Raw genomic sequence first — 45,056 nt, 5'->3', positions numbered from 1 at the left:
TCTTGGGTTTGGCCTATCGTCATCGTTGGAGTTGCCGCGCTGGCCCTTGCCCCGCTCGCGGAAGAGCCATGGCTGCATGAACAATACGGCTCCAAGTATCGCGATTATTGCGCTGAAACGCGTCGATACCTGTAAACTCGCGACCTCACGAGAACGTCATCGTTTTTCAGTTGAACCTCTAGCTTCTAGAATGTCCTCATTCGAGCAAGTTGTCAGCGAAATTGCAGTTGCTTGTAAACCTGGCGCGCTGATTGTCGATGTTGGCTCGGTCAAAGTCGTTCCTTCCGAAATCATGCTGCGCCGGTTCCCGAACTACGTAGACATCGTCGCAACGCACCCTTTGTTCGGTCCTCAAAGTGCGATGGAAGGTATTGAAGGCCTGAAAATTGCGGTCTGCCCCATTCAGGGAAAACGACATGCGAGGCTGGCTGCGTTTTTACGCGTAGCTCTTAGGCTGACTGTCATCATGACAACACCAGAAGATCACGACCGAGAAGCAGCAGTTGTCCAAGGGCTCACGCATCTCATCGCCAAAGTGCTGCTTGGAATGGGCCCGCTACCAACGCGCATGACAACGGAGAGCTTTGACCTGTTATCTGAGGCGATTTCCATGGTGCAGGATGATGCGCCGGAAGTATTTGAAGCGATCGAAAAGGCTAATCCTTACGCCGAGACCGTAAGACGACAGTTTTTTGACTTGGCCGCGAGATTGAGTGTCGATCCGGAAACAGCATCGAGAATACCGCTGCACAATGAGACCGGACATTGATGGAGCAGCACCTAACGGAAGCAAAGTCCCGCGTTGCAGTCGTTGCTGAGCCAATCGATCGAGGTCCGGCGTGCGGACAGAGTGAGCTCTCGCTGCGATGGCGCGAACGGCCGCTTTGGCGAAACCTGTAGCAGGAATTTGGGGCCGAATGACCAGCCTAGCGCTCGAAGTCCGCTACCAAGCTGTTTCCCATGCGAATCGTTGCCGCAAGCTTTGACTGAGCAATCCATTCCACCATCTCAGGGCTTGGTGGACCGAGCAAAACAACCTCTTCGATTTTGGCGCAGCTATGGAGTATGCTCATTTCTATGGTGGTGAACCCATTTCTTGCCTGGGGCAAATATCGCTACGGAAAACGGCTGGATGCGCCCGCTTTGAAGTATGGTGCGAAGGATACGATGATCTGCGAATACCAGACGGTCGTGGTTCTTCTGGGGATCGGTCTGACGCAGTGGATGGGATGGTGGTGGGCCGATCCGGTCGCAGCTTTGCTCATCGTTCCCTATGTTGCGTGGGAGGCATTCGAAGCCACCAAGGATGCATTTTCAGTTGATCCGGAAGAGGACGCGAAGGCGACAGGCTGAATGATCGACCCTCAAGTCTGCTCAATGATGTCGCCTGACGTTGTGGAGGATCATTCGAGTCTTGGGCAGAGGCGGCAACTCTTTCGTATCAATCTCCAAATCCTGATCCGGCACATCGTAGTCGATGGACCCTACGAAGTATTCGCAGAACGCCTTCATCTGGCTGATTGCGATCCATTCGCCGGGGCAACGGTGGTTCAAGTGGTGGTCGCCACCGCCTTGTGGGATGAAATCATAGGAGTCTTCGATACGACTCTGAAACCGTTCGGGGCGAAAATCGCGCGGCGCGTCCCAAGAACGCGGATCGGTGTTCGTGCCATAAAGATCGAGCAAGACCCTGCATCCCTCCGGAAATCGGTAGCCATTCCACTCGAATGCCGTCTTGACCCGCGCCGCAACCGCCGGAAAGAACGGATACAGGCGACGGACCTCTTGCACGAATGGATCAAGTAGCGCGGCGCCGTTTTTCAGTCTTTGTGACCACTCAGGATACCAATGGAGGGCATGAACGGCATGGACGATGAACACAGACACGGCGACAGTCGGACGCAGAACGTTCAGCAGTTCCACGGCTGCCACCTTTGGGGGCAATAACTCCCCGTCGGGATCGCGCCATGTCGCGATAACGTATAGAGCGCTTTCCTTTTGTGGCTGGAGAGTGTCGTCGCGGACTTCCAGTATCATCCGCGAAGTCCATTTTTCCAGTTTCTGCCGCGACCGACGTGCACGCCAGTGTTTCGGGCCAACGGCTCCTGCATCCTGAAAGAGCGTAGTCAGTTGCGCTGTTCGCTTCTTTACTTCCGCATCCGGTAGCGGCACCCCAGCCCAGGCGCAGACGGCTCTGGTGAGCATTTCGCGCACCTCATCATAGAGCACGACTTCATCCGCCGCTTCCCAGTCCCGCACATAGTTGTCCAGCATGTGCAGGGACATACCCTGGAGCGCTGCAATCCGCTCAGAGGCCATAAGAGACATGAACATCTGCTTTCGGTGACGATGCGCGTCGCCATCGAGGCCCTGAACACCGCCTTCACCGAGAAGCGTTTTTTGAATGCGGCCCGGCATCGAGTCCGCGCGAACGAGCCGGTCTTCCTTGTAGAAGACTTCCGCTGCCGCCGCACCGGTCATGCAAATGGTTTGCTTAAGGAGGACGCGAGTCGCGAATAGATCGCTGCCGAGGTCGCGGCAGGTATCCGATATGAAACCATATGGGTTGCGCAGTAGGGCGAGCGTGCTGTCGAAGCCCGTTGCGGATGGAATGCTGACCATTGATTGTCCTCCCTAAATGTTACGCTCGCGGCGGTCTCGTTTCGGGCTCTCCGCTTCATCCAAAGCATCACAGCCAACAAACCAATCAGTGCATTTGCGCGGGACATGCATCATTTATCACCGCTGGATCAGCTGCGGCGCATCTGCCGAACCGAGTGCTGCTTCGGGCAGCCAGGTGACAAGCTGGGGGAAAGAGATCAGCGCCGCGATCAATACAATTTCAATGGCAACGAGCGGTACCGCACCGCGATAGATATCGGAAAGGTTGATACCTTTCGGTGCCGCCATCTTGGCAAAGAACAGTGCGTAGCCGAAGGGGGGCGTGAGAAAGGATGTTTGCAATGCCAGTGCAATCAGGCCAGCAATCCAGATTTGTGCAAAGTACGCAGAGCCGACGTGATCCGCGAAGTCGAGCTCGGAAATGATCGGCATCAGCACGGGTACAAAGACCAAGAGAACCTCGATCCAGTCAAAAACAAAACCAAGTATGATGATCACGCCAAGGAGCGTCGCCAACAGTTCCCACCGGGTGAGGTCGAATGCGGATATCCAGTCGAAGATGACATCTGGTCCGCCAACGAGGTGGAAACTCAGCGAAAAAACCGATGCGCCGAGTACGATGAAGAAGACCATCGAAGTCATCGCACCTGTCTGCACCGTGACAGAGTTCAAAGATGGGAAAGACAAACGCTTTCGCGCCAGCGCGACCAAGAGCGCGCCAAACACCCCTACTCCGGCCGCCTCTGTGAGCGTCGCAAAGCCCAGAATAATGCTGAGAGGAATTGACGCGATTACAGCGACCGAAGCAATCACGAACAAAAGGTCTGACCCAAGATTGGTCTTTGGCGCGTCCAAAGGGATTTCGACGGTTTTTCGCAAGAAGATGGCAAAATAGATCGCGAAGGCGGTTACCATCAGAAGAACGGGCACGATGAGAGCCACGTACATCAATCCAATGCGCAGATAGAAGACGTTCGAGATAAAAAACAGCATCACGGCTGGCGGAAACACGACACCGAGCGCGCCAGAGGCCGCGACGGCTGCACCCGCGGTTCGCGGGGCGTAGCCGGAAGCCATCATCGGGGTATAGGCGACCAGCGCCACCGTGATGACCGATGCCCCGATAACCCCGGCTGCTGGCGCGAGCACCAGACCGATCAGCAGGGTCGCGATGGCGTAGCGACCCGGAACACCCGTCAGAATACGCCCCAGCAAGCGAAACATGGTTTCGGCAACCCCGCTGGCATTCAGGATCAAACCGAGAAAAATCAGCATAGGAACACTGGTAAATTGGACTGATTCATTGGTCAGTACACCGCGGGCCCGCAGGTAGATCAGCCCCAGATGCTGAAAATCTGTGATCCCCACCCAAACAGCAGCCACAAATCCCAGGAAGCCTGTCCCCGCCAGGACAAGGGCAACCGGAAAGCCGCTGAAGACCCCGATGGCCATCACGGCAAGCATGGCCACCGTGAGGACCTCATTCACCATTGTGCAGCCCGCCCGATTGTTCCGGTGCGCCTTGCGCACGTTTCCCTGCCAGAAAGGCGATGTTGCGCAAGGCTACGATCACACCCGCAAGGGCCAGCAAGATGGGGCCGATAACCCCGGCTATGCGTTGTGCCCACAACTGGGTTTCGGCGAACTTCGTGGTGCGCATCAGACCGTCCCACCCGTACCAGGTCAGAATCGCGGCGAGAGGCAGAAGGACAAAAAAGCCACCTATCAGTTCGATCCACGCAATACGGCGCGCGGACCAATGTCTGCGAAGAACATCAACGCGCACATGACCGTCGCTCAGATAGGTATAGCCAAGGGTCAAGAAAATCAGAATGAACAGCAGCGATGTGGACAGGTCCGGCAAATAGCTCGACATGCCAAGTTGTAGCTTTCGATCCAGCATCTGAAGCGCGCCGTAGGCGGCAATCGAAACAACTGTCAGCCATGCAGTCACGACGCCGATGCTACGAATGATCCGGTCAATCCAATCTAAAAACTTCAAGTCCAGGCCCCTCCCAAAGCTCCTTACCTGTGAGCTGCTATCTCCCCGCGACATTTTCCTTGCGGGGGTCTTGTCCGGGCTGTTCCGGTTTGCCTCTCGCGGCACGAAAGCCGTCCCAGAACAGCAGGGCCGCTCCACAGAAAATCGCCACATCAGCGAGATTGAAGGATGGCCAGTGGTATGTCCCGAAATGGAAATCCAGAAAGTCGGGGACCGCCTGATACCGCAACCGGTCGATGACATTTCCAGCTGCGCCGCCGATGACCAGACCGAGCGCAGCAGCGGTCAGTCTATCTGGCGCGCGCCATAACCAGATCAGCAGCCATGCGATGATCGCGTTAGCAAGCACGACGAGACCCCACGAGGGCACGATCCCACCAAGCAACCCGAAGCTGACTCCATCGTTCAGGACACGGACAAGATTCAGAAAAGGCAGAACCTCGACCCCGCGCTCCAGCTCCGGTGTGTTCAGGGCGAGCGCCTTTGTGCTCTGATCGAGAGCGAGCGCCGCAATGGCGCAGAGCCCACCCAGAGTGCGGCGGTTCATGCTGCCGCCTTCAGATCGGAACGCGCATCACGGATGATCGACCAAGATGAATGCAGGAACAGTCCCGCAATCCCAAAGGCGACAATGAGGTCTGGCCAGGCACTGCCCAGCCAGACCACCAGTCCGGCTGCGATGACGACCGCAGCATTGCCGATGGCGTCGTTGCGCGAGAACAGCCAGACAGCGCGCATGTTCGCGTCACCCTTGCGATACCGCAGCAGGGGCAGCACGGACACAACATTGATAACGAGAGCGATCAGGCCCAGAAGGCCCATGAGAGCCGCATCCGGCGTTATCGGTTCGAAAGCCCGCATGATGGTCGTGCCGAGAACTCCAAGGCCAAGGAGGCCAAGGAAGATGCCCTGGATCAGGGCCGACCGTGCCCGCCACGCGAGACTCCAGCCGATGGCCAGAAGTCCGAGGAAGGTAATCGCGCCATCGCCGATGAAATCGAGGGCGTCGGCTTTCACGGCCTGCGATCCGGCGATAAACCCGCCGACCATCTCGATGACACCGTAGCCGACATTGAGGATTACGACGATCCATAACGCACGTCGATAGGCCGGGTCCTGATGGGCCGCACCTTGCTGAAGGTCCTCGTCGCTTTCGATGCGGTCAAACCCATACCCCGTTGTCTCAACGGCCTTTACGATGTCCGGCAAACGCGCTTCAGGGGCCTTCAGAGTCATGATATGGGTCGCCGCCGACACTTTCACCGCGTCGGGCGCGACCCCTGCAGACTGCGCCGCCCGTTCGATCTGCGCGGCATCCTTGGCGCAATCCATGCCGGAGACGCGGTAACGGAAGGATGGAACATCAGCCGTCGATCTGGCGCTGTCGGCGTTGGCCATGGGTGCAATACTCCTGCTAGAGTGAATCAAGAAACAACATATCAGCGAGGAATGATATGGACCAAATCATTGCCGACCGCAATACCGGGACAAGCACTATAGAACGAAGGGCGAAGCTGTTTCGCGGCTTTGCGGACCCAAGCCGTCTCGCGATTCTTGGCGCCTTGTGTGAAGCGCCGTTGGCTGTGCACGAGATCGTGACGCGCACAGAACTATCGCAACCAAACGTTTCCAACCATCTCCGATGTCTTTTGGATTGTGGGCTTGTCGCCAGCGACCGCGATGGACGCTTCATCCGCTACCGCATCAGCAGTCCGCGTATTACAGCCCTTTTGAACGATGTGGACGCACTTCTCGATGTGGTCGCAGAGGGTGTTGAGGCGTGCGAAAATTATTGCGAAGGTAAGATGCTGAAAACATGATTGGTGCCGCCAAGGCGGTTGGCGATCTTCGGAGAATCGAATTTTCTATTGTGAGTTCACAGTTTGGATTGCACGCCGCCAGATCATCAAAAAGCCGGAACACTAGGGTCAGGATTCATAACCAGTAGATGACGGTTGCTGCGAGCGCGATGGCTGAGAGAAAGACCTTTGGACAGCGGTCATAGCGGGTTGCCACGCGCCTCCAGTCCTTGAGGCGCCCGAACATGATCTCGATGCGGTTTCGCCGCTTGTAGCGGCGCTTGTCGTATTTGACCTGGGTCTTGCGTTGCTTTCGGCCGGGAATGCAGGCGCGTATCCCCTTGTCTTGCAATGCTTCTCGGAACCAATCAGCGTCGTAGCCCCGATCCCCGAGCAGCCATTCGACATTTGGAAGGCTGCTGAGCAGCGCCCGTGCGCCGATGTAGTCGCTGACCTGTCCGGCGGTGACGAACAGGTTGAGCGGTCGTCCTTGGCTGTCGCAGATGGCATGCAGTTTTGTGTTCATGCCGCCCTTGGTTCGACCGATCAGGCGACCGCGCCCCCCTTTTTGGCGGCCATGCTGGTCGCGGTACGGTGTGCTTTCAGATAGGTCGCGTCGATCATCACGGTTTTTTCTTCGCGGTGTCCGGTAGCCAGGCCGACCATCATCCTGGCGAAGATGCCTTTCTCGCTCCAGCGCTTCCACCGGCTGTACAGCGTCTTATGCGGTCCATAGGCTTCAGGCGCGTCGCGCCAGCGCAAGCCATTGCGATTGATGAAGATTATCCCGCTCAAGACGCGTTTGTCGTCGACCCGAGGCTTGCCGTGGGACTTGGGAAAGAAAGGGGAAAGCTTGGCCATCTGCTCGTCGGTCAGCCAGAAAAGGTCGCTCATGTCACCGCTCCGTTTTCCGGGCCGTGAATCACGCAGCGCTTTGAAAATCAATGCATCCTGACCCTAGGCGAAGGCAAAGAACAGGTTTTCCTTGATGTTGCGAAGCGTTGCGGTGGCCAGTTTGCGGGCGCGTACAATGCCGGTCAGGTCGCCGCCCAGAAGGGTGATCCCTGCGCTTTCGACAGCCACGTCGGCTCCGGTGCCCATGGCAATCCCGACATCGGCGGCGGCAAGGGCAGGGGCGTCATTCACCCCGTCGCCGGCCATCGCGATATAGGCGCCTTGCGCACGCAACTCCTCGACAAGGGATTTCTTGTCCTCGGGCAGAACGCCCGCGCGGACCTCGTCGATATCGAGTTGGCGCGCGACCGCTTCGGCGGTGCGCTGGTTGTCGCCGGTCGCCATGATGACCCTAAGGCCAAGCGCGTGCAGGTCGCGGATCGCTGCGGCGGTCGTGTCCTTGATCGGGTCGGCAACGGCGACCAGACCGGCCAGCGTTCCGTCAAGGGCAACATACATCGCCGTCTTACCGTCCGCGCGCATCGCATCGGCGGGCGCGTCCCCAGCAGACGTGTCGACCCCCAGAGCCGCCATCAACGCCGGGTTGCCAAGAGCCACATCGCGGCCTTCAACCCGTCCGGTGACGCCTTTGCCCGTTACCGCATCGAATTCACTTGCGTCGTGGCGTGGGGCGCCCCTGTCCCGTGCACCCTGAACGATGGCTTCGGCCAGAGGGTGTTCGGAGCCGCGTTCCAGGGCGGCGGCATAGGCCAGCACGTCAGCCTCGTTCGCGCCCGACAGGCCGACCACGTCGGTCAGGGTGGGCTTGCCCATGGTCAGCGTGCCGGTCTTGTCGACGATGACGGTATCGACGCGGGCCATGCGCTCCAGTGCCTCGGCGTCCTTGATCAGCACGCCCGCCTGCGCGCCACGCCCGGCGGCGGTGGTGATCGAGATCGGCGTAGCCAGCCCCAGCGCACAGGGGCAGGCGATGATCAGTACGGAAACGGCGGCGGTGATGGCAAACGCCAGCGCCGGGTCAGGACCGATCAAAAGCCACGCGAAGAAGGCCAGCGTTGCAATACCGACCACGGTGGGTACGAAGATCGCCGAAACCCGGTCTGCCAGACCTTGGATTGGCGCCCGCGACCGGCGGGCGCCCGCGACCATGTCGACGATCTGGGAAAGCACCGTGTCGGCACCGACTTGCGTGGCGCGGATCGCCAGCGTGCCATTCTTGTTGATCGTGCCGCCGGTGACGCGGTCGCCTGCGGTCTTTTCGATGGGCACGGGTTCGCCGGTGATCATGCTTTCATCAACCGAGGACCGACCCTCGACCACTTCGGCATCCACCGGAATGCTGTCGCCGGGGCGGACGCGCAGCATGTCGCCCGCGACCACGTTTTCCAGCGGCGCATCGTATTCCTCGCCATCGGGCAGGATGCGGCGAGCGGTCTTTGGAGCAAGGTCCAGCAGGGCGCGGATCGCATCGCCGGTGCGTTCGCGCGCGCGGAGTTCCAGCACCTGCCCGACGAAAATCAGGGCGACGATGACGACCGAGGCCTCGAAATAGGTGCCGACGCCTTCGCCCATCCGGTAGTCCTCGGGGAAGACACTTGGCAGGAAGGTGGCAAAGATCGAATAGACATATGCCGACCCGACCCCAAGCGAGATCAGCGTCCACATGTTGGGTGACAGGTTGCGGAACGAGTCCAGCCCGCGTCTGAAGAACGGCAGCGCGGCCCACAGGACGATGGGCGTGGCCAACAGGAATTCGATGTAGGTCGCGATACGGTGACCCAGCCAGTCGCGGACGGGCAGGCCGACAAGCTCTCCCATCGTCAGGATGACCAAAGGCACCGCCGCCGCGGCGCTGATCCACATCCGGCGGGTGAAGTCGGTCAGTTCTTCGGACGGTTCGTCGCTGGGTAGCATCGGTTCCAGCGCCATGCCGCAGATCGGGCAGGCCCCCGGTTCGTCGCGGACGATCTCGGGGTGCATGGGGCAGGTCCATTGCGTGCCGGGTTGGGCCTGTTGGCCTGTCTTGTCGGCATTGCCGGACGCATAGAACCACGGGTCAGCCTTGAACCTGTCCTCGCAGGAGGCCGAGCAGAAATGATGGGTCTCTCCTCCAAAGGTCTGCGTTCGGGTGTCGTCCTTGACTTCGATGGTCATACCACAGACCGGGTCCGTGGCCGTAGGGGCGCCAGCCGGGATCGGGGCATGCTGCGAATGGGAGTGGTGGGCATGGTCGGGCATGATCGAAGTCCTTTCCCGTATCAGTCATGGGCCCTCCAGCAAGGGGAAGGTCAAGCGCCGTGATGGTGATGCATTTTGGGCGGGTGCCGACGCAAGAAGATGTGCTCGAAGCCAAAAACGATGATCATTCCGACACCTGCGATCACCACGATCCACGGGTCGGCCTGCACCTTCATCCCGGCAAAGGCAGCCAACACGACGGCGTCCAATCCGATTGCGGTCAGCAAGACCCAGCCGCGCGCGCCCACCTCGGTCCGCAGATTGCGGAACACTCCCCAATGGATCAGCATGTCCATCACCAGATAGAAGAACGCCCCCAGCGACGCGATGCGTCCGAGATCGAAGAAGATGGTCAGCAGCGTGGCAATCACAACCGTGTAGACTAAGGTGTGGTCGCGGATGACGCCGGGCATGCCGAAATGGCTGTGCGGGATCATCCGCATCTCGGTCAGCATGGCCAGCATGCGGGACACGGCAAAGACGCTGGCGATCAGGCCGGAGGCCGTCGCCACGAGCGCCAGGCCGACGGTCAGGTAGAACCCGGTCCGCCCCAGGGCCGGTTCCGCGGCCTCGGCCAGCGCATAGTCCCGTGCAGCAACGATCCGGTCCAGCGGCAGACTGCTGCCGACGGCAAAGGCGACCAACAGGTAGACCAGCGTACAGATGGCGATGGAAACGATGATGGCACGGCCAACGTTGCGGTGCGGGTTCGTGATTTCGGCCCCGCTGTTCGTGATGGTCGTGAACCCCTTGAAGGCAAGGATCGCCAGAGCCATCGAGGCGACAAATCCGGTGATCCCGGTGTCTTGCTGTCCCCCGGTCGCCTCGAAGCTGATCCCGCCCGCCCAAAGCGCTGCTATGCCGAAAACGGTGATGCCCCCGACCTTCAGCGCTGCCATCAGCACCGACAGCCAGCCGACGGACCGGTTGCCCGCGACATTGACCAGCCACGCAAACACGATGACGCTCACGCCGATGGCGGGCACAAGCCATGTGTCGCGCGGCATGTCGAGCCCGCGCAGCAGGTAGGTGGCAAAGGTCCGCGCCACGAGGCTTTCGTTGATGACCATCGACAGCGCCATCAGCAGGGCGGCCCCGGCGGCGACAGTCGTTGGGCCATAGGCTTTTTGCAAGATCATCCCTATGCCGCCCGCAGAGGGGTAGGCGTTCGACATCTTGACATAGGTGTAGGCGCTGAAGGCGGTGACAACGGCACCGGCGATGAAGGCGAAGGGGAAGAGCGGCCCCGCCAAAGCTGCGATCTGACCGGTCAGCGCGAGGATCCCGGCGCCGATCATCACGCCGGTACCCATGGCGATGGCATCCAGCAGGGTCAGGCTGTTCTTGCGATAGTCCGAAGTCATTCCGTATTCCTCTTGTCATCGTCCCGGTGCCGCAAGGCCAGCACCAGCAGCGGTACCGCCGTGACCAGCCCCAGGCCGAGGGCCAGCCATTCCGCCGACCCGAAATCTCCCTGCATGGCGACGCTGCCCACATGGGCCAGAACGAAGCTGGCGGGCAGGATTCCGGCCATCGTCGCCAGCGCAAAGCGCCAGGCGTGCAGGCGGCTCAGTCCGGCGGCATAACTCATCGCGTCGAACGATACGAAGGGCAGCAGGCGGCTGACAAAGACCGTCAGTGTCAATGCGTTTTGCGAACCGAACAGCCCGCGATCGGCACTGTGGCCCAATAAACGCTCGACCGTGCCGCGCCCGAGCGTCCTGGCAAGGGCAAAGGCGATGACCGCGCCGATCTCGGACCCGAGGGCGACGTAGGCTGCCCCGGCATAGTGCCCATAGGCGGCACCTGCCGCCAGCGCGATGGGCGCGCTGGGGATCGGGCTGGCGACAACGGCGGCGGTCATCAGTGCGACAACGGCGACAGGCCCCCAAGGGCCCGCGGCATGGACCCAAGTTTCGACCCGCGCGCGGTCGATCGTCGGCATCTGCCCACCCAGCAGCCAGTACAGGGCCAGCGCGCCAAGCAGCGCCGCCGCGATCCACACAAAGGGGCGAAGCGCCGGACTGAACCGATCCACGCCGCGCCCGGTCATGTCAGGTCAGCGCCTCTGGGAGGGATGCAAGCGCCGCATCCAGCGGCACCACGGGCAGCCCGGCGGCGATCCAGCCCGGCCCGGCCCCGGAGCCCAGCATCCCCTCGGAGATATCGGCATACCCGGTGTAGCCCGCCCGCATCAACGCGCCCAGCACCGACAGCGACCGCCCGCCCGTGGCGCAGATCAGCCCGACGGTGCGCTCGCCCGCGTGGGAGCGGGCCGCAAAGAGGCGGTCGGCAAAGCGGGCTTCGTGCATGCTGATCGGCCAGACCCCGGCGCCGATCCCGGTTTCCTGCCATTCCTCGCGAGAGCGGATGTCGATCACCCGCGCAGTATCGTTCAACAGCGCATCATAAGCCTGACCGGCGGACCATGCGCCCGTGCCCTGCGCCCAGGAAGGAACTGCAAACGGCGCCGCGCCCGAAGCCGCCAGCCCTGCCAGCACGAACCGCCGCGTGCGATCAGGCCGCATCGACAGCCCCCATCAGCATGTCGCGGACCTGGCCCGCGACGGCGTGCAACTGGTCGTTGTCGATTGCCGCCATCGACGCGACGGGATCGATCGCGCTGACTTCGGTGCCGCCCTCGACTTCGCGCAGGATGACGTTGCAGGGCAGCATCGCGCCGACGCGCGGTTCCAGCCCGATGGCCTCATACGCCATCTTGGGATTGCAGGCACCAAGGATGCGGTAGCCCTCCATTTCGGCGTCGATCTTCTTTTTCATCGTCGCCTTGACGTCGATTTCGGTCAGCACGCCGAACCCCGCCTCGGACAGGGCTGCGCGCACGCGCATGTCGGCGTCGTCGATCGACACGCCGCTCAGCAGGCGGTCATGGGTATAGCTCATGGCAGGTCTCCTATCGTTGCGGCATGGCCCGATTGCCGGGGCCATGCCCGTGTAACTGGCTCATTCCTGCGCGGGGTCCATCCTCGGCATGGAACCGATCCGCCCGGCAAAGCCCTGCATTTCGGAACCGGTGATCTTGCCGTCGCCGTCGGCATCGAGATGCTGGAAGCGATCGACCATCGTCTCCTTCATCATCTGTGCGTGCCAATCGGCGAATTCGTCAAGGCTCAGGCTGTCGTCCCCGTCGCCGTCATGGGACATCATGCCTTGCCGCATCATGTCGCCCATGTCCCCCATGCCGTCACCGGACGGGCCCATCATGGGGCGCATCATCTGCATCATGTCGCGGTCCATCATCCCCATTGCGGAGGACCCCATGCCCATCATCGGCATGTCGCCGCCCGCGTGCATCCGCATCATCATCTGCATCATGGTGTTGTGCATGTCGCCATTCATCTGGGGAATCGCCATGTCACCGCCCGTCGGGCCGGCGCCGTTTCCGGTGTGGTGGTCTGAGTCCGCAAGGGCGGGCGCTGCGGTCAGTGCCAGAACCGCAAGAACAGAGACAGCTTGTGTAAATCGGGGCATCGTGTGCTCCTTTCGCTTGAGAGTGTCGTTTCCGGCCCCAGTCAAACGCTGTTTTCGGGCGACATGCAGCCCCGGATTTGTAACGATCTGTCGCAAAGCCGGGGCGTGATACAAACCGCTACAAATCGACCGGTGAAGTTCCCGGCCCCGGTCCGTTAGAAGGGGCGCATGGGACAGCAACCGCATATTCTCGTGGTCGACGATCACGCCCAGATCCGCGAAAGCGTCACGCGGTTTCTGCAAAAGAACGGGGTGCGCGCCACCGCAGCCAAGGATGCGGCCGAAATGGATGCCTGCCTTGCGGTCGGCCAATTCGACCTGATGGTGCTGGACGTCATGATGCCGGGCGAGGACGGCCTGTCCGTCTGTCGCCGTCTGTCGCCGCAAGGCGATCTGCCCATCATCCTTCTGACCGCCCTTGGTGAGGAAACCGACCGGATCGTCGGGCTGGAGCTGGGGGCGGATGACTATCTGGCCAAGCCGTTCAATCCCCGCGAATTGCTTGCCCGGATCAAGTCCGTCCTGCGGCGGACCACGCGCGAAGCCCCCATGGCCGGGCGGCTGGCGGGCCAGACGGTGCGTTTTGCCCACCTGCTACTGGACACGGACCGGCAGATTCTGCGCGACGAATCGGGCGCCGAAACGGCGCTGACCAGCGCTGAGTTCAAGCTGCTGTCGGTCTTTTTGGAACGCCCGCGCATTGTGCTGAGCCGGGATCAGTTGCTGGACCTGACGGCAGGCCGCATGGCCGGACCGCTGGACCGCACCATCGACAACCAGATCAGCCGCCTGCGCCGCAAGATCGAGCCCGACGTGTTGCGCCCGCGCATCATTAAGACGGTGCGCAATGGCGGCTACAGCCTTGCCTGCGATGTCGAGGCCGAGGCATGAGCCTGCGTGCCGCGATGACGCTGCGCTGGCAGTTGGTCCTGCTGATCGTAGCGGCGCTGACCGTGGCGCAGATCATCAGCCTGCTGCTGTTCGCCGACGAGCGCAGCCTTGCGATCCGTGCGGCGCTTGGCTTCGAGGCGGCGGGGCGTGCAGCCAACGTGGCGCGCCTGATCGAAGAGGCGCCACCCGATCTGCATGCCTCGATCCTGCGGGCGGCAAATTCGCCTCTCGTGCGGTTCGACCTGTCGCAGACGGCCTTGGTTCAGCACAGCGACCATTCCGATGGCGGTCTGGTCGAAAGCCGCATCCGTACCCTGCTGGATGACAGCTACAGCCGCGACATCCGTGTCGAGCTTCACCAGATCGAGGGCCAGTTGATGCCGCTCGCCAATCTGTCGCGCGAGATGACAGAGATGCACATGGCGATGATGCGGGGCGAGCTGACAGCCATCGAGATGAACCTATCAATAGCCATTTCCGGGGGGCACTGGCTGAATGTGGGCACCCGCTTCGAACGCCCGCCGATCCAGTGGCCGCTGGAATCCATGCTGGCCTTTGTGCTGTCGGCTACGGTGCTGCTGATCGTGGTGATCTGGTTCGTCATGACGCGGTTGACCGGCCCGCTGCGGCGGCTGGCGCGGGCCGCCGACCGGCTGGGGCGGGGCGAGGACGTGCCTGAACTGCCCGTTGCCGGCCCGACCGAGGTCCGCGACCTGACGGTTTCCTTCAACCGGATGCAGGAACGCCTGACCCGCTTCGTCAATGACCGGACGCGGATGCTGGCGGCGCTGGGGCACGACCTGCGCTCGCCCCTGACGGCGATGCGGGTGCGTGCCGAGATGGTCGACGACGACGAAACCCGCGACAGCATCGTCGCCTCGGTCGAGGAAATGCAGGGCATGGTCGAGGCAACGTTGACTTTCGCACGCGGACTGACCGGATCAGAGCAGCCCGAACGCGTCAATCTGCACGACTACCTCGGCGCTCTGTGCCAGACCCTGCCCGCCGGGGTCGACCTGCTGGGAGCCGACGACACCGAACTGCGCTTGCGCCCCAACGCCATGCGCCGCGCCTTGCGCAACCTGATCGAAAACGCCCTGCGCTACGGCCATATGGCGCGCATCGATTGGCAAAAGACTGGCGGGGAGGTGGTTCTGATCGTTGACGACGACGGACCGGGCATCCCCGAGGACCAGTTGGACAAGGTCTTTGACCCGTTTGTGCGGCTCGAAGAGTCGCGGTCGCTGGAAACCGGCGGGCATGGGCTGGGACTGTCCATCGCCCGGACGATCATCCAGTCGCATGGCGGCGATGTCACTCTGACGAACCGGCCCGAAGGCGGGTTGCGGGCACGGGTGCGGCTGCCGAACGGACATGCGGCCAACACCGAAGGAGAAACACCATGAGACAGATCCTGATTTCACTGGGCGCGGCGCTGGCCGGCGCAGCACCTGCGCTGGCCGATGCCGATGACGGCATGATGAACGGCTATGGCATGGGCGGTTTCGGATTTGGCCTTGGCGGGTTCGGGATGCTGCTGTTCTGGGGCCTCGTGATTGCGATCGTCGTACTGGTCGTGATGCGGCTGACGGGCCGTGGCGACAGCGGGCCAGCCGTGTCCGATGCGCCGGATCCCCTTGAGGAACTGCGCCTGCGCTATGCGCGGGGCGAGATCGACGAAGAGGAGTTCCAGCGTCGCAAAGCTGCGCTGGACAAATAACCGCGACACCCCCGAGGGAGGCCAAGCATGATCCCGGAAATCGGACATTTCTCACTGGCATTGGCGCTGGCCTTGGCCATTGTTCAGAGCGTGTTGCCTATTCTGGGCGCGTCGCGCGGCAACGTCGTGTGGATGCAATCCGCGCAATCCTCGGCCATGGGGCAGGTGGTTTTTGTCGGGTTGGCCTTTGCCGCCTTGATGCGCTCTTTCGTGGTCAGCGACTTTACCGTGCTGAACGTGGTTGAGAATTCCCATTCGCTGAAACCGATGCTGTTCAAGATCGCCGGCACATGGGGCAGCCACGAAGGCTCGCTGCTGTTGTGGGTGCTGATCCTTGCGGTGTTCGGCGCGGGCGTGGCCTTGTTCGGATCGAACATCCCCGCCGCCACCAAGGCGCGCGTCCTGTCGGTGCAGGCCTGGATCAGCGTCGGTTTCCTGAGCTTCCTGCTGTTCACCTCGAACCCGTTCGAACGGGTCTTTCCGCCGCCCGCGAATGGCAATGACCTGAACCCGCTGTTGCAGGACGTTGGTCTCGCCATGCATCCGCCGCTGCTGTATTTCGGGTATGTAGGCTTTTCCATCGTGTTTTCCTTTGCGGTTGCGGCCTTGCTCGAAGGGAGGGTCGATGCCGCCTGGGCGCGCTGGGTGCGGCCGTGGACGCTGGCTGCGTGGATGAGCCTGACAGCCGGGATCGCGCTGGGATCGTGGTGGGCTTATTACGAGTTGGGCTGGGGCGGCTGGTGGTTCTGGGACCCGGTGGAGAATGTCAGCTTCATGCCGTGGCTAATGGGAACGGCGCTGCTGCATTCCGCCATCGTCACGGAAAAGCGCGACGCCTTCAAAAGCTGGACGATCCTGCTGGCGATCCTGACATTTTCGTTGTCGCTGCTGGGCACCTTCATCGTGCGTTCGGGGCTGCTGACCTCGGTTCATGCGTTTGCCGTCGATCCAGAGCGCGGGCTGTACATCCTCGGGCTGTTGGGCCTGTCCATCGGCGGGTCGTTGGCGCTTTATGCGTGGCGGGCCCCCGAGATGGAGGGCGGCGGCCTGTTCCGGCCCGTCAGCCGAGAGGCAGGCCTGCTGCTCAACAATCTGATCCTCGCGGCGGCGACCGGGACGGTGCTGTTCGGAACGCTCTACCCGCTGCTGCTGGAGGCGTTGACCGGCGACAAGATTTCGGTCGGACCACCGTTCTTCAACGCCGCTTTCGTCCCGATGATGCTGGTCCTCGTGCTGTTCATGGGGATCGGGCCGTTCCTGTCGTGGAAGCGCGCCGATATTGGCGGGGTGCTCCAACGGGTGCGCTTCGTGGCGCTGCTGTGCCTCGCTGCGACTCTGATGCTTTGGTATGTTCAGACCGGTGCGCCTGTGTTGGCCTATGTCGCGGTTGCCGCAGCGCTCTGGCTGCTGTTTGCGACGCTTCGGGAATGGGCGCTGCGGATCAAGCTGTTCGACGCACCGCTGTCCGAATCGGCCCGCCGCGCCCGCGCACTACCACGGGCGTCGCATGGCATGACGCTGGCTCATGCCGGGCTGGCGGTGGTCATACTGGGCATGGTCGGGTCAAGCGCCTGGAAGAGCGAAGAAATAGCCTTTGTCCGACCTGGGGACCGCATCGAGATTGCCGGGTTCGAGGTCCTGTTCGAGGGGGTCGAGAAGCGTCGCGGGCCGAATTATCTGGCCGATCAGGGCCGGTTGAAGGTTTGGCGCAATGGCAGCTACGTGACGACTTTGTTCCCCGAACGGCGCAGCTATCCCGTGGCCCGGTCGACGACAACGGAATCCGCGATCCGCTCGACCCTGGCAGGGGATCTCTACGCCTCGATCACGGAACCGGCCTCGGACACGGCGGCCAAGGGCGGGGCGTGGACCCTGCGCATCCTGTACGAACCGCTGGTGAACCTGCTGTGGATTGGTGCGGGCCTGCTGGTGCTGGGTGGCGCGCTGTCGCTATCGGACCGTCGCCTGCGCGTCGGGGCGCCACGGCGGGCGCGCCGACCGCAACCCCAGCCCGCCGAATAGGAGTGACCATGAAACGCATGTTAGCCGGGCTGCCGTTGGTGTTGGCGGCCATCCTCGGGGCCTTTTTCCTTTGGGGACTGGACCCTGAGCGTGACCCAAATGATATCCCCTCGGTTCTGATCTCGCACCCGGTGCCGGAGTTTGCGCTGGACCCGGTCCCAGGACTCGACGTGCCGGGCCTTGCAACAGCGGACCTGTCGGGCAATCCCGGCCCCGTGGTGGTCAATGTCTTTGCCTCGTGGTGCGTGCCGTGCAAGGCCGAACATGCGGTCCTGTCGCGGTTCGTCGAACGGGACGGGGTGCGCCTTCTGGGCATCAACTACAAGGACAAGCCCGAGGACGCCCTGCGTTAGCTCGCCGAGTTGGGCAACCCGTACAGTGCCATCGGCTCTGACCTCGATGGTCGGGCGGGTATCGAATGGGGCATTTCCGGCGTTCCGGAAACCTTCATCGTCGGCGGAGACGGAACGGTTCTGTATCGCTATGTCGGGCCGATCGTGGGCGAGGACGCCGTGGCAAAATTCACGCTCGCGTTGCAGCAGGCGCAAGGCGGCCTGTCATGAGGGCGGTGGTGCTCGCCGTTCTGTTGGCTGTCTTGCCCATGCTCGCGCAGGCTGTAGAGCCGGACGAGATCCTGGCCGACCCGGCGCTTGAGGCGCGCGCCCGCGTGATCTCCAAGCAGCTGCGCTGCGTGGTTTGCCAGAACCAGGACATCGACAGTTCCAACGCCGGGGTGGCGCGGGATTTGCGGCTGCTCGTACGTGAACGGCTGACCGCGGGCGACAGCAATGCGGAAGTGGTCGACTACATCCACGCGCGCTACGGAGATTTCGTCCTGTTGAAACCGCCGTTCACACGTCGGACCGTGGTGCTTTGGCTTGCGCCGCTGGTCCTGATTTTTGCAGCGGTGCTGACCGGGGGGCTCAGTCTTTCGCGGGCCCGACGCCGACGCACCGACGCGGCGCTCGATCCCGAAGACGAGGCGCGCATTGCAGCGGCCATGGACCGATACAAACAGGGAGGATCGGAATGATCTGGGGTATTTTCGCCATCATGGCGATTGCTGGTCTGACCATCGCGCTGTTTCCGATGCGCCGGGCAGGCATGGCACCGGTCTTGCGCGCCGACGCCGTGCCGGCGGTTCTGGTCGACCAGCTCGAAGAAATCGACCGCGACATGGCGCGGGGGCTGGTCTCTGCACCCGAAGCAGAGGCCGCAAGGCAGGAAATCCGCCGCCGCATGGCGCAGGTGCTGCGGCGCGCTGATCGGCAGACCGTCACGACGACAGGCGGGCGCGGCGCGCTGATCCTCGCGGCGGTGTTTGTCCCGGTCATGGCCTTTGGCTACTATTCGTTCGCCGGTGCGCCCGACGTGCCGGCTGTGGCCTTCGCCGACCGCGCCGACGAGCGCGCCGACACGCGACGGATCGCCGATTTGGCTGGGCAATTGCGCGAAAGGCTGAGGGCCGATCCCGACGGCGGCCCGACCGATGGCTGGATGTTGTTGGGCCAGACCTATGCGCGCATGGGACAATTCGACGAAGCCGTTACCGCCTTCCGGACGGCCTCTGGCCGTGACGACGCGGTTTCGGCGACATGGTCGATGCTGGCCGAGGCGATGATCCGGGCCAATGACGGAACCGTCACGCCGGACGCGGTGACCGCTTTGAACAGGGCGCTGACGCTGGACCTCTCGAACCCGGCGGCGGCGTTCTACCTTGCGATCGCGGACGCGCAGGCAGGAGAGGTCGGGGCAGCTCATGACCGCCTGACGGCGCGACTGGCCGAGACGCCGGGCTACCAGCCCTGGATGGACACCTATATTGCGCAGGCGAATGCATTCGCACAAACACTCGGCCGGGCGCCCATCGCGTCGCGTGCGCCTGTTGCCCGCAGCCCCAGTGCCGCCGATGTCGCCGCCGCACAGGAGATGAGCGAAGGCGACAGGGCGGTTTTCATACGGTCCATGGTGGATCGTCTGGCGACGCGGCTTGAGGATGAACCGGATGACGTGAACGGATGGCTCAGGCTGGCGAATGCCTATGGCGTGCTCCAAGAGATGGACAAGGCGCGGGACGCTTACCTTCGCGCGGATGCGCTGTTGCCCGAGGGCGATGCGCGCAAGGCAGAGGTCAGGGCAAGCATCGCACGTCTGGAAAACCCGTGATCAGTCCGGGTTACCGGGCCGCCATGTCCATCGTTGACCGTCGTGTACCAGGTGGATCGGGGCGAGAGGATGGATATCCAGCCGGAACCCGGCAATAGGCGGCAGGTCCAGCGCGCTGACAATGACTCCGCGCAGCACGGGCGGGGCCGCCAGAGCCACCACACGATCTGCCGACGAGGCCGCCATCTGGTCCAGCCAGGGTCGTACGGTCGCGCAGAGGTCTGTCAGGGAGGTACCCCCGCCGGGGCGAGCTTCGGGGTCACGGGTCCACAGTGACAGTGCCTCGGGATCGGTGGCGGCGACTTCGTCCAGGGTCATGTCTGTCCAGTGCCCGAAATCCTGCGCGCCGAGCGCCGCGCAGTCGTTTGGCTGCAATCCAAGCTCCAAGGCCAAGACACCGGTCCCTGGCGCGGTCTGGCAAGCACTGCCCCCAAGCCGGCCAGAGAGGGTACGTGCCCGCTGTACCTGCGCAGCGCTCATATCCGCGGCAAGGCGAAAGGGGTGATGCGCAGACATGGGCGCGGCAACGAGGATCAGGCGCATGGGGGGCTTTCGTACAGGCGAGGCAAGAAAATGTTGGCAGCTCGAGGCATTCTGGCCTATCGATCAGACACAGGGGAATACGGAAGCCGGTGAAAATCCGGCACGGTCGCGCCACTGTGATCGCGCAAGCGTAAGTCAGACACGGATCCCTGGAAAATACTCATGACGCGTCATCAGAAGGAGTACCAAATGACTGTCGCAACCCGTCCCGCCGTTTCGAGCGATCTTCCCGCCATCCCTATGCGGGACATTGCCCCTTGGGCGATCCTGGCCGCGCTGCTGGCTGTCCTGCTGGTCTATTTCGTTGGTGCAGAGCAGGGCGCATGGTCTGTTTTCGCCGGGACCGACGTGCACGAATTCGTGCACGATGCGCGCCACCTTCTTGGCTTTCCCTGCCACTAAGTTACAGCGATGACTCGTCTTCTTGTGCTCGGCCTTCTGGCCGGGCTGTTGGCGTCCGTGGTGACGTTCGGCGTGGCGCGACTTGTCGGTGAACCTGCGCTGGACGCGGCCATCGCGATGGAAACCACCGACAGCCACACACACGCGACAGATACGCCGGATCTTTCCGATACCGGCGGCATGTCGCGCCATTTGCAGGCTGGTCCTGGATTGTTCGTCGGTCTCGCCGCCGTGGGCGTGGCCCTGGGCGGGATCCTGGCAATCAGCTTTGCCGTGGCGCGGGGGCGGATCCTGCATGGATCGACACGGGCCACGGTGGCCTGGATCACGGCGTTGGGCTTTGCCGCGGTGATCGTCGTTCCCATGCTGAAGTTTCCGGGAAATCCGCCAGCAGTTGGCAACCCCGAAACGATCGGGGCGCGCACCCTGGCCTATTTCGCCTTTCTGGCGCTGTCGTTGGCAACCCTCGGGCCGGCTGTCTCGGCGGTGAAAGGGATCGCTTCGCGACGACGCAAGATGCTGATCGGGGCGGGGATCTACGCAGGGGTCATGTCCGGGGCAGCGATCCTGTTGCCCTCGTTCCACGAGGTGGACCCGGCCTTTCCGCGCGATCTGCTCTGGCAGTTCCGGGCATCGACATTGGCGGTGCAGGCAACGCTGTGGGCCAGCACGGGGATCGCCTTTGGCTGGCTGGTCGAACGGTTCGGCCAATCCATTTGACGGGAGGTGTACAGATATCGGCACGGTGACGTTCAGAAAGTAACCTTCACGTTCGGTGCTTGCGGCGGAATTCCGGCGCGACCAAAGCGTTGCCAGATCAGCGAGTTGTTTCCCGATGTCAGGGCCGCAACTGGCCGTCCGCACGCGCGACTGGCCAAGACGCGTGGTTTGCGCGCAAGGCAGAGGTTCAGGCAATACTGGCGCAACTCGGGGGAGACTGAGGTCAGCCGACCCGACGGATCAGGCTAAATTGAAAAGCTTGCTCCGCGCCTTTCGGGGTTTGGTGGAGGTGGCGGCGATGCGCCACCGGCGCGAAACTGTCTGCCAAAAGCACCGCGATATTCTCGGGGCTGTAGCGGACGACCGGCAGGCCGCTGCACCGATCCGGTCCGTCCGGCGCAAAAGTGGCTATGATGGCATGGCCATCGATCCGGACGGCGCGTGTCAAGCTCTCGATATAGGCGGCTCTGTCGGCGGGGTCGGTGAGAAAGTGGAATACCGCCCTGTCATGCCACAGGTCGTACTGTCGCGTCGGCGACCAGGTGGTGATGTCTTTACACAGCCAGGTCAAGCTGCCCCCTGCGGGCCCCAGCCGGTCTCGCGCGGCATCCAAGGCCACTTGCGACAGGTCCAAAATCGTCACGTCGCGCAGCCCCATCGCCAGCACGGCGTCCGTGAAACGGGACATGCCGCCGCCTATGTCGATCACCGACGCGCCTCTGGGAATTCCGGCCATCCGAATTAGGTCGAGCGAAACTGTCGGATCGTCCTGATGCCAGCTCAGGCTGGTCTCGGGCGTCTTGCCGTAGACGGTGTCCCAGTGTTCTTTTCGATCGACTGACATGGCCATGCCCACTGACGCGGATCTGCAGACCAACTAAAGGTCCAACATATTCCATATACATAATGTTTAAATGTCAGTTCGGCAAGGTTGCCCGATCGAGAGCCTTCAGCACGGATCGGTCCGTCAGGATTTCCGACAGGACGATACCCTCTGGCGCGCCCGGTCCATAGACGACGTTGAAGGGGATGCCGTAACGGTCGAAGCTTTCGAGATAGCGCGCAATCGACTCGTCCGGGCGCGTCCAGTCGGCCTGCATGAGGGTGATGCCGTCAGCGGACAGCGCCGTGCGCACCGGGTCGCGTTCCAGCACCAGGGCTTTGTTGGCCTTGCAGGTCAGGCACCAATCCGCAGTGACATCGACAAAGACGACCTGCCCGCCCGACACCTGCCGCGCGATCTCGGCGCGGGCAAAGCTTTGCCAAGCCAGCGCGCTGCCGTCCGGCGCGGGGGAGGCGGCGGGCGTGGACACGAAGGGAGCGGCCACCAACGTCACAGCGACCAGAAGCGCCGCGCCAGACAGGCGCGGACCCGGTGACAGGCGGCTGAGCGACAGCAACCCGGTCACCGACAGCGCCAATGCCAGCACGATGAGCGCAGTCCACGGCCCGGCGACACCGCTCATGACCCAGACCAGCCACCCGAGCGTGGCCAACAGCATCAGCCCCAGAACCACCTTGACCAGCAGCATCCAGCGCCCGGGCTTCGGCAGGCACGTCACCACTCCTGGCCACGCCGCGACCAGCAGGTATGGCAGAGCCAGCCCCAGCCCCAGCGCGGTAAAGATCACGGCGATATCGAGACCCCGACCGGCCAGCGCAAAGGCTATGGCGGTGCCCAGCAGCGGCGCGGAACAGGGCGTGGCCATGACCGCCGCGAAAAGGCCTGTGGCAAAATCTCCGCCGCCGTTATTGGCCATCCATGTCTGGAGCCTGGACGGCAAGGAAATCTCGAACGCGCCCAGCAGGTTGCCGGAAAAAACCGTCATCACGACGATCAGACCTGCAAGGAAGACCGGGTTCTGGAATTGCAGACCCCAACCCACGGACACACCCGCCCATTTCAATCCGTAGAGTACCGCCGCAAGCGCCCACATGAAGGTGAGGACCCCGGCGGCGGCGGCAAGAAAACCGCGGCGGATGCGCGGGCGATCCTCTGAGCCGTGGCGCAGGACAGACGAGAACTTGATCGACAGGACGGGCAGCACGCAGGGCATAACGTTCAGGATCAGACCGCCAAGGAAGGCAAGCGCGGCGATCCCGGCCAGCATCCCCGCCCCGGTCCTCCGCGTTGCCAGACGAAAGGGCGGGGCAGGGGCGCTTGCCACCTTTGTGGCTGGCACCGTAAAGGCGCGGGTGTCCCCGTCGGTCACTGTGATACGCGGTGTCTCGGGCGGGCCAGAGGACAGGATCGGGAGCCGCGCCCAAAGCAGGCGTCCGTCTTCGCCCAGCCGAATGTCGGGTGCACCGAAGGTGACGCCGTCACCGGCCTCGGGGAAGATGTCGGGCGCGTCGAAGGCCTTGGTGCTGCGCAGCGCGACGGTCAGGCTGCGGGCCGCGTCATCCACATGGAATTGCGCCGAGGTGATGCGCGGAACGGGGGCCATTTGCGGGACCTTGTCCACGAAACGCGCAATCCTGTCGGCAGAGGTCTGGTCGATGCCGCTGCCCGGCGGCAGGTCGAGCGTCAGGACGAAATCCTCAGGCACGCAGATGTCGGAGCATACCAGCAGCGACACGGCCGCGTGCAGCCGGGCCGCGGTGCCGGGCTGTTTCAGCGTGATCCGCAAGGGGAACACAACCTCTCCATGATAGCCGAAATTCTGGATGCCGAAGGCGGTGAAGCGTTCCGGTGCAGGCCATTGAAAATCGACTTCGGCGATGTTGGTCGAGCCGGACCAGTCGACCCGGGGCGGTGTGCCGACCTCTCCCGGCGTGCGCCAATAGGTCTTCCATCCCTCGGATATGGTCAGGTCCAACCCGGCGGCCAAGCTGCGTGATCCCGGCGCCACACCGTTTTGCGCGGTGATGAGCCGGGCAATGACAGGGGTCGAACGATAAACGTCCGACGTGGCGGCCAAGGCCCCGCTCGCAATCAGCGACAGGGCGGTCAGAAACCCGACAAAATACGTCTTCCGGCGCAGCATGGTCACGTCAGTTTCCCGTGTTCAGAACGAATCCTGTCCGGCCATCTGCGCAACGCAGTTGTGCAACGCCGGGCGACGATCCGTCCACGATCTCGCAGCCAGGGGGAAGCAAGGCCGCGACCGTATCTCCACCCTGCGTCGACAGGGCTGAGGGCGAACGGAAGCAGTCACTGAGCGTGGCAGAACAGCCCGACACAACCGCCATTGCCCCAAGCACAAAGACGCGAGGGGTCAAGTCCTTCAGGCCTCCTCGGGGCGGCGCTCCGAGCGCGCCTCGGATTTGGCAGTGTCGTGGCTGTGGCACGATTTGCCCATCATCTTGTGCATGACAAGGTGCGCACCGACGCATAGCACCAGCGGCGCAAAGGCCAGTGCATTCGATCCCAGCCCCGACAATGTGCCGCCGCCGATGAAATATCCGGCGATCGGCAGCAGCATCACGGCGCAGCAGGCCATCATGCCCCAATGCATCAGCTTTCCTGCGCCCCTGGCAGAGTGCCTGTCATCCTTCATCGCCCAATCCTTTCGCGGTGTCGTCGATGGCGGTTATGCCACCCTCCGGCAGCGGAAGGTCAAGGATACAAACAGATACATTTCTCTGGCCCTGCTGCGATTGATGTGTGCGGCCCGGCCTGTATCTATCATTGCCAAAGTTGACGGAGGGTATGACCATGACCAGACAGAAACAGACGCGTCGCGCCGTTCTGCGCGCGGCCATGGCCTCTGCCGGTCTGATCGGAGCGCCGGGCATCCTGCGCGCCGCCGGGGATGTGCAACGGCGCAACATCTCGGCATTTCGGACCCATGACTGGCATGACCATTTCGATAACCTTGGCAAGGGCATCATCATCGCCGACACCGCCAGCAAGATGCTGCAGCACTGGACTGCAGAGGGTGAAATGCGGATCTATCCGACATCGGTTCCGCTGACGGATGAACTGACCAAGCGTGGCTACACCGAAGTCGTCGAAAAACGCAAGAATCCCGGCTGGGCGCCGACCCCGTCGATGCGCGAACGCAACCCGGAATGGCCCGCATATGTCGAGGGCGGCGACCCGACCAATCCCCTGGGAACACGGGCGCTATACCTGTCATGGACCTACTACCGGATCCACGGAACGCAGGACACGCGCAAGATCGGACGCAAGTCCTCGAACGGTTGCATTGGTCTCTACAACCGACAGATCGAAGAGGTCTACGACCGCGCGCCGCTTGGCACACAGGTCAAACTGATCTGAAATCAAACAAGCAGGACAGACAAGATGGACAAGTTGACGGGCCTGATCGGGGTCGTTCTGATCGGTGGTGTCGCGGCACTGGGATGGCAGGTGTTTGGCGCGCAGGACGCGCCGCAAGGGCATTCGATGGTGCCGCCGGACACCAGCAATATTGCTGAAGGTGCGCCCATTGCCGAGGTCTCTCTTCCCGATGACCTGTCGGCCAGTGCAAAGCTGGGCAAGACCATGTTCGAAGCGGCCTGCGCCAAGTGTCATGGCGATAACGCCGCAGGACAGAACGGCATCGCGCCGCCGCTGGTCCACAAGATCTACGAGCCGAACCATCATGGCGACATGGCCTTTCTCATGGCAGCCAAGAACGGCGTGCAATCTCATCACTGGAACTTCGGCAACATGCCGAAAATCGACGGCGTGACCGACGGCGACGTCAAGATGATCGTCGCCTATGTGCGGGAATTGCAGCGGGCGAACGGGATCAACTGATGCGGGTTCGGGTGGGACTTCGGCTGTGTCTGGTGTTGCTCTGCACGATGGTGCTGGCGTCGCTTGGCGTGACCGAGTTCGACCCGCATCCCGAAAGCCGCCGGATCGCCTCCGTCGAGGACCATGTGCATGATTCCGAGGCACAGGGCCATTGCCACCCCGGTATCGACTGCGCCCCTGCGGTGATCTTCCTTGCGCTTCATATGCCGGAGGTCACACCTGTTCGGCTCGACACGCCACGGCTTTCGGAGGCTCGGTTGGACGAGGGTTGGCGCTTTACCGATGATCCACCCCCGCCGCGATATCGTGTCTGATGACTCAGCTGAAAAACGATCAACGGAGACATGAGACTATGAAAAAAACGACTTTGACCGCCGCCATCCTGATTGCCGGCACCACCGTGACCGCACTTGCCCATGGCAGCGCCACAGGCATCGTCAAGGAACGCATGGAGGCCATGATGGCGATGGGTAAGGCGGTGAAAACCGTCACTCCCATGATGCGCGGCGAAACGGCCTATGACGCGGAGGCCCTGCGCGCCGCCGCCCTCACCTTTCAGGCCCATGCCGGCAAAGCCCTGACAGAGCAATTCCCCGAAGGCAGCGGCGGTGCCCCGTCGGAGGCCAAGGATGAGATCTGGCAGGACTGGGCCCGCTTCACTGATCTGGCTGACCAGTTGGAAACCTATGCGCGCGGGCTGGAATTGGCGGCGGCCAACGGTCTGGGAAGCGATGGCAGCATGGGCGCTGGTGCCATGATGGGCGGGAGCAGCATGATGGGGGGCGGGTCCATGATGGGCGACTCAGCCGACATGATGAGCGCTGAGGCCATCGGTGCCATGCCCGCCGATGCGGCCTTCAACATGACCACGCAGGTCTGTTCCGCCTGCCATGCGCGCTTCCGCGCCGAGGATGACTGACCATGCGTCGCATCCTTATGGGCGCGGCGGTGCTGGGCACGGTCGCGCTTGCGGGGGTGGTGTCGCTGGTCGTCTGGCCGGTCGGCGCTGCCACCGTCCCGATCACCTTGTCAGGCAATGTTGATCGCGGTGCCTATCTCGCACGGGCCAGCGGCTGCATCTCTTGCCACTCGAATTTCGAGGCAGGCGGTGCGCCTCTTGCGGGCGGCGCGCCGCTGGATACGCCTTTTGGCACGTTCCACCCGCCAAATCTGACCACTGACCCGGTCAGTGGCCTTGGCAACTGGACGGTCGAGCAATTCGCAAGGGCGGTCCGGCAGGGGGTCGGGCCAAACGGAACCCCGTATTATCCGGCCTTTCCCTATGCGTTTTACGCGGACTTCACCGATCAGGACATCGCCGATCTCTGGGCGGCGTTCCAGACGGTGCCGCCCGTTGCAGACCCTGCGCCCGATCATGTGGTGGGGTTCCCCTTCGATCAGCGTTGGGGGCTGAAACTGTGGCGCGCGGCCTTTCTCCACGACCCGGACACCCGGCCGGTCGAGGGCCGCAGCGACGCATGGAACCGGGGACGGGAACTGGTCCGCGGCCCAGCCCATTGCGGTGCCTGCCATACCCCCCGCAATCTTGCCGGGGGGCGAGACCTTGCTGCACGGTTCGCCGGAAACGCGGCTCTGCCCGGCGGCAGCAAGGCACCCTCGATTCAACCGCAGGCGCTGGAAGAGGGCGGCTGGACGGTTTCGGCGCTGGCGTATGCGCTGGAAACCGGGTTGACGCCTTCGGGTGATGCCTTTGGTGGAAGCATGTCCGAAGTGGTGCGCGAGAACACGCGCTTCATGACACCCGAGGACCGGACCGCCATGGCGACCTACCTTCTGCAAGGCGAAGACGGCGGGCAGACGGACTGACACGAGACGGGCGGGGGCCACGGTGGCCCTCGTCCCCTGCAAAGGACACAAGCGTATGACATACACGCGGCGCACTTTCCTTGCCCTCGCGGGGGCGGCGGCGGGTCTGGGCCTGCCACTGCGGGCGCAGTCCCTCAGCGGTGCCATACCTCTGGTCACGCGCGAGGCCAGCCTGCAACTGCTGCCCAATGGTTACCCGCAGACGCGCATCTGGGGCTATGACGGCGCGGTCCCCGGCACCGAGATCCGTGTGCCGCAAGGCGCGCGCGTGCAACGACAACTGGTCAATGACCTGCCCGAGGCCACCTCCGTGCATTGGCATGGCATCCGCATCGACAACGTCATGGACGGTGTGTCGGGCCTGACGCAGGACGCGGTGCGGCCGGGCGAGACCTTTGATTATGACTTCACCGTGCCGGATGCCGGAACTTATTGGTATCACGCGCATAACCGATCATACGTGCAGGTTGCGCGCGGACTGCGCGGTGCGTTGATCGTCGAAGAGCCTCATGCCCCTGACGTGGATCGCGACGAGGTGCTGATCCTCGACGACTGGCTGATCGACCCTGAAACCGGTCAGATCGCCGACACGTTTGACCAGCCGATGATGATGAGCCACGGCGGGCGAAGCGGGAACTACGTCACCACCAACGGTCAGTATAATCTGACCCTGACGGCACAGCGGAACGACCGACTGCGGCTGCGCCTGATCAATGCCGCCAACGCGCGCATTTTTGCGCTGCGGCTACAGGGGATGACGGGCTGGACCGTCGCACTTGACGGGATGCCCTTGGCACAGCCGCAGCCGGTCGCGGACACGCTCCTGCTGGGTCCGGCGCAGCGGATCGACTTGTTCGTCGACATCACCGCCGCGCAGGGCGAACCGGCGGCGCTGTTGAATGTCGATACCAATGAACCCTTTCCGCAGGTGGCCTTTACGGTGACGGGGCAGGGTGCGCAGGTGGCTCGCGCCGCCCCCGCCGCGTTGCCACCCAATCCGCGAATGGATTTGCTCGATCTGGCCAATGCCACGCCAGTCAAGCTGTACATGTCGGGCGGCGCGATGGGACGGATGAACGCGGCGGTGCTGAACGGTGAACGCAAGGGCTTTCGCCAGCTCGCGGCAGCGGGCTATTTCTGGGCGTTGAACGACGTGGCGAATATGCCCGACACGCCCTTGACGACGCTGTCGCGGGGCGACCACGCGCGGGTCGCGATCACCAATGACACCGTATTTCCCCACGCCATGCACCTTCACGGTATGCACTTCCGTGAGGTCACCCAAGGTAAGACAGGATCGATGCGCGACACGCTGCTGATCGGCGCGAACGAGACCCGGGAAATCGCCTTTGTCGCGGACAACCCGGGCAAGTGGCTCTTCCATTGCCACATGCTTGAACACGCCGCGTCCGGCATGACCACATGGTTGGAGGTCACATGAAGGGGTCAGTATCCATCATCGGGGCCGCGCTGGTTCTGGCGCAGACCGCATTGGCCGACACGCCGGATATCGCCGAAGGCGAGGTCTTGTATGCCGAGAATTGCGCCTCTTGCCACGGGGCCGAGTTGCAGGGGCAGCCCGACTGGCGCGCGCCCGGCCCGGATGGCCGACTGCCTGCCCCGCCGCATGACGAAACCGGCCACACCTGGCATCACAGCGACCGCGTGCTGTTCGGCTATACCAAGCTGGGCGGCAAGGGCTTCATGGCACAGCAGGGCATGGAGTTCGATAGCGGCATGCCCGGCTTTGACGACCGACTGAGCGATCAACAGATCAGGAACATCCTCGCCTACATCCGCTCCACCTGGCCAGACCGGACCCAGCAGGTGCAGGCCGAACGCAGCAAGGCCGACATGGAAAACGGAGACAACTGACATGACATTCAAAACCCCCATACTTGCTCTGGCGCTGGTCGCGCTGACGCCGTTGCCGACCCTGGCGCAGGATCTCGACGAGGCGCGGATCAAGGAGCTGGTTCTCGAAGCGATACGCGAGAACCCGGAAATCGTGATGGAAGCGGTGGCGATCCTTGAGCAACGTCAGGCGGGCGCGCAGGCCGATGCGCAGGCGCGTGCGCTGGACACACAGCGCGAGTTGATCGAGAATGACCCGAACGCCCCGGTGCTGGGCAATCCCGACGGCGACGTGACCGTGGTCGAGTTCTTTGACTACAACTGCCCCTATTGCCGCCGCGTGAAACCCGAGGTCCGCGCGCTCATCGACGCGGATCCGAACATCCGTCTGGTTTATCGCGAATGGCCGATTCTCGGCGACGGCTCGGTCTTTGCCGCAAAGGCTGCGCTGGCGGCCCGCAAGCAGGGAAAATACGAAGACTTCCATTGGGCGATGATGGGTAACGAAGGCCGCGCCGAAGAGGCCAGCGTGCTACGCGTGGCCGAAGAGGTGGGTCTGGACATCGAGCAATTACGTGCCGACATGGATGCCCCGGAAGTCGAAGACCATATCGCGACCTCGATGCAGTTGACGCAGGCGCTTGGGTTCAACGGCACCCCGTCTTTCGTGATCGGCGACGCATTGGTGCCCGGTTTCGTTGAAACCGACCAATTGGCCAAGCTGGTTGCCGAAGCGCGCCAAGCCGCTGAATGAATGTGCGCTGCCCGCGTCCATGCGCGGGCAGCGGTGTCGCTCAGGCTGCGGTGGACTCGTATCCGCCGTCCTTGATCGCAGCCGACAGCTGATCGGCGCTGAGCGCGCTGTCGATACGCACCGTGCGGGTGTCCAGATCGCAGGCGATCTGCGCCGCCGGGTCTGCCGATTTGACCGATTTCTCGATGGCCGAGGTGCAGTGGCCGCAGCTCATGTCGGGAACCTTGAAGTCCATGTTCATACCTTTCCGGATTTTGACTGACAGGGAGATAGAGGTTCCAGCGGGGGGAAGGTCAAGATGGTCGGAGCGGCGCAGAAATTTATTTTCGGCCCTTGACCCTCCAGTGACTGGAAGCCCTATCTCTGCCGCAAGATCAAAGCGAAGGAGCCCCCCATGTCGGACCCGATTCCCCTGACCCTGTCTGTCGAAGGCATGTCCTGCGCGTCCTGCGTGGGCCGCGTGGATCGCGGACTGTCGACTCTGGAGGGCGTGAGCGACGTGTCGGTGAACCTCGCGTCTGAATCGGCGCGGATGCAGGTGGACAGCCCCGACCGCGCGGGCGAGGTCGTGGCTGCGCTGGCCGATCTGGGCTATCCGGCGCGCACCGGGCGGGTGACGATGACCGTCGAGTCCATGTCCTGCGCGTCTTGTGTCGGGCGGGTGGATCGTGCGCTGGCGGCGGTGCCGGGCGTGCTGGAGGTCAACGTGAACCTCGCCGCCGAAACCGCCACCGTCACCTATGCCGAAGGGGCCGTCACCCCGGCCCAGCTGGTCGCGACCAGCACGCAGGCGGGCTATCCCGCCCGGCTGGCCGAGGCCACCGACACCGAGGATCGCAGCACCCGCAAGGCCGAAGAGGCCCGCGCGTTGTCGCGGCGCATGGCCTTTGCCGCGGCGCTGGCGCTGCCGGTCTTCATCGTGGAGATGGGCGGGCATGTCTTCCCGGCCTTTCACCACTGGATCAACGCCACCATCGGCCAGCAGACCAGCTGGGTGCTGCAATTCCTGCTGACGACCCTCGTGCTGGCCGGGCCGGGGCGGATGTTCTACGCCAAGGGCATCCCCGCATTGCTGAAGGGCGCGCCGGACATGAACAGCCTTGTCGCGGTGGGCACCGGGGCGGCGTATATGTATTCGGTCGTGGCGACCTTCTTGCCGGGGCTTTTGCCCGACGCCCTGCGTGCCGTCTATTTCGAGGCAGCGGCGGTGATCGTCGTGTTGATCCTGCTGGGCCGGTTCCTTGAGGCCCGCGCCAAGGGGCGCACCGGTGCCGCCATCGAGAAACTGCTGGGGTTGCAGGTCAAGACCGCGCGCGTGCTGCGCGGCGGCGAGACCGTGGAAATCCCGGTCGAGGAACTGGCGCAAGGGGACATCGTTCTGGTCCGCCCGGGCGAGCGTATTGCCGTCGATGGCGAGGTGACAGAGGGCGCCAGCCGTGTCGATGAAAGCATGCTCACCGGAGAGCCGGTTCCGGCGGCCAAGGACATTGGCGACAGCGTGACCGGCGGCACGGTCAACGGCACCGGCAGCCTGACGGTCCGCGCGGGGCGCGTCGGGCAGGATACGACGCTGGCGCAGATCATCCGCATGGTCAAAGAGGCGCAGGGGGCAAAGCTGCCGATTCAGGGCTTGGTCGACCGCATCACCCTGTGGTTCGTCCCCGCCGTCATGAGCGTCGCTGTGCTGACCGTGCTGGTCTGGTTGGTCGTCGGGCCGCAGCCCGCGCTGACCATGGCTTTGGTGGCGGGTGTGTCGGTGCTGATTATTGCCTGCCCCTGTGCGATGGGTCTTGCCACGCCGACCTCGATCATGGTGGGCACGGGGCGCGCCGCCGAACTGGGCGTGCTGTTTCGCAAGGGTGACGCGTTGCAGGCGCTGGATGGCGTGCAGGTCGTGGCTTTGGACAAGACCGGCACCGTGACCGAGGGTCGCCCGGAATTGACGGACCTCGTGCTGGCGCCGGGCTTTGACCGCGCCGGGGTGCTGCCCGTGGTGGCCGCTGTCGAGGCGCAGTCCGAGCACCCGATCGCCGAGGCGATCGTGCGTGCCGCACAGGCCGAGGGGATGACCCTGCCGCAGATCGCGGGGTTTGCCTCGGTCACGGGCTACGGTGTGCGCGCCGAGGTCGAGGGCCGGGAGGTGTTGATCGGTGCCGACCGCTTGATGACGCGTGAAGGTGTGGATGTCAGTGCCTTGGCGGATCGCGAGGCGGAACTGGCGGAGACTGGCCGCACCGCGCTGTTCGCCGCCATCGGCGGGCAGGTCGCGGCGGTGATCGGTGTGGCCGATCCGGTGAAACCCGCCAGCAAGGCGGCCATCGCCGCCCTGCGCGCCAAGGGGCTGACCGTCGCCATGATTACTGGTGACAAGCAGGCCACGGCGGATGTCATCGCCCGCGAAACCGGCATCGATCATGTCGTCGCCGGGGTGCTGCCCGATGGCAAGGTCGCCGCGCTGGAGGCCTTGCGCCAAGGCCGCCGCGTCGCCTTTGTCGGGGATGGCATCAATGATGCCCCCGCGCTGGCCCATGCGGATGTGGGCATTGCCATCGGCACCGGCACCGACGTGGCCATCGAATCCGCCGATGTGGTCTTGATGTCGGGCGACCTGCGCGGGGTGGTCAACGCGGTCGAGGTCTCGACCCGGACCATGCGCAACATCCGCGAGAACCTGTTCTGGGCCTTCGCCTACAACACCGCGCTGATCCCGGTGGCGGCAGGGGCCCTGTACCCGGTCTGGGGTGTGCTGCTGTCGCCGATGCTGGCGGCGGGGGCGATGGCGCTGTCCTCGGTCCTTGTCCTGACCAACGCGCTGCGCCTGCGCCGCGTCGCGCCCGCGATGTCGGAACGGGCCGATCCGGCCCGCAGCGGCGCGGCGCCCGTGGCCGCCCCGGCGGAATAAGGAGGCAAGAATGAACATCGGAGACGTCGCCCGCCAATCGGGCTTGCCGCCCAAGACCATCCGCTATTACGAGGATATCGGGCTGATCCGCCCGCAGCGCAGCGAAAACGGCTATCGCAGCTTCCGCGAAAGCGACCTGCACAAGCTGGCCTTTCTGGGCCGGGCCCGCGCGCTTGGCTTCACCATCGAGGATTGCCGGACGCTGATGGCGCTGTATGAGGACGATCACCGCGAAAGTGCGCAGGTCAAGGCGGTGGCCGAGGAACACCTGCGGCAGATCGATGAGAAGATCGCGCAGCTGCAATCCATGCGCGCCACCCTCGACACGCTGATCCACGCCTGCGCCGGGGATCACCGCCCCGACTGCCCGATCCTTCAGGATCTGGCGCGCAGCGACGCGAACCAAGCCTGACGTGCAAGCGCGCCCCGCAACAGGGGCGCGCAGCAGTTTCACTTCGACAGTTCGGTGACGGTCAGTTTACCGTTCACCCGCTCTGCAAGGAAGGTGATCCTGGCACCCTCGCTCAAACCGTCGAGCATGGTCGGATCGGACAGATCGAACACCATCTTCATGGCGGGCATGTCGAGATTTTCCAGCGGGCCGTGATCGATTGTGACCTTGTTCCACTTGGTGTCGATCTTGGTTACGGTCCCCGAGGACATCGGGTGGTCGCCCTCAGCCAACGCGGCCCCGGCTGCAAGGATCATGGCGGCGGACAGTTTCAGAAGTTTGTTCATTTTGGATTTCCTGTGGATTGAAGATCAGTTGACGATAAGGGCGCCGTGCATGCCGCCCTCGTAGTGGCCGGGCAGGAGGCAGGCGAATTCGAACTTGCCCGCTTTGTTGAAGGTCCAGAGGATGTCGGCCTCTTCGCCGGGATCCAGTCGTACCGAGTTCGGGTCGTCGTGTTCCATCTCGGGGAACTTTGCCATCAACACCTTGTGCTCGGCGTTTTCCGCCATCGTGTCCATGACGAACTCGTGGGTTTCCTCGCCCATGTTGACGATGTGCAGACGGACGGTTTCACCCGCCGCAAAGACCATGTCAGCCGAGGGTTCAAAGACGAAAGGCGCGTCCTTGTCGTAATCCTCCCGCATGATGACGTCGATCGTGCGGGTGGGTTCATGGCCGTGCATGGCGGGCATGCCGACGGCCATCTGCCCGCTGCCATGTCCGGCGTCTGCCAAGCCCGGGACAGGGGCCAGGGCGGGCGCCATGGCCAGCCCCAGTATCAGAAGTGCAGTTCTCATGAGCGCGTTTCTCCTGTGCTCTTGCATCAACCCTGCCGCACGCCGCCGCGCGGCGTGATCACGGTTTTGGGGCTGGTGTTGCTTGCGTGTTCGGGCAGCTCGCCCGTCCATTCGTAGGCTTCGGTTCCGGGCGGGTTCTGATACCAGCCGGGATCGCTGTAATCGTCGCGGTCGATGCCCTCGCGGACCTTCACGACACTGAACATGCCACCCATTTCCAGCGGGCCATGGGGTCCCCAGCCCGCCATCATCGGGATGGTGTTCTCGGGGATTTCCATGGACATCTCGCCCATGTCGGCCATTCCGGCGGTGCCCATCGGCATGTAACCGGGCTGATGGCGGCGCATCATCTGGGTCAGTCGGGTCTTGTCGGCACCGATCACCGTGGGCAATTCATGGCCCATGGCGTTCATCGTGTGGTGTGACTTGTGGCAATGGATCGCCCAGTCACCTTCGTGGATTGCGTCGAATTCATAGGCCCGCATGGCACCGACGGGAATGTCGATGCTGACCTCCGGCCAGCGGGCTGTTTCGGGCACCCAGCCGCCATCTGTACAGGTGACATGGAAGTCGTAGCCGTGCATGTGGATCGGGTGGTTGGTCATCGTCAGGTTACCACAGCGCACCCTCACCCGGTCGCCCTTGTTCACCACCAAGGGATCAATGTCAGGGAAAATCCGGCTGTTCCAGGTCCACATGTTGAAGTTGGTCATCTCGGCCACGCGCGGGATGTAGGTGCCGGGATCGATGTCGTAGGCCGCCAGCAGAAACGCAAAATCCCGATCCACCGGCATGAAGGCCGGGTCGCGCGGATGCACGATGAACAGGCCCATCATGCCCATGGCCATCTGCACCATCTCATCCGCATGCGGGTGGTACATGAAGGTGCCGGACTTGGTCAGGTCGAACTCATACACAAAGGTCTTGCCCGGCGGGATCGCGGGGTGGCTGAGGCCACCGACGCCGTCCATCCCCGAAGGCAATATCAGCCCGTGCCAATGCACGGATGTGTGTTCCGGCAAGCGGTTGGTCACGTAGATGCGCACGCGCTCGCCCTCGACCGCCTCGATGGTGGGGCCGGTGGATTGGCCGTTATAGCCCCACAGCCGCGCCATCATGCCATCCGCCATGATGCGCTCGACCGGCTCGGCGACGAGGTGGAATTCCTTCACGTTGCCGTTCATCCGCCACGGCAGGGACCAGCCGTTCAGCGTCACGACCGGGTTATAATCCAGTCCGGTCATGGGACGGTCTGGCACCTGCGTGTAGGGGATGTCGGTAAAGGCGGCCTCTGGCAGGTCGCGGAAACGGGTTTCCGCGGCGGCGGCCGAGGCCAGCACGGCACCGGCACCGGCGGTCAGCCCGGCGCCCAGCAATTGACGACGGTTCATCATTCTTCCCCTCCTTTGGACAGGGTTACGGATCCGCCCCAGATCGCGGCGGTCGCTTCAGTTTCGGCGAGCCAGTAGTCTCGCTTGGCCTCGGCGGCGGACAGCCGGGAGTCCAGCCCCTCCTGCGCGTCGGCGATCAGTTCGAAGGTAGAGGTCAGCATGCCGTTGTAGGACAGCAGCGCCTCTTCATCGATCTGGCGGCGCAGCGGCAGTACCTGGTCGCGCCAATGTCGCGCGATGTTGTGCCGCCCCGTGACCGCCTTGTAGGCCATGCGCGCGTCCGACCGCGCGTCGATGGCCTGCTGTGCCAGGGTGTTCGCCGCCTGCAGGTAGGCCATGCGGCCGCGTTTCGACACCAGCGGGCCAGTGTCATACAGCGGGATTTCGAAATCCAGCGCCAGCGCGGGCGTGGCCTCGGTTTCGCCGTTGGCGCGCTCCAGCTCGACCCCGGCGACCAGCGCCGCGTCGGACACCATGCGGGTCTTGCCGGTCAGACGATAATCCAAGGCGATGGCCTGCAGTTCCAGCTTGCCCGCGGCCAGGTCGACGCGGTTGGCCAGTGCCTGCTGCTCAATGTTGCCTGCCGCGCGCGGACCGCGCGGCAGGGCGGGCAGCGCATCGGGCACGTAGACGGTGGTGGCGCTCCCCCACAGACCCATCAGGCGCAGCAGCTTTTCCTTGGCCAGCTGTGCCTCCAGCCGGGCGGCGGCGCGTTCAGCCGCCAGTTCTGCGGTAAAGGCATGTTCGCGCGCCTGGTCGGCCTTGTTCATGGCGCCGGTCCGGCCCAACTGCACCGCCAGCTCCGATGCGGCCTCGGCCGTGCCGTGGGTCTGTCCGATCAGCGCGGCCGCCTCGAAGGCCCCGACCGCTTCGATCCAGGCGCGGCGGGTTTCCACGGCAAGGTCAATGGTTTGTGCCAGCGCCGCCAGTTCCGCCTGGCGAAAGCGGACTTCGGCCAGCTGGGTACGCGGCTTGGTCGTTGCAAGATCCAGAAGCGCGCCCGCCACGGTCGCCTCGAGCGTGCGGGTCACGTCACCCGCCAGGCCCGAAACGGATACGCCGAGCGTGGGCACCGGGCCCATGGCCACCTCCCACAGGTCCGTCGAAGACAGTCCCAGCTCGGCAAAGCTGGCCTGAAGCGCGCGGTTGTTGATCAGCGCGACCTGCACTGCGGTATCGGCGCTGATCGTCTTGCCATGGACCAGGGCGTGCACGCGCCTTTCCGTGGCCTCGATATCGGCAGCGGACTGGTTCCAAACGGGCACAGCCCCGACGGCCTTGCGGGCGCCCTCTTCGACGCTGACGAAACCGGCACGGTCGGCCTTTGCGCGCTCGATTACAGCGGGATTGGCGCAGGCTGCCACCAGCAGCGCCGCGCCGAGCATCAACGGCAGTTTCATTTGCCGCCCTCCCGCTGTGCATCGTTCAGGCTGCGCCAGTCAGCGGGTTCTTGAAGCCGGTAGCCAAGATAGGCCACATTCGGTCCAGGTTGCGCCATGGTCGCAGGCGGCGTCACAGACGCGGCCGTCAACCCAGGCGCGGTGTCAAGCTCGGGAAGTGCCGCACAGGCACCCACGAGCAGCGGCAATCCAGCCGCAATAGCAAGTTTCACTGGTAGTCCCTCGTCGTGTCAGATGCAGTTATCCGCAGGCGAATCGCCGCGGCGGGGCTGCATCAGGCACGTGGGGGGCGCTGCAAACCTTCGGGAATTGCGGTGATGACAAGCGAAGCTATGTCCCAGGACCGGATCGACACTGGAATGGCGCGCGGCGCCTCCGCATCCGCTGACCGTAGATCGCCGAGGACGCAAATATGCGATGCGCAATGATCCGTAGCGTGATCAACCGCGTGGTCCGTTGTTTGACTGGCGTGGTCGTGCGCCTGCTCAATGGTCGCCTCGTGTCCGTCGCACAGGATCATCGCGGACGCGTTGGACGGCATCAGGGCCATCGCCAGAAAAAGGGCGACGACCTGAAATTTGACCAGAAGTGCGCGAATCCAGTGAGACATTCGTGAATCGATAAGCGAGAAAACGACACCCGGCAAGTCACCAAAACGTGTGGCCAAAATTTCCGTGCCGAGCATGTAGGCGCGGGAAAAAAGGCATTTTTCAGACCATCACCCGAACAGTGCCTTGCTGCCCATCCACAGGCCCATGGCGATCATCATCAGGTTCTCGGTCAGCGACACAAACCCCAAGGGCACTTTCGACGACCCGCCGACGCAGGCGCATTTCAGCGCGCGCTTGTCGATGTAGACAGCCTTGAAGACGCTGACGGCGCCAACCGTGCCGATGAACAGCGCGACCGGGGCCGACAGCCATGTCAGGGCTCCGGCGGTCATCAGGATGCCCGCCAACGCCTCGCCGAACGGGTAAACCTTGCCGTAGGGCACCCAGCGGCGGGCGAGCAGGTCGTAGTTCAGGAACATGGTCGAGAAACTCTCGACGTCCTGCAATTTCTGGATCGCGAGGATCGTCATCGACAGCGAAATGAACCATTCCAGCGCGCGCAGCGTCAGGACCGTGCCGTATTGGTGCCACGACAGCCCCAGCGCCAGCAGCGCCGCGACGGAAAAGATCGCGATGACCGGCTGGTAGCTGGTGTCGCTTTGTTCGTCCTTGGGCGGGTCGAGGTCGAAATGCACACGCAGGTCGTCATAGCCGCCGATCCGCACACCGTCGATGAAGGTCTGCGGCGTCGTTTCGACCCCGTGCTTTTCCATGAACGCGTCGGTTTCTTCGCGCGTTGTCAGGTGGTGGTCATCGACCGTATAGCCCTGACGTTCCAGCAAGTCCTTGGATTTCAGGCCAAACGGGCAAAGATGGTCGGGCATGACCATCCGATACAGCGTGGCGGTTTGCGTTGTATCCTTGGGCATCATTGACCTCCTTCGCAGGTATATTGGCCGCGGAACCCGGCGGAGTAATCCGGCCCGGCCGTGACGATCAGATCGGTCAGGTCATCACCCTTGTGCAGTTCGGCACTCAGCGGGTCGGCGGCAAAGCCGTCACCCTGCCGGTCAAGTCGCACGAGGTCGCCGCTGATCTTCATCACTGCCGCGTCCTTGCCCACGGCCAGAACGGCGGGGCTGGTGGCGGTGTAGGTAAACCGGCAGGTGGCACCTTCGGGCAGGGCCTTGGTGATGTCGTCGGCGGTCAGGAATTCCGGGTCGACGGTGGCGGTCACCTCGGTCGACAGAGCCTGTCGGGCGTCGACCACCTCGGGCGCGGCGGTCTCGCCGGTCGGATCAGCCTCGCCATTGGCCGAGATATCGGCGATCAAATAGCGCATCTCGGCGATTTCCTTGTCCTGCGCATAGACGATGGCCTCGGCCAGTGTCGCCACGCGCGGATCGGTGATCTCGGCCCGCGATGAGGTCATGATGGCAATCGAATGGTGCGGGATCATCGCCCGCATGAAGGACCGGTCCTGCACCGTGACCTGACTGCGCACCAGCCAGAGCGACAGCGCAAAGACCACGACGGAGCCCACGAAGATGCCCGCGTTCAGCGCCTTGTTGGTGTACATCGACAGCATGAAGGACAGCATGACAAAGGCCATCGTGGCCCCCATCAGCACAGCCATCCAAGCCCGCGTTTCCGAAAAGAAGACGTGCCCCAGAAGGTAGGTGTTCAGATACATCAGCACGAACATCACCAGCGTCGACGTGCCGATCATCAGGAAAAATCTGGAATACTTCATCAATCCTCTCCCGCTTGGCTCACATGTGAAGCAAACGCCCTTCCAGCGCTGGAGGGTTCCGAAATGGCGCGAATTCCGTGCTTTCGGGGAAACAGGCCCGCCTGCGCAGGGCAGGATCACGGGCATTTGACTGGGCGCAGGCATTGCGGGCTGGCCTGCTGAAACGCATGCGAGAACAGGAGATGTCATGACTGGATATACACGCCGCACGATCATAACGGGGCTGGCCATGGCCTTGGCCGCGCCGACGCTGGCGCGCGCCCATCAGGTCACATTGCCCGACCACTTCAACCCGACGGCCGTGCAGACCGGTCGCACAGACTGGCTGCCTGGGGACATCCACGTGGTGCCAGACGAGTTCCACCTGTATCTGATGGGGAAGGACGGGGCGGCGATCCGGTATGGCGTGGGCGTCGGGCGCAAGGGGCTGTACGAATCCGGCGTCTTTACTGTCGCGCGCAAGGCCAAGTGGCCGTGGTGGCGCCCGACCCAGTCGATGATCCGCCGCGATCCGGGGAAATATGCCAAATACAAGAACGGCATGAAGGGCGGCCCGAACAATCCGCTCGGCGCAAGGGCGCTGTACCTGCATGACGATCAGGGGCGTGACACCTATCTGCGCATCCACGGCACCAATGCGCCCTCGACCATCGGCAGCGCCGTGTCCAACGGCTGCGCGCGGCTGACCAACGAGCACGTCAAGGACCTGTATGAACGGGTCGAGATCGGCGCCCGCGTCACCCTGCACCCCAAGGTGACGACCGCGTGAGGCCCCGGCGGGTTGGTTGACCTTTGTCCGCGCCTGTCTGAAAAGCGCCTCCGCAATTTTGGATAACGGGGTTTCCATGAAGGTGAACCGACGACAGGCCTTGTCCCTGCTGGCCGCCTGCTTGGCGACGCCAGCTTTGGGCGGCTCCCGCATTACGCTGCGCCCCGAAGAGATCGTCACGCAGGTCGCCGGGCGGCGCCTGCCGATGCTGGGCTTCAACGGCGGGGTGCCGGGGCCGGACATCCGCTTCCGCCAAGGTGATACGGCGCAGATCCGGTTGGACAATGGGCTGAACGACGGGGCCTTGGTGCATTGGCACGGGCTGCGCGTGCCCAACCGCATGGACGGCGTGAACGTGCTGACGCAGGATGTGGTCATCCCCGGCGAACGCTTTGACTACCGGTTCGACTTAGCCGATGCGGGAACCTATTGGTACCATTCGCATTATCTGTCGTATGAACAAGTCAGCAGGGGCCTCTTCGGGGCATTCATCGTCGAGGAACGCGACCCGCCCGCCGTCGACCACGACATCACCGTGCAGTTGTTCGACCTGCTGCTGGATGCGGACGGTCAGTATGATGACAGCTTCGATCCCGCGCGCTTTGCCACCGAGGGACGGCTTGGCAATATCAAGACCGCGATCCTGTCGCGGAACAGCGTGCAGCAAGGCGACAGGCTGCGCCTGCGGATCATCAACCCGTCCATCGACCGCATTTATCGATTGTCCGTGACCGGGCTGGCGGGCAAGATCGTGGCGCTGGACGGGATGCCGTTGGAGGTCCCGCAGGCGCTGGCGCCGATGGCGCTGGCCCCCAGTCAACGCTGCGACGTGATCGCAGATGTGACCGGCCCGGTGGCGCTGCGCGACACCTATGACGGGGCGAACGACTTGCTGGGGCATTTGACAGTGACCGGCACGCGCAGCCCCTCGACTGCGCCGATCCCGACCCTGCCGCCAAACCGCATGACCCGTCCCGGCACGCCGGATCACACCACAAGGCTGGTGCTGCAAGGCGGCGCGGGCGCGCCTGCGCATCGCGGCACTGGAACATGGGCGCTGAACGACGTGTCGGGCCTTCCAAGCCGTCCCTTGATCGCGGCAAAGCGCAGCCAGACCATGCGCATCGAGATCGAGAACCGCACCGGCTTTCCCCATGTCATGCACTTGCATGGCCACCATTTCCACGAACTGGACACCTCGGGAGACCTCGGGCCACTGCGCGACTCGACCCTGCTGGCGGCGGGAGAGACACGCGCCATCACCGCCGTCCTCGACAATCCGGGCGCGTGGATGCTGCATTGCCACATGCTCAGCCATCAAGCCGATGGCATGGCGACGTGGCTGACTGTCAGTTGAAGGCAGCTATTTCTGATATATTATGAAGGGCGTACCAAAAGGAGTCGTAAGCAACATAATCAGGACTACGCGCGAAACGTCAGCCCGCTTGGCAGACCCAAGTACCGCCACCGAAGCACTGCGACATTCAGGAAACCGCTGTGCACCGCAAATCCACGCTGACGAAACGGTGTTTCCGGATCAGGAATCGACCCATATGGAGACCGAGACACCTTTCGGTTCTTTGACGAAACCATCGATGTCGACGACCTTGATCCTAAACTTGCGTGCCTCCGCCATGAAAGGCTGTATACGCCGGCAGTGAGTTTCATCGATTTGGCCAACTGGTTTCGCATCGCCGCCAAACATCCAGGCGATCAGACCCTTGGGTTTGGCAAGGACCTCGACCCGGTCTTCGACCTAGCGGAGATCGAGCTGGTCTCCAGGTTTCAGGCCAAATCTCGCGAGGTTTCGCGGGATTTCGACCAACTTGCACGAGTAGATCAGTGGATGCATCTGCTGTCCTCTTGTTGGCAGCGCTCTTGATGGCGCTTGAGTCTCTTCACGCAGGGTATTGCAGCTTTGATCTGCGGCAAAGCGCAAGATTGATGTGGCCAGCAAAGCTGACCATGGACGCACATTGGGCAATCTCCTTTCCGGATTTCTGAGCCATAGCATTGACCTCTATGCCTCACCAATGCTCTAATCTTGATTTATAGAAAGGGTGCCTATACCTCATGACCTGGAACTGGACACTGCCCGACTGGCCGGATTTCCGGTATGACGCCTCCGCTCTGGAGCCGTTCGAACAGAGGTTTCTGCTGTCATCCGGAGAAATCCTCGGCGCAGTCCATCATGTCAACCCGCCGGATCGCGAGCAACTCCGCATCGAGTTACTCAGCGACGAAGCCATGCAGACCAGCGCCATCGAAGGCGAAATCCTCGACCGGCTCAGCGTCCAGTCTTCGCTGCGGCGCCATCTGGGACTCGATCCCGACAGTTATCCCGCCAAACCGCGCGAACAGGGCGTCGCGGAAATGATGGTTGACGTCTATTCCAGCTTTGCGGAGCCGCTGAGCCACGAGACGCTGTACCGCTGGCATCGGATGCTGCTGTCCCATGACCGTCGGTTAGAGACCATCGGAGCCTACCGACAACACGCCGAATCGATGCAAATCGTTTCCGGCCGCTTTGACCGACCGACGATCCATTTCGAAGCGCCGCCTTCGGCGCAGGTCATGCCTGAGATGGAGCGATACGCGGATTGGTTCAATAGGACCGGCCCGCGGGGAGCAGAGCCGCTTCCCGCCCTGACGCGTGCCGGGCTAAGCCACCTCTATTTCGAGAGCATCCACCCATTCGAAGACGGCAACGGCCGCCTGGGCCGCGCGCTCGCTGAAAAGTCGCTGGCGCAGAACATTGGCCAGCCGACCCTAATCTCGCTCGCCTTCACCATCGAGAAAGAGCGGAAAGAGTACTACGACCAACTCAAGCGGCATCAAACGACGCTTGACGTGACGGCGTGGCTCATCTGGTTCGCAGAGATTGTCTTGAAGGCGCAGCAGATCACACTCGACCGCGTAGCGTTCTTCATCAACAAGGCACACTTTTACGATCGACATAGAGATCACCTGAACGACCGCCAGGCCAAGGCCATCGCGCGGATGTTCCGTGAAGGACCCGAAGGTTTCAGCGGCGGCCTAAGCGCGGATAACTACCTCAAGATCACCGGCACATCCCGCGCAACCGCGACCCGCGATCTACAGGACTTGGTCGAGAAGGGCGCGCTGAACCGAACTGGCGAGCTGAGACACACGCGATACTGGTTGAAGCTCGATGGAGACAAGGGTTTTTCTGCAGCAAAAACAGTACAATAACAAAAATCCGAGAATCCGTTTTATGTAACATGACCCAAGACTTGAGCTCACGTTGGTGGGTTTGGGAACGCGCCCGATACACTTCGTCACAACCGGCGCTTGTCCGGGAAATCTTTGTTTCCGCAGCACAGATGCCCCTTTGGTCGCATCCCGGAAAAGCTCGGGGCGACTCTAGCCTGCCCGAAAGCGACTGGTGAACGGCCTTGCATGTTGGATTTTCCAACATTATATTGAGCGCAAGACAGCTATTCGGACATGGACGATGCAAACGACCACCAAGACGAAACTGTTTCCGAAGCAGGATCTGGAACTTGTGCTTCGTGACGAGCTCATGCTCGCGGCGGAGGCTGAAGCCAGCATGCACGGAATTGTACTGCCAGCATCATCTGGGGTTGCGGCAGTCGCACCTGTACCGATGGATTCTCTTGTAGTTGTGGAGCTCCTGTGCGCTGTCGAACCAGTGCTTGGCTTTACGCCGGCGGATGCGACGGTACGCACTGGCGGATACAACTCGGTGCAAGACGCTTTGGATCACCTAATCCCGCGGCTGGAACAGCAGTGGAAAAAGAAGAATGGAGTGTCAGCATGAGCGTCGCGAAGCGGACGAACGACGATGACCAAGAAGCTCGGCAGGAGATGGGGGAGCGGCTGCGGGAAGCTCGTCGGTATTTGGGTCTTAAACAAGACGAGGTGGCCCAGTACCTCAAGATCCAGCGAACCGCGTTGTCAGAGATCGAGGCAGGAAACCGCCGTGTCGAGGCACTGGAGTTGAACCGGCTCGCGAAGCTGTATCGACAACCGGTCGCGTATTTCATCGGAGAAGACGATGCAGCTGGGAGTTTGCCGGTAGATGTAGCGCACCTTGCACGACAAGCCGCAGACTTGTCTCGGCAAGACCGGGATGAACTGGGGCGTTTTGCCGAGTACTTGCGCGCCCGCTCGGCCGCAACCCAGGAGTAGCCAGTGGTTTCCAATTATTCGCAGGCAGTTCGCGGCGGAGCAGCTGCGGCGGGATTGCCAACTTGTTTTCACCTGTTTGAGAGAGGCGAGACATCTGCCTGTCAGGCGGTCATTTCGGCAGCATAGCCTCTCCAGAGGTCGAAAGCATCGGACCTTGCGTGGCGGTATGAGACGGCGGAGAGTTGATAGCG

At 63.0% G+C, this 45,056-nt stretch carries 51 protein-coding genes, 1 pseudogene and 1 riboswitch; of the genes and pseudogenes, 28 read left to right on the top strand and 24 right to left on the bottom strand.

Annotated features, from left to right (window positions below; genetic code table 11):
• Positions 1-76 precede the first annotated feature (76 nt).
• Positions 77-769 carry a prephenate dehydrogenase/arogenate dehydrogenase family protein gene (locus tag ACEQXV_RS04120; protein WP_088726084.1) on the top strand — a complete coding sequence of 231 codons (693 nt, stop codon included), beginning with the start codon at positions 77-79 and terminating at the stop codon, positions 767-769.
• A 224-nt stretch (positions 770-993) separates the two neighbouring features.
• Positions 994-1,353 (top strand): cation transporter, encoded by a 360-nt coding sequence (locus tag ACEQXV_RS04115; protein WP_342753501.1) that lies wholly within the window; start codon positions 994-996, stop codon positions 1,351-1,353.
• 21 nt (positions 1,354-1,374) lie between these two features.
• Here the strand turns inward: ACEQXV_RS04115 and ACEQXV_RS04110 are convergent, their stop codons facing one another.
• From ACEQXV_RS04110 to ACEQXV_RS04090, 5 genes are all read right to left on the bottom strand, one after another.
• On the bottom strand, positions 1,375-2,622 hold the full coding sequence (locus tag ACEQXV_RS04110) for a cytochrome P450 (RefSeq protein ID WP_106268336.1): 1,248 nt from the start codon (positions 2,620-2,622) through the stop codon (positions 1,375-1,377).
• A 117-nt stretch (positions 2,623-2,739) separates the two neighbouring features.
• Positions 2,740-4,086, bottom strand: coding sequence for a TRAP transporter large permease subunit (locus tag ACEQXV_RS04105; RefSeq protein WP_245888631.1), 1,347 nt, complete (start codon positions 4,084-4,086; stop codon positions 2,740-2,742).
• Between the two features lie 16 nt (positions 4,087-4,102).
• Complete coding sequence (locus ACEQXV_RS04100; RefSeq protein ID WP_106268333.1) at positions 4,103-4,624, bottom strand: TRAP transporter small permease subunit; 522 nt, start codon at positions 4,622-4,624, stop codon at positions 4,103-4,105.
• Positions 4,625-4,661: 37 nt separating this feature from the next.
• Entirely contained in the window at positions 4,662-5,171 is a 510-nt protein-coding gene (gene lspA / locus ACEQXV_RS04095; RefSeq protein WP_106268331.1) for a signal peptidase II, read from the bottom strand.
• Complete coding sequence (locus ACEQXV_RS04090; RefSeq protein WP_106268328.1) at positions 5,168-6,022, bottom strand: cation transporter; 855 nt, start codon at positions 6,020-6,022, stop codon at positions 5,168-5,170. The genes lspA and ACEQXV_RS04090 overlap by 4 nt, the downstream gene beginning before the upstream one ends.
• Before the next feature lie 56 nt (positions 6,023-6,078).
• On the opposite strand from ACEQXV_RS04090, the gene ACEQXV_RS04085 reads away from it, so the two are divergent.
• Positions 6,079-6,444 (top strand): helix-turn-helix transcriptional regulator, encoded by a 366-nt coding sequence (locus tag ACEQXV_RS04085; RefSeq protein WP_106268326.1) that lies wholly within the window; start codon positions 6,079-6,081, stop codon positions 6,442-6,444.
• A 115-nt stretch (positions 6,445-6,559) separates the two neighbouring features.
• On the opposite strand, the gene ACEQXV_RS04080 is transcribed toward ACEQXV_RS04085, so the two are convergent.
• The 7 genes from ACEQXV_RS04080 to ACEQXV_RS04050 form a co-directional block, all read right to left on the bottom strand.
• Positions 6,560-7,317 (bottom strand): IS5 family transposase gene (locus tag ACEQXV_RS04080; RefSeq protein WP_088635922.1). Its coding sequence is split into 2 segments (ribosomal slippage): positions 6,560-6,993 and positions 6,993-7,317, totalling 759 coding nucleotides; the frame shifts between segments, so codons are not numbered across the junction.
• A 63-nt stretch (positions 7,318-7,380) separates the two neighbouring features.
• Positions 7,381-9,576 carry a heavy metal translocating P-type ATPase gene (locus ACEQXV_RS04075; RefSeq protein WP_106268374.1) on the bottom strand — a complete coding sequence of 732 codons (2,196 nt, stop codon included), beginning with the start codon at positions 9,574-9,576 and terminating at the stop codon, positions 7,381-7,383.
• Between the two features lie 50 nt (positions 9,577-9,626).
• Positions 9,627-10,940 (bottom strand): APC family permease, encoded by a 1,314-nt coding sequence (locus tag ACEQXV_RS04070; protein ID WP_058249088.1) that lies wholly within the window; start codon positions 10,938-10,940, stop codon positions 9,627-9,629.
• Positions 10,937-11,629, bottom strand: coding sequence for a TVP38/TMEM64 family protein (locus ACEQXV_RS04065; protein WP_058249087.1), 693 nt, complete (start codon positions 11,627-11,629; stop codon positions 10,937-10,939). The genes ACEQXV_RS04070 and ACEQXV_RS04065 overlap by 4 nt, the downstream gene beginning before the upstream one ends.
• Before the next feature lies 1 nt (position 11,630).
• Positions 11,631-12,104, bottom strand: coding sequence for a rhodanese-like domain-containing protein (locus tag ACEQXV_RS04060; RefSeq protein WP_106268377.1), 474 nt, complete (start codon positions 12,102-12,104; stop codon positions 11,631-11,633).
• Positions 12,094-12,480: a DUF302 domain-containing protein gene (locus ACEQXV_RS04055; RefSeq protein WP_058249086.1), complete on the bottom strand. Its 387-nt coding sequence runs from the start codon at positions 12,478-12,480 to the stop codon at positions 12,094-12,096. Before ACEQXV_RS04055 ends, ACEQXV_RS04060 begins: the two co-directional genes overlap by 11 nt.
• Before the next feature lie 60 nt (positions 12,481-12,540).
• Entirely contained in the window at positions 12,541-13,068 is a 528-nt protein-coding gene (locus tag ACEQXV_RS04050; protein WP_058249085.1) for a hypothetical protein, read from the bottom strand.
• Between the two features lie 168 nt (positions 13,069-13,236).
• Here ACEQXV_RS04050 and ACEQXV_RS04045 point away from each other — a divergent pair, with 168 nt between their 5' ends.
• The 7 genes and pseudogenes from ACEQXV_RS04045 to ccmI all read left to right on the top strand — a co-directional run bounded on the left by ACEQXV_RS04045 (position 13,237) and on the right by ccmI (position 19,867).
• Positions 13,237-13,959: a response regulator gene (locus ACEQXV_RS04045; RefSeq protein WP_058249084.1), complete on the top strand. Its 723-nt coding sequence runs from the start codon at positions 13,237-13,239 to the stop codon at positions 13,957-13,959.
• Positions 13,956-15,365, top strand: a complete 1,410-nt coding sequence (locus tag ACEQXV_RS04040) for an ATP-binding protein (protein WP_058249083.1) — start codon at positions 13,956-13,958, stop codon at positions 15,363-15,365. Before ACEQXV_RS04045 ends, ACEQXV_RS04040 begins: the two co-directional genes overlap by 4 nt.
• The gene (locus ACEQXV_RS04035; protein ID WP_234988890.1) at positions 15,362-15,679 is read left to right on the top strand and encodes an SHOCT domain-containing protein; all 318 of its coding nucleotides are present in this window, start codon (positions 15,362-15,364) and stop codon (positions 15,677-15,679) included. The genes ACEQXV_RS04040 and ACEQXV_RS04035 overlap by 4 nt, the downstream gene beginning before the upstream one ends.
• Positions 15,680-15,706: 27 nt before the next feature.
• Positions 15,707-17,701 carry a heme lyase CcmF/NrfE family subunit gene (locus ACEQXV_RS04030; RefSeq protein WP_058249082.1) on the top strand — a complete coding sequence of 665 codons (1,995 nt, stop codon included), beginning with the start codon at positions 15,707-15,709 and terminating at the stop codon, positions 17,699-17,701.
• A gap of 8 nt (positions 17,702-17,709) precedes the next feature.
• Positions 17,710-18,264: pseudogene (locus ACEQXV_RS04025) on the top strand (DsbE family thiol:disulfide interchange protein).
• On the top strand, positions 18,261-18,734 hold the full coding sequence (locus ACEQXV_RS04020; protein WP_058249080.1) for a cytochrome c-type biogenesis protein: 474 nt from the start codon (positions 18,261-18,263) through the stop codon (positions 18,732-18,734). Before ACEQXV_RS04025 ends, ACEQXV_RS04020 begins: the two are co-directional and overlap by 4 nt.
• On the top strand, positions 18,731-19,867 hold the full coding sequence (ccmI, locus tag ACEQXV_RS04015) for a c-type cytochrome biogenesis protein CcmI (RefSeq protein WP_106268381.1): 1,137 nt from the start codon (positions 18,731-18,733) through the stop codon (positions 19,865-19,867). Before ACEQXV_RS04020 ends, ccmI begins: the two co-directional genes overlap by 4 nt.
• Here the strand turns inward: ccmI and ACEQXV_RS04010 are convergent, their stop codons facing one another.
• Positions 19,868-20,347, bottom strand: a complete 480-nt coding sequence (locus ACEQXV_RS04010) for a histidine phosphatase family protein (RefSeq protein ID WP_336434075.1) — start codon at positions 20,345-20,347, stop codon at positions 19,868-19,870.
• A 97-nt stretch (positions 20,348-20,444) separates the two neighbouring features.
• Positions 20,445-20,572: riboswitch (cobalamin riboswitch) on the top strand.
• Positions 20,573-20,599: 27 nt separating this feature from the next.
• Here ACEQXV_RS04010 and ACEQXV_RS04005 point away from each other — a divergent pair.
• Both ACEQXV_RS04005 and ACEQXV_RS04000 read left to right on the top strand, forming a co-directional pair.
• Complete coding sequence (locus ACEQXV_RS04005; protein ID WP_106268384.1) at positions 20,600-20,812, top strand: CbtB-domain containing protein; 213 nt, start codon at positions 20,600-20,602, stop codon at positions 20,810-20,812.
• A 9-nt stretch (positions 20,813-20,821) separates the two neighbouring features.
• A complete protein-coding gene (locus ACEQXV_RS04000) occupies positions 20,822-21,532 on the top strand; it encodes a CbtA family protein (RefSeq protein WP_106268386.1) in 711 nt (236 codons plus the stop codon).
• 223 nt (positions 21,533-21,755) lie between these two features.
• Here the strand turns inward: ACEQXV_RS04000 and ACEQXV_RS03995 are convergent, their stop codons facing one another.
• The 3 genes from ACEQXV_RS03995 to ACEQXV_RS03985 all read right to left on the bottom strand — a co-directional run bounded on the left by ACEQXV_RS03995 (position 21,756) and on the right by ACEQXV_RS03985 (position 25,032).
• Positions 21,756-22,376 (bottom strand): class I SAM-dependent methyltransferase, encoded by a 621-nt coding sequence (locus tag ACEQXV_RS03995; RefSeq protein ID WP_106268401.1) that lies wholly within the window; start codon positions 22,374-22,376, stop codon positions 21,756-21,758.
• 73 nt (positions 22,377-22,449) lie between these two features.
• Complete coding sequence (locus tag ACEQXV_RS03990) at positions 22,450-24,519, bottom strand: protein-disulfide reductase DsbD (protein ID WP_058249072.1); 2,070 nt, start codon at positions 24,517-24,519, stop codon at positions 22,450-22,452.
• Between the two features lie 240 nt (positions 24,520-24,759).
• A complete protein-coding gene (locus ACEQXV_RS03985; RefSeq protein ID WP_058249071.1) occupies positions 24,760-25,032 on the bottom strand; it encodes a DUF2933 domain-containing protein in 273 nt (90 codons plus the stop codon).
• A 152-nt stretch (positions 25,033-25,184) separates the two neighbouring features.
• Between ACEQXV_RS03985 and ACEQXV_RS03980 the strand changes: the two genes are divergently transcribed.
• From ACEQXV_RS03980 to ACEQXV_RS03945, 8 genes are read left to right on the top strand one after another with little or no spacing between them, the layout of a single operon-like run.
• Positions 25,185-25,757, top strand: coding sequence for a L,D-transpeptidase (locus tag ACEQXV_RS03980; protein WP_058249070.1), 573 nt, complete (start codon positions 25,185-25,187; stop codon positions 25,755-25,757).
• 24 nt (positions 25,758-25,781) lie between these two features.
• The gene (locus ACEQXV_RS03975) at positions 25,782-26,240 is read left to right on the top strand and encodes a cytochrome c (protein ID WP_058249069.1); all 459 of its coding nucleotides are present in this window, start codon (positions 25,782-25,784) and stop codon (positions 26,238-26,240) included.
• The gene (locus ACEQXV_RS03970) at positions 26,240-26,554 is read left to right on the top strand and encodes a hypothetical protein (RefSeq protein ID WP_058249068.1); all 315 of its coding nucleotides are present in this window, start codon (positions 26,240-26,242) and stop codon (positions 26,552-26,554) included. The genes ACEQXV_RS03975 and ACEQXV_RS03970 overlap by 1 nt, the downstream gene beginning before the upstream one ends.
• 38 nt (positions 26,555-26,592) lie before the next feature.
• Positions 26,593-27,159, top strand: coding sequence for a cytochrome c (locus ACEQXV_RS03965; RefSeq protein ID WP_106268388.1), 567 nt, complete (start codon positions 26,593-26,595; stop codon positions 27,157-27,159).
• Positions 27,160-27,161: 2 nt separating this feature from the next.
• Positions 27,162-28,067 carry a cytochrome c gene (locus tag ACEQXV_RS03960; protein WP_058249066.1) on the top strand — a complete coding sequence of 302 codons (906 nt, stop codon included), beginning with the start codon at positions 27,162-27,164 and terminating at the stop codon, positions 28,065-28,067.
• Positions 28,068-28,122: 55 nt separating this feature from the next.
• Positions 28,123-29,508, top strand: a complete 1,386-nt coding sequence (locus ACEQXV_RS03955) for a multicopper oxidase family protein (protein WP_058249065.1) — start codon at positions 28,123-28,125, stop codon at positions 29,506-29,508.
• The gene (locus ACEQXV_RS03950; RefSeq protein WP_106268390.1) at positions 29,505-29,942 is read left to right on the top strand and encodes a cytochrome c; all 438 of its coding nucleotides are present in this window, start codon (positions 29,505-29,507) and stop codon (positions 29,940-29,942) included. The genes ACEQXV_RS03955 and ACEQXV_RS03950 overlap by 4 nt, the downstream gene beginning before the upstream one ends.
• A gap of 1 nt (position 29,943) precedes the next feature.
• Positions 29,944-30,675: a DsbA family protein gene (locus tag ACEQXV_RS03945; protein ID WP_058249063.1), complete on the top strand. Its 732-nt coding sequence runs from the start codon at positions 29,944-29,946 to the stop codon at positions 30,673-30,675.
• Between the two features lie 40 nt (positions 30,676-30,715).
• Here the strand turns inward: ACEQXV_RS03945 and ACEQXV_RS03940 are convergent, their stop codons facing one another.
• Complete coding sequence (locus ACEQXV_RS03940; RefSeq protein WP_370268021.1) at positions 30,716-30,910, bottom strand: heavy-metal-associated domain-containing protein; 195 nt, start codon at positions 30,908-30,910, stop codon at positions 30,716-30,718.
• Positions 30,911-31,069: 159 nt separating this feature from the next.
• Between ACEQXV_RS03940 and ACEQXV_RS03935 the strand changes: the two genes are divergently transcribed.
• Both ACEQXV_RS03935 and cueR read left to right on the top strand, forming a co-directional pair.
• Positions 31,070-33,577, top strand: a complete 2,508-nt coding sequence (locus ACEQXV_RS03935; protein WP_106268392.1) for a heavy metal translocating P-type ATPase — start codon at positions 31,070-31,072, stop codon at positions 33,575-33,577.
• Between the two features lie 10 nt (positions 33,578-33,587).
• Positions 33,588-33,989 (top strand): Cu(I)-responsive transcriptional regulator, encoded by a 402-nt coding sequence (gene cueR, locus ACEQXV_RS03930; RefSeq protein ID WP_058249060.1) that lies wholly within the window; start codon positions 33,588-33,590, stop codon positions 33,987-33,989.
• Positions 33,990-34,027: 38 nt separating this feature from the next.
• On the opposite strand, the gene ACEQXV_RS03925 is transcribed toward cueR, so the two are convergent.
• From ACEQXV_RS03925 to ACEQXV_RS03895, 7 genes are all read right to left on the bottom strand, one after another.
• Positions 34,028-34,315, bottom strand: coding sequence for a copper-binding protein (locus ACEQXV_RS03925; RefSeq protein ID WP_058249059.1), 288 nt, complete (start codon positions 34,313-34,315; stop codon positions 34,028-34,030).
• Positions 34,316-34,339: 24 nt separating this feature from the next.
• Positions 34,340-34,828 carry a plastocyanin/azurin family copper-binding protein gene (locus tag ACEQXV_RS03920; RefSeq protein ID WP_058249058.1) on the bottom strand — a complete coding sequence of 163 codons (489 nt, stop codon included), beginning with the start codon at positions 34,826-34,828 and terminating at the stop codon, positions 34,340-34,342.
• Between the two features lie 26 nt (positions 34,829-34,854).
• Complete coding sequence (locus ACEQXV_RS03915; protein ID WP_058249057.1) at positions 34,855-36,222, bottom strand: multicopper oxidase family protein; 1,368 nt, start codon at positions 36,220-36,222, stop codon at positions 34,855-34,857.
• Positions 36,219-37,619: a TolC family protein gene (locus tag ACEQXV_RS03910; protein WP_058249056.1), complete on the bottom strand. Its 1,401-nt coding sequence runs from the start codon at positions 37,617-37,619 to the stop codon at positions 36,219-36,221. Before ACEQXV_RS03910 ends, ACEQXV_RS03915 begins: the two co-directional genes overlap by 4 nt.
• A gap of 274 nt (positions 37,620-37,893) precedes the next feature.
• The gene (locus ACEQXV_RS03905) at positions 37,894-38,304 is read right to left on the bottom strand and encodes a hypothetical protein (RefSeq protein ID WP_058249055.1); all 411 of its coding nucleotides are present in this window, start codon (positions 38,302-38,304) and stop codon (positions 37,894-37,896) included.
• 33 nt (positions 38,305-38,337) lie between these two features.
• Positions 38,338-39,099 (bottom strand): glutaredoxin family protein, encoded by a 762-nt coding sequence (locus tag ACEQXV_RS03900; RefSeq protein ID WP_186009227.1) that lies wholly within the window; start codon positions 39,097-39,099, stop codon positions 38,338-38,340.
• On the bottom strand, positions 39,099-39,923 hold the full coding sequence (locus ACEQXV_RS03895) for a DUF305 domain-containing protein (protein ID WP_186009226.1): 825 nt from the start codon (positions 39,921-39,923) through the stop codon (positions 39,099-39,101). The genes ACEQXV_RS03900 and ACEQXV_RS03895 overlap by 1 nt, the downstream gene beginning before the upstream one ends.
• A 187-nt stretch (positions 39,924-40,110) precedes the next feature.
• On the opposite strand from ACEQXV_RS03895, the gene ACEQXV_RS03890 reads away from it, so the two are divergent.
• From ACEQXV_RS03890 to ACEQXV_RS03865, 6 genes are all read left to right on the top strand, one after another.
• Positions 40,111-40,692, top strand: coding sequence for a L,D-transpeptidase (locus ACEQXV_RS03890; RefSeq protein WP_058249054.1), 582 nt, complete (start codon positions 40,111-40,113; stop codon positions 40,690-40,692).
• A 76-nt stretch (positions 40,693-40,768) separates the two neighbouring features.
• Positions 40,769-42,049 (top strand): multicopper oxidase family protein, encoded by a 1,281-nt coding sequence (locus ACEQXV_RS03885; RefSeq protein ID WP_058249053.1) that lies wholly within the window; start codon positions 40,769-40,771, stop codon positions 42,047-42,049.
• Between the two features lie 300 nt (positions 42,050-42,349).
• A complete protein-coding gene (locus tag ACEQXV_RS03880) occupies positions 42,350-42,574 on the top strand; it encodes a hypothetical protein (protein ID WP_058249052.1) in 225 nt (74 codons plus the stop codon).
• Between the two features lie 191 nt (positions 42,575-42,765).
• Positions 42,766-43,905: a Fic family protein gene (locus tag ACEQXV_RS03875; RefSeq protein ID WP_106268396.1), complete on the top strand. Its 1,140-nt coding sequence runs from the start codon at positions 42,766-42,768 to the stop codon at positions 43,903-43,905.
• A 262-nt stretch (positions 43,906-44,167) separates the two neighbouring features.
• Complete coding sequence (locus ACEQXV_RS03870; RefSeq protein WP_007803312.1) at positions 44,168-44,494, top strand: hypothetical protein; 327 nt, start codon at positions 44,168-44,170, stop codon at positions 44,492-44,494.
• Entirely contained in the window at positions 44,491-44,865 is a 375-nt protein-coding gene (locus ACEQXV_RS03865) for a helix-turn-helix domain-containing protein (RefSeq protein WP_007803310.1), read from the top strand. Before ACEQXV_RS03870 ends, ACEQXV_RS03865 begins: the two co-directional genes overlap by 4 nt.
• Positions 44,866-45,056 lie beyond the last annotated feature (191 nt).

This window comes from Nioella sp. (genome assembly GCF_964229645.1).
GTDB lineage: Bacteria > Pseudomonadota > Alphaproteobacteria > Rhodobacterales > Rhodobacteraceae > Nioella.
The sequence above is the reverse complement of the archived record's forward strand: the minus strand, read 5'-3'. Positions and strand labels throughout refer to the sequence as shown.

What these genes read in the sequence shown, in the direction of transcription:
- ACEQXV_RS04005 (WP_106268384.1), top strand. Translation starts at nt 20,600, where the DNA reads ATGACTGTCGCAACCCGTCCCGCCGTTTCGAGCGATCTTCCCGCCATC.
- ACEQXV_RS03935 (WP_106268392.1), top strand. Translation starts at nt 31,070, where the DNA reads ATGTCGGACCCGATTCCCCTGACCCTGTCTGTCGAAGGCATGTCCTGC.
- ACEQXV_RS04045 (WP_058249084.1), top strand. Translation starts at nt 13,237, where the DNA reads ATGGGACAGCAACCGCATATTCTCGTGGTCGACGATCACGCCCAGATC.
- ACEQXV_RS03940 (WP_370268021.1), bottom strand. Translation starts at nt 30,910, where the DNA reads ATGGACTTCAAGGTTCCCGACATGAGCTGCGGCCACTGCACCTCGGCC.
- ACEQXV_RS04120 (WP_088726084.1), top strand. Translation starts at nt 77, where the DNA reads ATGAACAATACGGCTCCAAGTATCGCGATTATTGCGCTGAAACGCGTC.
- ACEQXV_RS03895 (WP_186009226.1), bottom strand. Translation starts at nt 39,923, where the DNA reads ATGAAGTATTCCAGATTTTTCCTGATGATCGGCACGTCGACGCTGGTG.
- ACEQXV_RS03945 (WP_058249063.1), top strand. Translation starts at nt 29,944, where the DNA reads ATGACATTCAAAACCCCCATACTTGCTCTGGCGCTGGTCGCGCTGACG.
- ACEQXV_RS03865 (WP_007803310.1), top strand. Translation starts at nt 44,491, where the DNA reads ATGAGCGTCGCGAAGCGGACGAACGACGATGACCAAGAAGCTCGGCAG.
- ACEQXV_RS03925 (WP_058249059.1), bottom strand. Translation starts at nt 34,315, where the DNA reads ATGAACAAACTTCTGAAACTGTCCGCCGCCATGATCCTTGCAGCCGGG.
- ACEQXV_RS04020 (WP_058249080.1), top strand. Translation starts at nt 18,261, where the DNA reads ATGAGGGCGGTGGTGCTCGCCGTTCTGTTGGCTGTCTTGCCCATGCTC.
- ACEQXV_RS03975 (WP_058249069.1), top strand. Translation starts at nt 25,782, where the DNA reads ATGGACAAGTTGACGGGCCTGATCGGGGTCGTTCTGATCGGTGGTGTC.
- ACEQXV_RS03985 (WP_058249071.1), bottom strand. Translation starts at nt 25,032, where the DNA reads ATGAAGGATGACAGGCACTCTGCCAGGGGCGCAGGAAAGCTGATGCAT.
- ACEQXV_RS04090 (WP_106268328.1), bottom strand. Translation starts at nt 6,022, where the DNA reads ATGGCCAACGCCGACAGCGCCAGATCGACGGCTGATGTTCCATCCTTC.
- ACEQXV_RS04060 (WP_106268377.1), bottom strand. Translation starts at nt 12,104, where the DNA reads ATGCGGCCTGATCGCACGCGGCGGTTCGTGCTGGCAGGGCTGGCGGCT.
- ACEQXV_RS04075 (WP_106268374.1), bottom strand. Translation starts at nt 9,576, where the DNA reads ATGCCCGACCATGCCCACCACTCCCATTCGCAGCATGCCCCGATCCCG.
- ACEQXV_RS04085 (WP_106268326.1), top strand. Translation starts at nt 6,079, where the DNA reads ATGGACCAAATCATTGCCGACCGCAATACCGGGACAAGCACTATAGAA.
- ACEQXV_RS03920 (WP_058249058.1), bottom strand. Translation starts at nt 34,828, where the DNA reads ATGAGAACTGCACTTCTGATACTGGGGCTGGCCATGGCGCCCGCCCTG.
- ACEQXV_RS03995 (WP_106268401.1), bottom strand. Translation starts at nt 22,376, where the DNA reads ATGTCAGTCGATCGAAAAGAACACTGGGACACCGTCTACGGCAAGACG.
- ACEQXV_RS03990 (WP_058249072.1), bottom strand. Translation starts at nt 24,519, where the DNA reads ATGCTGCGCCGGAAGACGTATTTTGTCGGGTTTCTGACCGCCCTGTCG.
- ACEQXV_RS04110 (WP_106268336.1), bottom strand. Translation starts at nt 2,622, where the DNA reads ATGGTCAGCATTCCATCCGCAACGGGCTTCGACAGCACGCTCGCCCTA.
- ACEQXV_RS04050 (WP_058249085.1), bottom strand. Translation starts at nt 13,068, where the DNA reads ATGCCCCGATTTACACAAGCTGTCTCTGTTCTTGCGGTTCTGGCACTG.
- ACEQXV_RS03910 (WP_058249056.1), bottom strand. Translation starts at nt 37,619, where the DNA reads ATGAAACTGCCGTTGATGCTCGGCGCGGCGCTGCTGGTGGCAGCCTGC.
- ACEQXV_RS03955 (WP_058249065.1), top strand. Translation starts at nt 28,123, where the DNA reads ATGACATACACGCGGCGCACTTTCCTTGCCCTCGCGGGGGCGGCGGCG.
- ACEQXV_RS04040 (WP_058249083.1), top strand. Translation starts at nt 13,956, where the DNA reads ATGAGCCTGCGTGCCGCGATGACGCTGCGCTGGCAGTTGGTCCTGCTG.
- lspA (WP_106268331.1), bottom strand. Translation starts at nt 5,171, where the DNA reads ATGAACCGCCGCACTCTGGGTGGGCTCTGCGCCATTGCGGCGCTCGCT.
- ccmI (WP_106268381.1), top strand. Translation starts at nt 18,731, where the DNA reads ATGATCTGGGGTATTTTCGCCATCATGGCGATTGCTGGTCTGACCATC.
- ACEQXV_RS04065 (WP_058249087.1), bottom strand. Translation starts at nt 11,629, where the DNA reads ATGACCGGGCGCGGCGTGGATCGGTTCAGTCCGGCGCTTCGCCCCTTT.
- ACEQXV_RS03905 (WP_058249055.1), bottom strand. Translation starts at nt 38,304, where the DNA reads ATGCTCGGCACGGAAATTTTGGCCACACGTTTTGGTGACTTGCCGGGT.
- ACEQXV_RS03885 (WP_058249053.1), top strand. Translation starts at nt 40,769, where the DNA reads ATGAAGGTGAACCGACGACAGGCCTTGTCCCTGCTGGCCGCCTGCTTG.
- ACEQXV_RS03980 (WP_058249070.1), top strand. Translation starts at nt 25,185, where the DNA reads ATGACCATGACCAGACAGAAACAGACGCGTCGCGCCGTTCTGCGCGCG.
- ACEQXV_RS03915 (WP_058249057.1), bottom strand. Translation starts at nt 36,222, where the DNA reads ATGATGAACCGTCGTCAATTGCTGGGCGCCGGGCTGACCGCCGGTGCC.
- ACEQXV_RS03950 (WP_106268390.1), top strand. Translation starts at nt 29,505, where the DNA reads ATGAAGGGGTCAGTATCCATCATCGGGGCCGCGCTGGTTCTGGCGCAG.
- cueR (WP_058249060.1), top strand. Translation starts at nt 33,588, where the DNA reads ATGAACATCGGAGACGTCGCCCGCCAATCGGGCTTGCCGCCCAAGACC.
- ACEQXV_RS03960 (WP_058249066.1), top strand. Translation starts at nt 27,162, where the DNA reads ATGCGTCGCATCCTTATGGGCGCGGCGGTGCTGGGCACGGTCGCGCTT.
- ACEQXV_RS03890 (WP_058249054.1), top strand. Translation starts at nt 40,111, where the DNA reads ATGACTGGATATACACGCCGCACGATCATAACGGGGCTGGCCATGGCC.
- ACEQXV_RS04010 (WP_336434075.1), bottom strand. Translation starts at nt 20,347, where the DNA reads ATGAGCGCTGCGCAGGTACAGCGGGCACGTACCCTCTCTGGCCGGCTT.
- ACEQXV_RS04030 (WP_058249082.1), top strand. Translation starts at nt 15,707, where the DNA reads ATGATCCCGGAAATCGGACATTTCTCACTGGCATTGGCGCTGGCCTTG.
- ACEQXV_RS03870 (WP_007803312.1), top strand. Translation starts at nt 44,168, where the DNA reads ATGCAAACGACCACCAAGACGAAACTGTTTCCGAAGCAGGATCTGGAA.
- ACEQXV_RS03965 (WP_106268388.1), top strand. Translation starts at nt 26,593, where the DNA reads ATGAAAAAAACGACTTTGACCGCCGCCATCCTGATTGCCGGCACCACC.
- ACEQXV_RS04105 (WP_245888631.1), bottom strand. Translation starts at nt 4,086, where the DNA reads ATGCTTGCCGTGATGGCCATCGGGGTCTTCAGCGGCTTTCCGGTTGCC.
- ACEQXV_RS04070 (WP_058249088.1), bottom strand. Translation starts at nt 10,940, where the DNA reads ATGACTTCGGACTATCGCAAGAACAGCCTGACCCTGCTGGATGCCATC.
- ACEQXV_RS04000 (WP_106268386.1), top strand. Translation starts at nt 20,822, where the DNA reads ATGACTCGTCTTCTTGTGCTCGGCCTTCTGGCCGGGCTGTTGGCGTCC.
- ACEQXV_RS03900 (WP_186009227.1), bottom strand. Translation starts at nt 39,099, where the DNA reads ATGCCCAAGGATACAACGCAAACCGCCACGCTGTATCGGATGGTCATG.
- ACEQXV_RS03970 (WP_058249068.1), top strand. Translation starts at nt 26,240, where the DNA reads ATGCGGGTTCGGGTGGGACTTCGGCTGTGTCTGGTGTTGCTCTGCACG.
- ACEQXV_RS04055 (WP_058249086.1), bottom strand. Translation starts at nt 12,480, where the DNA reads ATGAGCTATACCCATGACCGCCTGCTGAGCGGCGTGTCGATCGACGAC.
- ACEQXV_RS04035 (WP_234988890.1), top strand. Translation starts at nt 15,362, where the DNA reads ATGAGACAGATCCTGATTTCACTGGGCGCGGCGCTGGCCGGCGCAGCA.
- ACEQXV_RS03875 (WP_106268396.1), top strand. Translation starts at nt 42,766, where the DNA reads ATGACCTGGAACTGGACACTGCCCGACTGGCCGGATTTCCGGTATGAC.